The 57671-nt window shown below is 51.1% G+C and carries 54 protein-coding genes (1 of these 54 running past the window's edge); 30 read left to right on the forward strand and 24 right to left on the reverse strand.

The features are described from left to right. Positions 1-227 precede the first annotated feature (227 nt). The 5 genes from C1752_RS22220 (at position 228) to C1752_RS22240 (ending at position 3059) form a co-directional block, all read left to right on the forward strand. On the forward strand, positions 228-905 hold the full coding sequence (locus C1752_RS22220; RefSeq protein ID WP_110988256.1) for a lipid-binding SYLF domain-containing protein: 678 nt from the start codon (positions 228-230) through the stop codon (positions 903-905). Between the two features lie 454 nt (positions 906-1359). Beyond that, the gene (locus C1752_RS22225; RefSeq protein WP_110988257.1) at positions 1360-1677 is read left to right on the forward strand and encodes a hypothetical protein; all 318 of its coding nucleotides are present in this window, start codon (positions 1360-1362) and stop codon (positions 1675-1677) included. 49 nt (positions 1678-1726) lie between these two features. Next, complete coding sequence (locus C1752_RS22230) at positions 1727-2200, forward strand: hypothetical protein (protein ID WP_110988258.1); 474 nt, start codon at positions 1727-1729, stop codon at positions 2198-2200. 316 nt (positions 2201-2516) lie between these two features. Next, positions 2517-2693 carry a photosystem II assembly protein Psb35 gene (gene psb35 / locus C1752_RS22235; protein ID WP_370664162.1) on the forward strand — a complete coding sequence of 59 codons (177 nt, stop codon included), beginning with the start codon at positions 2517-2519 and terminating at the stop codon, positions 2691-2693. A 153-nt stretch (positions 2694-2846) separates the two neighbouring features. Beyond that, positions 2847-3059: a hypothetical protein gene (locus C1752_RS22240; protein ID WP_199464487.1), complete on the forward strand. Its 213-nt coding sequence runs from the start codon at positions 2847-2849 to the stop codon at positions 3057-3059. 681 nt (positions 3060-3740) lie between these two features. On the opposite strand, the gene C1752_RS22245 is transcribed toward C1752_RS22240, so the two are convergent. The 11 genes from C1752_RS22245 to C1752_RS22295 form a co-directional block, all read right to left on the reverse strand. Beyond that, positions 3741-4010, reverse strand: a complete 270-nt coding sequence (locus C1752_RS22245) for a GlsB/YeaQ/YmgE family stress response membrane protein (protein ID WP_110988260.1) — start codon at positions 4008-4010, stop codon at positions 3741-3743. A gap of 162 nt (positions 4011-4172) precedes the next feature. Continuing rightward, a complete protein-coding gene (locus tag C1752_RS22250; RefSeq protein WP_110988261.1) occupies positions 4173-5507 on the reverse strand; it encodes a hypothetical protein in 1335 nt (444 codons plus the stop codon). A 53-nt stretch (positions 5508-5560) separates the two neighbouring features. Further along, positions 5561-6139 (reverse strand): DUF1269 domain-containing protein, encoded by a 579-nt coding sequence (locus C1752_RS22255; protein ID WP_110988262.1) that lies wholly within the window; start codon positions 6137-6139, stop codon positions 5561-5563. 29 nt (positions 6140-6168) lie between these two features. Continuing rightward, a complete protein-coding gene (locus tag C1752_RS22260; RefSeq protein WP_110988263.1) occupies positions 6169-6747 on the reverse strand; it encodes a DUF421 domain-containing protein in 579 nt (192 codons plus the stop codon). 44 nt (positions 6748-6791) lie between these two features. Continuing rightward, on the reverse strand, positions 6792-8303 hold the full coding sequence (locus C1752_RS22265) for an FAD-dependent oxidoreductase (protein ID WP_110988313.1): 1512 nt from the start codon (positions 8301-8303) through the stop codon (positions 6792-6794). Between the two features lie 105 nt (positions 8304-8408). Next, positions 8409-8930 (reverse strand): hypothetical protein, encoded by a 522-nt coding sequence (locus tag C1752_RS22270; RefSeq protein ID WP_110988264.1) that lies wholly within the window; start codon positions 8928-8930, stop codon positions 8409-8411. Between the two features lie 11 nt (positions 8931-8941). Further along, positions 8942-9388 carry a hypothetical protein gene (locus C1752_RS22275; RefSeq protein WP_233501826.1) on the reverse strand — a complete coding sequence of 149 codons (447 nt, stop codon included), beginning with the start codon at positions 9386-9388 and terminating at the stop codon, positions 8942-8944. A gap of 54 nt (positions 9389-9442) precedes the next feature. Continuing rightward, positions 9443-9901 carry a BON domain-containing protein gene (locus tag C1752_RS22280; RefSeq protein ID WP_110988265.1) on the reverse strand — a complete coding sequence of 153 codons (459 nt, stop codon included), beginning with the start codon at positions 9899-9901 and terminating at the stop codon, positions 9443-9445. Between the two features lie 40 nt (positions 9902-9941). Continuing rightward, complete coding sequence (locus C1752_RS22285; protein ID WP_110988266.1) at positions 9942-10514, reverse strand: general stress protein; 573 nt, start codon at positions 10512-10514, stop codon at positions 9942-9944. Between the two features lie 407 nt (positions 10515-10921). Continuing rightward, entirely contained in the window at positions 10922-11722 is an 801-nt protein-coding gene (locus C1752_RS22290; RefSeq protein WP_110988267.1) for an SDR family oxidoreductase, read from the reverse strand. Between the two features lie 200 nt (positions 11723-11922). Next, positions 11923-12105, reverse strand: a complete 183-nt coding sequence (locus tag C1752_RS22295; protein ID WP_110988268.1) for a CsbD family protein — start codon at positions 12103-12105, stop codon at positions 11923-11925. 363 nt (positions 12106-12468) lie between these two features. On the opposite strand from C1752_RS22295, the gene C1752_RS22300 reads away from it, so the two are divergent. The 6 genes from C1752_RS22300 (at position 12469) to C1752_RS29075 (ending at position 19203) form a co-directional block, all read left to right on the forward strand. Next, positions 12469-15351, forward strand: a complete 2883-nt coding sequence (locus C1752_RS22300) for a bifunctional transaldolase/phosoglucose isomerase (RefSeq protein ID WP_110988269.1) — start codon at positions 12469-12471, stop codon at positions 15349-15351. 11 nt (positions 15352-15362) lie between these two features. After that, positions 15363-16367, forward strand: coding sequence for a class 1 fructose-bisphosphatase (gene fbp, locus C1752_RS22305; RefSeq protein ID WP_110988270.1), 1005 nt, complete (start codon positions 15363-15365; stop codon positions 16365-16367). Continuing rightward, positions 16367-16810: a DM13 domain-containing protein gene (locus tag C1752_RS22310; RefSeq protein WP_110988315.1), complete on the forward strand. Its 444-nt coding sequence runs from the start codon at positions 16367-16369 to the stop codon at positions 16808-16810. The genes fbp and C1752_RS22310 overlap by 1 nt, the downstream gene beginning before the upstream one ends. A gap of 169 nt (positions 16811-16979) precedes the next feature. After that, complete coding sequence (locus C1752_RS22315; protein ID WP_110988271.1) at positions 16980-18062, forward strand: class I fructose-bisphosphate aldolase; 1083 nt, start codon at positions 16980-16982, stop codon at positions 18060-18062. Positions 18063-18174: 112 nt separating this feature from the next. Next, a complete protein-coding gene (locus tag C1752_RS29440; RefSeq protein WP_233501827.1) occupies positions 18175-18327 on the forward strand; it encodes a response regulator in 153 nt (50 codons plus the stop codon). 507 nt (positions 18328-18834) lie between these two features. Beyond that, entirely contained in the window at positions 18835-19203 is a 369-nt protein-coding gene (locus tag C1752_RS29075) for a hypothetical protein (RefSeq protein WP_199464488.1), read from the forward strand. Positions 19204-19416: 213 nt separating this feature from the next. Here C1752_RS29075 and C1752_RS22330 read toward each other — a convergent pair whose 3' ends face one another. From C1752_RS22330 to C1752_RS22355, 6 genes are all read right to left on the reverse strand, one after another. Beyond that, positions 19417-19917 carry a YHS domain-containing (seleno)protein gene (locus C1752_RS22330; RefSeq protein ID WP_110988272.1) on the reverse strand — a complete coding sequence of 167 codons (501 nt, stop codon included), beginning with the start codon at positions 19915-19917 and terminating at the stop codon, positions 19417-19419. Positions 19918-20072: 155 nt separating this feature from the next. Further along, a complete protein-coding gene (locus C1752_RS22335; RefSeq protein WP_110988273.1) occupies positions 20073-20591 on the reverse strand; it encodes a cupin domain-containing protein in 519 nt (172 codons plus the stop codon). After that, positions 20591-21988, reverse strand: coding sequence for a pyridoxal phosphate-dependent decarboxylase family protein (locus C1752_RS22340; RefSeq protein WP_110988274.1), 1398 nt, complete (start codon positions 21986-21988; stop codon positions 20591-20593). The genes C1752_RS22335 and C1752_RS22340 overlap by 1 nt, the downstream gene beginning before the upstream one ends. Positions 21989-22688: 700 nt before the next feature. After that, on the reverse strand, positions 22689-24026 hold the full coding sequence (locus C1752_RS22345; protein WP_110988275.1) for a DUF3370 domain-containing protein: 1338 nt from the start codon (positions 24024-24026) through the stop codon (positions 22689-22691). Between the two features lie 263 nt (positions 24027-24289). Further along, positions 24290-24505 carry a hypothetical protein gene (locus C1752_RS22350; RefSeq protein WP_199464489.1) on the reverse strand — a complete coding sequence of 72 codons (216 nt, stop codon included), beginning with the start codon at positions 24503-24505 and terminating at the stop codon, positions 24290-24292. A gap of 90 nt (positions 24506-24595) precedes the next feature. Then, a complete protein-coding gene (locus C1752_RS22355) occupies positions 24596-25594 on the reverse strand; it encodes a DMT family transporter (protein ID WP_110988276.1) in 999 nt (332 codons plus the stop codon). A 209-nt stretch (positions 25595-25803) separates the two neighbouring features. On the opposite strand from C1752_RS22355, the gene C1752_RS22360 reads away from it, so the two are divergent. The 4 genes from C1752_RS22360 (at position 25804) to C1752_RS22375 (ending at position 32250) form a co-directional block, all read left to right on the forward strand. Then, a complete protein-coding gene (locus tag C1752_RS22360; RefSeq protein WP_146242401.1) occupies positions 25804-27549 on the forward strand; it encodes an NAD(P)H-dependent oxidoreductase in 1746 nt (581 codons plus the stop codon). 69 nt (positions 27550-27618) lie between these two features. Further along, on the forward strand, positions 27619-29961 hold the full coding sequence (locus C1752_RS22365) for an ATP-binding protein (protein ID WP_110988278.1): 2343 nt from the start codon (positions 27619-27621) through the stop codon (positions 29959-29961). Then, on the forward strand, positions 29954-30412 hold the full coding sequence (locus C1752_RS22370; protein WP_110988279.1) for a response regulator: 459 nt from the start codon (positions 29954-29956) through the stop codon (positions 30410-30412). Before C1752_RS22365 ends, C1752_RS22370 begins: the two co-directional genes overlap by 8 nt. Before the next feature lie 125 nt (positions 30413-30537). Then, positions 30538-32250 carry an ATP-binding protein gene (locus tag C1752_RS22375; RefSeq protein WP_233501829.1) on the forward strand — a complete coding sequence of 571 codons (1713 nt, stop codon included), beginning with the start codon at positions 30538-30540 and terminating at the stop codon, positions 32248-32250. 102 nt (positions 32251-32352) lie between these two features. On the opposite strand, the gene C1752_RS22380 is transcribed toward C1752_RS22375, so the two are convergent. Then, positions 32353-32763: a response regulator gene (locus C1752_RS22380; RefSeq protein WP_110988281.1), complete on the reverse strand. Its 411-nt coding sequence runs from the start codon at positions 32761-32763 to the stop codon at positions 32353-32355. Positions 32764-33236: 473 nt separating this feature from the next. Here C1752_RS22380 and C1752_RS22385 point away from each other — a divergent pair, with 473 nt between their 5' ends. The 5 genes from C1752_RS22385 to C1752_RS22405 all read left to right on the forward strand — a co-directional run bounded on the left by C1752_RS22385 (position 33237) and on the right by C1752_RS22405 (position 38838). Beyond that, positions 33237-34481 (forward strand): acetate kinase, encoded by a 1245-nt coding sequence (locus tag C1752_RS22385; RefSeq protein ID WP_110988282.1) that lies wholly within the window; start codon positions 33237-33239, stop codon positions 34479-34481. Between the two features lie 150 nt (positions 34482-34631). Next, positions 34632-35342, forward strand: a complete 711-nt coding sequence (locus C1752_RS22390; protein WP_110988283.1) for a response regulator transcription factor — start codon at positions 34632-34634, stop codon at positions 35340-35342. A gap of 62 nt (positions 35343-35404) precedes the next feature. Continuing rightward, positions 35405-36793, forward strand: a complete 1389-nt coding sequence (locus C1752_RS22395; RefSeq protein ID WP_110988284.1) for a sensor histidine kinase — start codon at positions 35405-35407, stop codon at positions 36791-36793. 277 nt (positions 36794-37070) lie between these two features. Continuing rightward, the gene (locus C1752_RS22400; RefSeq protein ID WP_110988285.1) at positions 37071-37751 is read left to right on the forward strand and encodes an EcsC family protein; all 681 of its coding nucleotides are present in this window, start codon (positions 37071-37073) and stop codon (positions 37749-37751) included. Positions 37752-37788: 37 nt separating this feature from the next. Then, positions 37789-38838 carry a DNA topoisomerase IB gene (locus C1752_RS22405; RefSeq protein WP_110988286.1) on the forward strand — a complete coding sequence of 350 codons (1050 nt, stop codon included), beginning with the start codon at positions 37789-37791 and terminating at the stop codon, positions 38836-38838. Between the two features lie 78 nt (positions 38839-38916). On the opposite strand, the gene C1752_RS22410 is transcribed toward C1752_RS22405, so the two are convergent. Together C1752_RS22410 and C1752_RS22415 are read right to left on the reverse strand one after the other, a co-directional pair. Further along, entirely contained in the window at positions 38917-39573 is a 657-nt protein-coding gene (locus C1752_RS22410) for a hypothetical protein (RefSeq protein ID WP_110988287.1), read from the reverse strand. Between the two features lie 197 nt (positions 39574-39770). After that, the gene (locus C1752_RS22415) at positions 39771-40637 is read right to left on the reverse strand and encodes an HAD family hydrolase (protein WP_110988288.1); all 867 of its coding nucleotides are present in this window, start codon (positions 40635-40637) and stop codon (positions 39771-39773) included. Between the two features lie 463 nt (positions 40638-41100). Here C1752_RS22415 and C1752_RS22420 point away from each other — a divergent pair, with 463 nt between their 5' ends. Beyond that, the gene (locus C1752_RS22420) at positions 41101-42042 is read left to right on the forward strand and encodes a patatin-like phospholipase family protein (protein ID WP_110988289.1); all 942 of its coding nucleotides are present in this window, start codon (positions 41101-41103) and stop codon (positions 42040-42042) included. Between the two features lie 28 nt (positions 42043-42070). Here C1752_RS22420 and C1752_RS28565 read toward each other — a convergent pair whose 3' ends face one another. The 3 genes from C1752_RS28565 to C1752_RS22435 all read right to left on the reverse strand — a co-directional run bounded on the left by C1752_RS28565 (position 42071) and on the right by C1752_RS22435 (position 44871). After that, positions 42071-42256, reverse strand: a complete 186-nt coding sequence (locus tag C1752_RS28565; protein ID WP_110988290.1) for a hypothetical protein — start codon at positions 42254-42256, stop codon at positions 42071-42073. 3 nt (positions 42257-42259) lie between these two features. Then, the gene (locus C1752_RS22430; protein ID WP_110988291.1) at positions 42260-43204 is read right to left on the reverse strand and encodes a hypothetical protein; all 945 of its coding nucleotides are present in this window, start codon (positions 43202-43204) and stop codon (positions 42260-42262) included. A 467-nt stretch (positions 43205-43671) separates the two neighbouring features. Then, complete coding sequence (locus tag C1752_RS22435) at positions 43672-44871, reverse strand: sensor histidine kinase (RefSeq protein ID WP_110988292.1); 1200 nt, start codon at positions 44869-44871, stop codon at positions 43672-43674. A gap of 435 nt (positions 44872-45306) precedes the next feature. On the opposite strand from C1752_RS22435, the gene C1752_RS22440 reads away from it, so the two are divergent. The 8 genes from C1752_RS22440 to C1752_RS22475 all read left to right on the forward strand — a co-directional run bounded on the left by C1752_RS22440 (position 45307) and on the right by C1752_RS22475 (position 56007). Next, a complete protein-coding gene (locus tag C1752_RS22440; protein WP_110988293.1) occupies positions 45307-45669 on the forward strand; it encodes a DUF1830 domain-containing protein in 363 nt (120 codons plus the stop codon). A gap of 26 nt (positions 45670-45695) precedes the next feature. After that, positions 45696-46601 (forward strand): M48 family metalloprotease, encoded by a 906-nt coding sequence (locus tag C1752_RS22445; protein ID WP_110988294.1) that lies wholly within the window; start codon positions 45696-45698, stop codon positions 46599-46601. Further along, a complete protein-coding gene (locus C1752_RS22450) occupies positions 46598-47317 on the forward strand; it encodes an LmeA family phospholipid-binding protein (protein WP_110988295.1) in 720 nt (239 codons plus the stop codon). The genes C1752_RS22445 and C1752_RS22450 overlap by 4 nt, the downstream gene beginning before the upstream one ends. Before the next feature lie 116 nt (positions 47318-47433). Next, complete coding sequence (locus C1752_RS22455; protein ID WP_110988296.1) at positions 47434-48513, forward strand: type 1 glutamine amidotransferase domain-containing protein; 1080 nt, start codon at positions 47434-47436, stop codon at positions 48511-48513. Between the two features lie 76 nt (positions 48514-48589). Beyond that, a complete protein-coding gene (locus tag C1752_RS22460) occupies positions 48590-49459 on the forward strand; it encodes a glucose 1-dehydrogenase (protein WP_110988297.1) in 870 nt (289 codons plus the stop codon). Between the two features lie 121 nt (positions 49460-49580). Beyond that, positions 49581-54098, forward strand: a complete 4518-nt coding sequence (locus tag C1752_RS22465; protein WP_110988298.1) for a chemotaxis protein CheB — start codon at positions 49581-49583, stop codon at positions 54096-54098. A 73-nt stretch (positions 54099-54171) separates the two neighbouring features. Continuing rightward, complete coding sequence (locus tag C1752_RS22470) at positions 54172-55260, forward strand: AI-2E family transporter (protein ID WP_110988299.1); 1089 nt, start codon at positions 54172-54174, stop codon at positions 55258-55260. Between the two features lie 192 nt (positions 55261-55452). Beyond that, positions 55453-56007: a hypothetical protein gene (locus C1752_RS22475; RefSeq protein WP_110988300.1), complete on the forward strand. Its 555-nt coding sequence runs from the start codon at positions 55453-55455 to the stop codon at positions 56005-56007. A 125-nt stretch (positions 56008-56132) separates the two neighbouring features. Here the strand turns inward: C1752_RS22475 and C1752_RS22480 are convergent, their stop codons facing one another. After that, positions 56133-57431: a phospholipase D-like domain-containing protein gene (locus C1752_RS22480; protein WP_199464490.1), complete on the reverse strand. Its 1299-nt coding sequence runs from the start codon at positions 57429-57431 to the stop codon at positions 56133-56135. 202 nt (positions 57432-57633) lie between these two features. On the opposite strand from C1752_RS22480, the gene C1752_RS22485 reads away from it, so the two are divergent. Then, positions 57634-57671, forward strand: the 5' end (the start) of a protein-coding gene (locus tag C1752_RS22485) for a hypothetical protein (protein WP_233501830.1). Its footprint extends 274 nt past the window's final position; only the first 38 of its 312 coding nucleotides appear in the window; the start codon lies at positions 57634-57636; its stop codon lies beyond the right edge, outside the window.

Below are 57671 nucleotides of genomic sequence, written 5' to 3' on the forward strand. Positions count from 1 at the left end.
GTAGAGCCGTTGCATTTGCTGCTCAATATTCACTGTGTAAGGATTCATCTCAAACCAAATAGGGGAGGATGCTCAGACTATCATTCTTCCATTGAGGTTCTGGATATTATTTATTCCTCGATCCTTAGTCCTAGTTTGACTAGCAGAGATATAGATCCAACCTGAGATAGGGCCGACGACGAAGTTGCGATCGCGACTTTATAAGAGAGCAATTCATTGGAGACTTTATGCTAAATCGAACGCAAGCTATAATTTCGTTTACTCTTCTGCTCTCAGCGCTGGCAGTCCCAGCTATCGCGGCCCCTGAATCCTATGAAGAGGTGACAGAGTCGACTGAAGTCTTTTCAGAAATGGTCAAGAATCCTGAAACGCAGATCCCTGCAGCGCTGCTGAGAAAGAGCCAAGCCATTGCCGTCATTACGAACATTAAGCAAGGTGGCTTCATTCTGGGCGGACGTCGAGGAGATGGCGTTATGCTGACGCGCCAAGCAGATGGAAGCTGGAGCAATCCCGCTTTTATCAATCTAACCGGCGGCAGTATTGGACTGCAGGCTGGATTCAAGTCGACTGACCTAATTTTGGTTTTTCCGAGTAAAGCAGCACTGGATAAAGTGCTCTCTGGCGACTTTGAGCTCGGCGGTAGCGTCTCTGGGACGGCAGGTCCGGTTGGCAAGGCCGCAACAGAATCACTGGAGGGGTTTGGAGATGATATTTATGCCTATTCTCGCAGTGAAGGGCTATTTGGCAGTGTCTCGTTAGAGGGTTCTGAGTTGAGCTTTGATGACGATGATAATGCAGAGTTTTACGGCCAGCCTTTGACCGTTAAGCAAATCTTCGCTGGGCAACCCACATCAGCTCCGACCGTTGTTCAATCTCTCAAGAATGCTCTTCGGTTAGCTGAATAACTAACCAGAGCCTCATAATCGCCGCGTCATCTCTTCATTCACAAAGCTTCTGTTCCAGGGTGATTTACCTGTCAGGTGTGGAAACTGGGCTGATGAATTTTATACACCACTGCAACTTCTCTTGATCACTTTGTTAGTTAACGGAAACAAAGATGCGTTGTGTCAGGCTACGAAGGGTTAGGCTTTGAACCCAGCTTGAGAAAAGAGGGATATTTCAGTTTCTGTACTGATGAGGGTATATCGGCAGTAAAGTCCGTCAATAGCGCAGAGAAGCTGCCCTACCTTAGCCAGGTACTGATATAACACTGCGAAGCATAGAGATTTCAGTATCTGTCTCTACTTATATATGTTTGCCGACAAGCGCCCAATCAAAGCAGATAATCCTTCTTTAGATAGAGGGCGATTTTACTTTTTTTATCTAGCGTAGGAATGCAGTAATTCTTGGTGGATAAAAATGGCCCGTAAACAAGATCATGAATATCAGCAAGGGTACGTCGATGGTCAAGGAAGCGGTAGCAACACTTTGCTAAGTTTCTTCGTGGGGCTGTTGATTGCTGTTGTCTTGGGCGGCGCTGCTTGGTTTGCTTTTGGTCAAGCCAATCAGTCTAATCAAGGAGACACGGACATTATTAATGTGCCTGCCCCTGAAGCACCCGAGGCACCTGAAGCACCTGAAGCACCTGACGTAAATATTAATGTTCCTCAACCTGAGATTGATGTGCCTGATGTCGAGCTGCCAACCTCTGGTGGAGCATCGGAGGGCGAAGAGTAAGATTGTCTTACTTACTGTTTAAACTATCCAGTTATCAAAGTGAAATACAATGACTAACCCTAACGATCCGCGCTACACATCTGAGGCTGAGGCCCAGCGCGATTTAGACCGTCGCCTCAAAGAGCGAGACAGTGAGAATACCTCTCGGGGCCTGCTGATTGGTGTGCTGGCGACAGCCGTTGTGGGTTTGGGTATTCTCGCTTGGTTCCTATCCACGCAACGTGATAGTCCGACGGTGGCTCCTGTTCCCGTACCTGTGCCCGATACGCAGGCATCCCCTTCACCCTCGCCGGTCCCACCCGATGTCAACGTCAATATCACCGAGCCTCCGGTTGAGACCGCACCACCACCGGAAATTAATACAGAGGTTACGGTACCCAGCCCTAGCATTCAGCCGTCACCCGAGTCTCAGCCGGCACCTGTAGAAGAGAATCCTGCACCTGAGGCGACGTCCTCTCCGCAGCCCACAGATCCCCCTGCAGATGCTGGTTCAGAAGAACAACCCCCAGCTCAACCCGAATAGAGATTAGAATGCAGCCGTTTCAAGGGTTGAGTCCGGTGCTGTAATCCTCCTTCCTCAGATGCCAAGTTTGCTCCGCGACTTGGCGTCTGTCGTCTCAGTCACAACCACTAAACGTGTTTGTCAGGCAGCGCGACCCTCCTCACTTTTCAGGACCGATGCTGCTATTGAATGCTGCGTAGAAATGAGCCGACGGGGGAGTCAGATCTATACCCCGAGGGTCTCTCCCTTTCTATCCCGAGACAGATTTGAGATCTGTACACGGCCGATAAAGTAATAGTTAATACGACGAAATTCAAAGGAGCACACTTTTATGGACATGCAGTTTGTTCAGCTCGCTGCAGCCAGTTTCCCTGAAATACCGGTATTAGCTGGGGTCATTGCTTTAGGATTTACAGCAGCCGTGACGATTGGTTCAATTGCTTGGTATAACTCGCGTCGCCCGGCAGGTTGGGAAGATAAAGAGCGACCTGGCTTCATCCCTAAAGTCAAGTAATAGATATTTCATTATTAAAAGACTCATCTGTCTTAAGAAATTGTGTAACTGATAAATTTTGAGGAAGGGTGCACTGCAAGCTTTTGCATCTTTACCAAGTTTAAATTTTTCAGTTCTCTCAGTGTTATCACAACTAAATTGGAGCAATAAATTATGAGTGGCGAGAAAATCGATAAAGATAAGAGCGTTAGCTACGATCCCAACATCGTCCCGGCTGAAACTGCGGCTCGCATGAAGCGTGAGGGTGACAGTTTCAAGTCAACGGCTCCTGGTCAGACTGTCGATTCTGAGGGACTAGCAAATAACTATGCAGTTGAGCCGGAACCCTACGTCAATGAACCCGGTGATCTGAGAGATGCGGACTGATTTCGCCTAGTTATTCAGATATTAAGAAGCAAAAAGGAGAGATGCGATCGCATCTCTCCTTTTTGCTTAAAATTCCATCTACCTTTGATTGATAACGATCTGGCGGTACCGAGTCTGCAAAACCACAGCAATTTTCATCTAGAGAAGAGGCAGTCATGGCTCCTGAAAACTTGCCCAGCAGTAGCTCTAAAATTGGATATGGTCTCAATTAAGCTGCGATCCGCTGCATGTAGACCATAGGTAATCAGGCCGAAGGAGATCAGACTCAGGGACAAACCATAGGGCTGAGACCTCAACGTTTGCAAGGCTCTATCTGAAGCCTGAGCTTTCCGCGCATCAAGACTATCGGCTGCACTCAATAGACACCCATCAGCATAAACATGCTGCCCCAAGCAGCGAGTTCTGGCCAACAAATAAAATCCAGATGCGAGCTAGTGGAGAGAATTATCGGAGCTTCTGCCGTCGCTGAAAATTGAGCATCTGTAAAGGGCATCAAGATTCTCGGAATGGCTATCTTAGAAAAAGGGATGAGCCAAACACAAGCTTCAGTGATTCAACTCATTGGCGTGTGCAGAAGTATCTGCACGATAGTTCTAACTTATCAATATTCATACAAAATCAGAGACAGGCTAAGCCTATCTCTGATGCTCAAAATCAATATGAGAAAATCGGATTGAAATATTAAGCAGTACGGCGAGTTACGAGGCCCCAGAGGAAGATGGCGATGATGGCACCAAGCACGGCAACAATCACGCCCGGAATACTGAGAGATGCACCGACTAAGCCTATGCTGCCGGTCTGAATGAAGGTGACGAGGCTCCCTCCGATGAACGCACCTACGATTCCGAGCAGCATCGTTGCGAGGATGCCTCCGCCCTGGCGTCCTGGATAGATAGCTTTACCGATGGCACCGGCGATTAACCCTAAAACGACCCAAGCAATAATATTCATGATGCAAAACTCCTTAATTGTTCTGAAGACCAATCCCAGTTTTCTAATCCAATTGATTCTGCGAACCAGAGATTCAATACTTTCAGAAACCTAGAATATTTTCTATACATATAGAATAAATCTATTCCTTCAGTTTTCTATCCCCTAAAAGGCATAGATTCTTCAGCCAAAGCCCGTCTTCTTTTGCTTCTTTTCTCTACCTTTAGATTTAGACGGTTTCAAACCCTTGACAGCCCCCATCGCTTCCTGAAAAAGATCGTGAAGATGAACCGGAACACTTGCTGTCTCAGGGAGTTCAGGCTCCTCAGGATGCCCAAATTCCACTAGGATCTGCTCGAGATCTTGCCCTATATTGAAGCGTGGGCGGTCTAAGATCGTCCGTAAAGACTGCTCCAGCTTCTCTGGATATTTCTCTGCGAGTTGATGCCAGACAAAAGGCTTGATCTCAATATTTTTTAAACTTTGATTTATTTGCGATTCTGAACCAATTTCCTCACTTTTTGCCTGTAATTCACCAATTAGGATTTGGTAGGTCGAAATCATTACTTGCCCCCAGCGCGGATGGGTCAGGAGGGTCACCTGATCTTCGTTTTTGAGATGCGGCGGCAGCTCGATTTTCGGCGTCATCATTTTGGAGAGCTTCTGGTTCTTAAGCAGACGGGCAGTTGTGTTTTCATCAATGCCCATCGCGGCGGCTGTCTCCGTCATCTCTGTCTGGAGTACCCCGGCTTCATCCGCCAGCTCACTTAAGGACTTCTCACCGTCTAGACCTGAATCTACAATTTGCTGCTGGGCCATTGAGGCTTGAAACTCAGCGAGCTGCTTCTCTAACTGGTGGCCTGAGAGCGTGATTTTACTGTCGTTGAAATAGTCCACAAAGGACTGATGGTAGTTCTCAACGGATTCCCAAGCTGCTTCTAGTAGTTCTGGAGCGTCGCCATACAGATATTCCTTGTGATATTTTTTGAAACTGCCGATGGCAACGGCTAACTTTGGTTTGCCCAGCTTACCGAGAAAAACAGTGGGTTCTGAGAGCATCCAATAGTCGCCGAGGGGTAAAAGACGAGTGAGAACAACTTCTTGGGGTTGTAAACGGTTTAGAAGCTGATCAGATGCGGTCGGAAGCAAAATGTTGTATTGCTTTTCTGTGAGCCAGTTCATGACGGTTGCGCAATCTTGTTGTCGCACCTTCACCGTGAATAGGCCCATAAAGCTATGCCGCCAGTGGGTCACTAATGCAGCTTCTTCTGCAGGTAAATCAGAGTGACTTTGCAAAAAAAGGTCAAGAACAAACTGGGAACCCACTGCACCATCTAAGGCAAAAGAATTGATGACCTGCTCTGTTTTTTGACTCCCTTGGTAGGGTGAGTTTGTCAGCTGCGAGAGTTGCTCTGCACTGTATGCCTCAAGAGCGGCAGCGAACTCACCTTCGGCATCAAGGGTAAAGTCTAGCAGCGCTTGCCTGAGACTCTGGGCACGATGTAAGGTTGGGGACACGGAAGTAGGTGCTCTCTTTCAGATTGGCTTGTTATCAATTACAGTCTCAAGGCTCATTCGACCACATTGGAAGCCCCTAGGGCAAAGAAGACCTGCCACTCTTCGATTCCTCTCTGGCTCAGGATATCTTTGGCTTTCTGGACCTCCGATGCTGTTCCTTCAACCAAAAGAATGTAATAACCCTTAGCGACATAGTCGTTGTAAGTCGCAGCCTCCTTTTCAGGAACACCGAGGCCAATCAAAGCCCCCACTAATCCTCCTGTTGTTGCTCCCACAACGCCCGATGCCAGCGTGGTGGCCAGTGCAGTGGCTGTGGCACCCGCTAACATGACGGGGCCGAGTCCGGGAATTGCGATCGCACCTAAGCCCACCAGCAACCCTGATATTGCGCCCACGGTACCGCCAGCAACGGCTCCTTTTTCGGAACCACTGGTTACTTGAGGCTGCACATCTATCTCTGGATCGACTTGGTTTAGTCCCTCTTTTAGCTTTTCATCCTGCGCAATTACAGACACCTGCTCCATCGGGAAGCCCTGGTCTTTCAGGCTTTGAAGTGCCTGCTCTGTATCTGAACGCTTTGCTAAGATGCCGACTGCGCGCTGCTGCGCTGCTGCACGGGTTTCTGAGTTCATTGTAAGCAACCTTTAGGCCGAAAACGGCTCTAGCGTGACGAACTATTGCCCTGTGAAGCGTAGCCCGAGTTAACTAAATACTGCTTGCCTCTGACATTGTCGAACATATCTAAGTCCAGTGTATGCCCACCCTTCTCAAAAATGGAGACGTCGCCCGTAGTTTCCATTACAACTGCTAAAACTTGCTCAGTGCTGACAATCCCCGCCTGACGTAGCTTTGACTTTAGATCTGCATCACTCAGGCGGACCTGATCGAGGTGTCTTTCGATAACTTTTGAGCCAGCCATCAAGAGAACCGGCTGATTGTCGACCAAGTGGAGCAGCAGTGGGCTGTGTCGCCGTCCCCACGAGACTAGGTACTGAAGTAAAAACAAGGTACTGAGAGCCGTAATGCCCTGCAGCAGAGGCGGATCTTTGGTGAGCAAAATGGAGGCCAGCAGTGAACCAATCGCAACGGTGATCGCAAAGTCAAAGCTCGACATCTTGGCAAAGCTTCTGAGGCCAGCGATCCGCGTCAATACTAGCAGGCTAAGGTACGTTGCGATCGCAGTCAGTACCACCATCTGAGCCGCCATTGCGGTCGTTGTAATCCACTGCCAGTTAATCATGTACAGCCTTATGTCCGGTTCCTGAATGCAAAGGTGTATAGCGTCTACTTTAATACGTCTAAATTTTTGACTGGAGGGCCATTGAGGATCTGGCCGTCGCAGGAAAATCGACCGCCGTGACAGGGGCAATCCCAGCTCTTTTCCGCACTATTCCAGTCAACAATGCAGCCAAGATGGGGACAGGTCGCAGACACAGCGTGAATCTCACCTTGCGAATCTCGATAGGCTGCAACTTTAGTACCGTCGATGGTGACGAGTTTGCCCTCGTCTTTGCCTATTGAATCAAAGGAAAAGCTATCTAAGCCCTTAAGACGATCACCCACCCAATGTACACCCACATCTAGGTTTTCTTTGATCGAAGTTTCCGTCACAAAGGGGGTGGCGCGAGTGGCGTCATAGAGATCGGCCCAGGGGTTGTCTTTGCCCAAGATGCGATCGCAAAGCAGCATCCCAGACATTGTGCCATTGGTCATTCCCCAAAGACTGAAGCCTGTGGCAACGTAAACATGCTTATCAAAGGGGGTTAGCGTGCCAACATAGGGTAGATCATCGAAGGATTTGATATCTTGACCTGACCAGCGATAGTCAAAAGTTTCAATGCCGAACCGCTCACGGCCATACTTTTCGAGAGCCAAATACCGCTCTTCGGTATGGGTTTCGCTGCCAACCTTATGCCCTTCACCACCGATTAGCAACAGTAAGCCATCTTTGTATGGCGTCGTTCTGATAGAGCGATAATGATCGCCAAAACCAATGAACATCCCGTCTGGTGCTTGAGACGGATCAATCTTAGCCGCCACGATGTAGGAGCGCTTCGGAAAGGTCTTTGCGAAAAACAGCCCCTGATCAAGGATGGGCAAATTCGTCGTCACAATCACGTCAAGAGCCTTAACGGTGCCCTGCTCGGTAATCACATCGCAGGGTTCACCGGCCTCCACTGTTTTGACGCGAGTGGACTCGAACACGCGGCTGCCGTCCCCGTTGATTTGCTGGGCTAGGTGCAGCAAATATTTACGAACGTGAAACTGGGCCTGATTCTCAAACTTGACCGCGCCCACTACTGGAAACGGCAGGGAGGTCTCTTCGACAAAGGATGCTGGTAAACCCAAAAGTGCCGCTGCCTCTACCTCTGCTCTCACCTTGTCTAGGTCATCTGCTGATTCTGTAAACGTGTAGGCGCTCTGGCGGCTGAAGTCGCAGTCAATTTGCTCCTGCTCTACTAGAGTCGCAATCTGTTCTAATGCTGCCTGATTGGAGCCTGCGTAGAGACGGGCTTTCTCTTCCCCTATCTTCTTAACCAAGCTGGCGTAGATTAGCTGATGGAGCGAGGTTACTTTCGCCGTGGTTCGACCGCTGGCTTTGCTGGCAATCTGTTCTGCTTCAATGAGCGCGACGGTTTTACCGGCTCGCTTCAGCAAGAAAGCTGCCGTGACACCGGCGATGCCGCCGCCGATGACCGCAACGTCTACAGTCAGGTTTTGAGTCAGGGGCTGAAAATTTGATTCAGTGGTGGAATCAATCCAAAATGGGGTCGTTTTACCGGAAATTTGAGGCATGGTGAGCGCTCGCCGTACAAAGAGAAGAAAGGAAAAAAAGAGAAAAGAAGAGCGGTCGCCGATGGGATAACCCATAAACGAACCGCTCGATGTAACAATCTCAAATCAATGGTGCTTGCCCATCCACTTAGATGCGACTGCGCCCATGATTGCCCCCACCATCGGGTTGCTCAGAAACTTCATCAGTGCAGGCTGATCGGCCATTACTTCTTGGAAGATGTCTGGGTGACTGTGATAGGCAAAACTTGCCAGCTTACCCACGTCATCGGCCTTCATGCGCTTGGGATTGTGGGTAGATAAATGAAGCTGCTTTTCGAGCTGACGATCGCTGAGCCCTCGCTCTTTGAGCTGTTTAAAGAACTCGCGGGCCACGTCATCTCGCTCGTTAGGCTTGATTTTGTTGATGGCCTGCTTCAGTTCTGGCTCCATCTGCTCATGGGAGATTTTGCTGGGGTGCAGCATTTGAGAAAAAATGTTGCGCCGTTCGTCCCGCGATGAACGCTGAGCAAAATCATCAAAGTTGTCGTACTGCCCAGATGAGCTAGATGATTGGCCGCCCAAAGACTCGACGTTACCGTCTGCCAAGTCTTCCATGATTTGTTGCTTGTACTTGTCGCTACTGCTCATTGATGTTCTCCTTAAGATGCTTGATATTGAATTCGATTTGAGAGCCTGTCATAGTTGGCCGTTAGAATAAGTTCCTTATCCGGCGCATAGACCAGCACCTTCAAATCTCGGTTTGGGAAATTCTTTTGAAACCCGGCCACTAAAGATTTGGCTAAAGACTTGACCTCTTTAGGGTCAACCTGAGGCGTAATCACAACTCCCAGCTTGTCTTCGTCTCGCACATAGGCATCCTTGACTATGCCTTTCGCTGTCTGAGTGACCCAAGCGCCAAAGTCTTGACCGGCACGCGTATTACCCTGTTCGAGCTGGATATATCCCGTCGATAAAGCGGAGGGACCCGTGAGCGCGCTGCTAGAGGGGGCCGGTGGGGCGCTACTGCAGCCTGCTGTCACGAATAACAGTGAAGATAAAACAAGCGGTAGCCACAGTCGGCGGGCTTTCTGAATCAGTTTCAACATTGGTTTGTAAACCTCTTAAGTGATTAAGATATAGGGGGTATTTTTTAGACCCAGCTAGGATTGAGCGGAAGTAACAGCGGCATCTACGATGACGGACTGGACGCCTTTAATTTCTTTCGCTAACACCTCAATTTCGTCATATTGGTCCTGTGTGACAACGGTTCCCTGAACAGTTACGAGGCCATCCTCTGCCTCGATGGTCAGGGCGCTCTCAGGAAGATTGGCCTCTAGTTTGCTGCGAACTTCACTAGCAATATCAATGTCGGTCCGACCCTCGGCATCGCCATCGTTAAAGGCATTGTTCCGCTGTTCCCGCGCTCGAATGTCTGCATCAAGCTGCTCACGGCGAATAGCGCTGGTGGCATCTTCGCTGGCCTCTTCCTGCTGCTCAGCACTCAAGGCTGGAGGATTCTCGTCACCGTCCGGTGCATCTGCGCTAGTCCGCTTCTCTTGGCAGGCGGTTGCTCCTAGGGCTAATGCTGTCCCGAGAAGTGCGATCGCAAGTTTCTTCATGATCAAATCCTTCGAATATGTGTCGATGTCTGGGGTCGTGCTAGTGCGAAACACTCGGCTTGTTAGCAAGCTGGTAAACGCCCCAGCCTTGAATCCCCCGTCGCGTCAAAATAGCTTCAGCCCGTCGAATGTCTTGCTCGGTACCGTCCACCGTGACTAGGTAATAGCCTTTCTGTACGTAGTCGTCGTAAACTTTGGCCTGCTCTTCAGGAATGCCCAGCCCAATTAGAGCGCCCGTTAGCCCACCAGCAGCAGCACCGATTGCACCACCCGCCACCGTGGTTGCTAGCGCCGTTGCAGTGGCCCCAGCCAACATAATCGGCCCCACGCCAGGAATGGCTAATGTTCCTAGGCCAACGAGTAGGCCTGTCAAGGTTCCAGCAGCGCCTCCGGCCGCCGCACCTGTGGCAGCACCTTCATCTGCTTTGTTGCCGGTATGCTCAGTCACGGTCACATCGGTCTCTGCCAGACGATCATTGAGTCCATCATCTTTAGCAATGACCGAGACTTTGTCCATCGGGAACCGATATTCCTTAAGTTCGTGCAGTGCCTGCTCTGTGTCTAGTCGTCGGGCAAACACACCGATGGCCCGCTGGTGTTCTTCCTTGTTCATCATTCCTACTCCAGTTAATTGTTGGTGAGGGACGGCTTTTGCGATACACGAAAAGACTCCGCAGACCGCAAAGGCTGCGCAAGAGTGCATCATTGAAAACCGAAAATATTGACGTCTAGATAGACTCAGCAACTCTAGTCGTTAATACACAATTAACGGTTAGAAAAGCTGGGTGCAGGTGCAGCAGAGAAACAACTTTCCTGAAGCTGCACGGGATTGACCTTGTGTTCTGCCTATAGTTTATCGAAGGGGAATGTCTGCCGGCTTCCATCCTGGGATAGTTTGATAACGTAGCGGGGATCGTTCTCAGGATAGAGAGTCTTAAGGAATGCCCCCTGTGCGGTTCAATCGAGACTGAGTGGTGAGCTGACTCGATTGAACACAGCTTTTTAAGGACTCTCTAGGGATTATCCCCCCGTCGCAAAGCCTGGATAGAGCGTCATCCCACCGTCAATAAACAGCGTAATGCCATGGATGTATTCTGAATCGTCTGATGCCAGCCAAACGGCAGCTTTACCCACATCATTAGGCTCACCGATGCGATTATAGGGAATTAAATTGAGTAGCTTTTCCTTCGCTTCTGGTGTCTCCCAAGCATCTTTATTGATCGGTGTCTTGATCGCGCCTGGACCGATGCTGTTGACTCGTATTTTGTGGGGTGCTAGCTCTTGGGCCATGCTTTTCATCAGCAGCATGACGCCACCTTTAGAGGCTGCATAGTTACAGTGTCCCGCCCAGGGAATCACCTCGTGGACTGAACTCATGCAGATGATTTTGCCCGCCGAACAAGATTTCTCTGGAACAACACCGCGCCGAATGAACGCTTTCGCTGCTTCCCGGGCGCAAAGGAACTGTCCGGTGAGGTTGACGCTGAGCACCTTATTCCAGGCCTCTAGCGTCATTTCGGTAAGGGGCTGATCCTTTTGTAAACCTGCATTGTTGACGAGGATATCGAGGGTGCCAAAGGCTTCGTCGGTTTTGGCAAAGAGATTCAAGACCTGATCTTCTTGGCTGACGTCGGCTTGAATTGCGATCGCATCTCCCCCATTTCCCTTAATCTCATCAACCACAGCTTCAGCGCCATCAGCACTACTGGAATAGTTGACCACAACTTTTGCGCCGGCCTGAGCTAAGCAAACCGCCACGCCTGATCCAATCCCAGAACTTCCGCCGGTGACAAGGGCAACCTGATCTTGCAAACGCTGCATACGAATCTCCAGATAATGACAGTCACATTAAGCACAGCCTAAAACCGTTGGCCATAGATTTTCATGGATTTAGCCCTCGCCAAGCATTAGGACATTCCATGAAGAACCCCATGCAGACAAGCTGATTATCCTGCATGGGGCACTGATTTGTTAGAGCAGAGAAAACCAACCTTAAGATGATTTCTCCATTGACTTAAAAACTAGTCAATTGCGTCTTTGACGCCATCCTTGACATCTTCTCCGGCGTGGCGAGCGGAAGCTTCAGTTTGCTTTGCTTTACCTGCCGCTTGGTCTCCTTTGTCACCGGTTACATTGCCGAGAGCTTCCTGTGCTTTGCCCTCAACATTTTTGGCTGTAGCTTTGGCGCGATCTTCAAGACCCATGATGATTACCTCTATTGCGAATTAACTTGTGTGTTATTTGCACTGTACTGAGGTTTACCCAGGCTGAGGCTCTACCGCAGGATAGTTTGATCAGACTCGGGAGTCTGCCTTTGGATAGAGTTCTCAAAAAGGCCGCAGTAATGTAGCTTTACGAACCCGAGTCACTTTAAAAAAGTACTTTCGTCAGGCAATGGGTGTAACGTCTGCGGCCTATCGTTCTCAGCATCGTTAACGCAAAGAACCAGTGCAAGATCGTCATAGTTCTTGCAGGAATGTAAAAGATTCTCTGGGGTGATCTCGATAGTCTGTTGTCAACTTGATGGTGTCGGTGCGGTTGCCTTTACCCCCTTCTCGGAGACATGAATGAGCTTATTACAGACGCCTCAGAAAAATGCGTTGCAGAACCTTCAGCACTACGGCCAATCTGTCTGGCTAGACTACATTCGCCGCTGCTCTATTGAAGGCGGTGAGCTACAGCAATTAGTAGATGAAGAAATTCAGGGGGTAACGTCCAACCCTGCAATTTTCCAGAAAGCGATCGCAGGCAGTACCGACTACGATGCAGCCCTCTCGGCCCTGGAGCGAGACCATGATCAGGATGCGATCACGCTCTACGAACAGCTTGCCATTGCTGATATCCAAGCGGCAGCCGATATTCTGCGCCCTCTCTATAACCGCACGAATCAGCAAGATGGTTACGTTAGCCTAGAGGTTTCTCCCTATTTAGCCAATGACTCAGAGCAGAGTCTGATTGAGGCGCAGCGGCTCTGGCAGGCGGTCAATCGGCCAAATCTGATGATCAAGGTACCGGCCACGCCTGCGGGAATTCCGGTGATTCAGCAGCTAATCAGTCAGGGAATTAACGTTAATGTGACCCTATTGTTTTCCCGAGCGGCTTACCTGGAGGTGGCGGAAGCTTATCTTTCTGGCTTAGAGGAATATGTGTCTCAGGGAGGCAGTCCGGGGCACGTGGCGAGCGTCGCGAGTTTCTTTATCAGCCGCATCGATAGTGCTGTTGATGGCCAAGTTGCAGAGCGATTGAAGATCGCCGTGCAGGAGTCTGATGCGGAAGCGGTGGCTTTACTGCAGGGGCTGTTGGGGAAGGTTGCGATCGCAAATGCCAAACTTGTCTACCAAGACTATCTGCGGCTTTGTGAAAGCGAACGCTGGCAAGCATTAAAGGCCCAAGGCGCACAGCCCCAGCGTCTCCTATGGGCCAGCACTGGAACGAAAAACCCTCAGTATCGGGACACGCTCTACGTCGAAGAATTAATCGGCCCTGAAACCGTCAACACAATCCCGCCCAGTACGCTGGCCGCGTTTCGAGATCATGGGGAACCCCGGCCTAGCCTCACGGAAGCGGTGGAACAGACTGAAATTGTCATGTCGAGCTTGTCCCAAGTGGGGATTGTCTTTGAAGACATTACCGACCAGCTCTTAGGTCAAGGCGTTCAGCTCTTTCAGCAGGCCTTTGACCAACTGCTGAGTGCAGTGGAACACAAGCGTGAAGCCCAGCTTGGGAAAGCCCTCAATCGCCAGACTTACACGCTACCGGCAACGCTTTCGGCCCAGGTTCAAGCTACGCTACAGGGCTGGCAGGACAAAGGGAAAGTGCGACAGCTATGGGCAATGGACTCAACCCTATGGACGGGTGCAGATGAGAGTCAATGGCTGGGCTGGCTGGGCACCACAGAAGACCAGCTTGCTCATCTCAATGACCTCACCCAACTAGCACAGGAGGTCAAAGATCTAGCGCTAACCCACGTTTTGCTATTAGGTATGGGGGGATCGTCTCTCTGCCCAGAGGTGATGAAGTTGACCTTTGGGCAAGCAGAGGGCTATCCAGAACTGCTGGTGTTGGACTCCACCGATCCGGCTCAGGTGCAGGCCATCACCCAGCAGATCGATTTGAAGCGGACGCTGTTCATTGTGTCTAGCAAGTCCGGCAGCACGCTGGAGCCGAACATTTTTCAGCAGTACTTTTTCGATTTAGTCCAGAAAGAGATGGGGGCTGAGGTCGCTGGCTCTCGCTTTATCGCCGTCACCGATCCTGGCTCCAAGCTACAGGAGGTTGCTCACAAAAACCGCTTCCGGCACTACTTTTTTGGGATCCCGAGTATTGGCGGGCGCTACTCCGCGCTGTCCAACTTCGGCATGGTGCCCGCTGCCTGTCTAGGAATTGATGTCGCTCATTTCTTAGATTCCGCAGAGGAAATGGTACATTCCTGCGCTGCTTCGGTTCCTGCAATAGATAATCCAGGGGTGGTGCTGGGCATCATTCTGGGCAAGGCAGCCCAACAGGGACGGGATAAACTAACGCTGATTGCGTCACCCGGTATTGCTGATATTGGCGCTTGGTTAGAGCAGCTGTTGGCAGAGTCCACCGGCAAAGAAGGCTGTGGCATTATTCCTGTGGATCAGGAGCCGCTAGGTCCGCCTCTGAACTATGGAGCCGATCGCATTTTTGCCTACATCCGTTTAGAGGCGGCCCCCGATCCGGCACAGGATAAAGCGGTCGCAGCCCTAGAAGCAGCGGGACAGCCCGTCATCCAGATTCAAGTCACGGATGCCTATCAGCTGGGTCAAGAATTTTTCCGTTGGGAGATGGCCACTGCGGTTGCTGGATCGGTTCTGGGGATTCACGCCTTTAACCAACCAGACGTAGAAGCAAGTAAGATTGCGACGCGCCAGCTCACTGATGCCTATGAAGAAACGGGGGAACTCTTAGTAGAGACGCCCCTGTTCCAAGAGGGAGGGCTACAGCTCTTTACTGATGTCGAGAATGCGGCTGCGCTGACGGGAATTGCTGGAACTCTGTCACTGTGCGGCTTTCTGAAAGCGCACCTGAAGCGTCTGCGGGCCAATGATTACTTTGCCCTGCTGGCCTATATTCAGATGAATAAAGCTCACCAGCAGCAGCTTCAGGGCATCAGAAAAGCAATTTGCGATCGCAAGCAGGTCGCCACCTGTCTGGGCTTTGGTCCTCGCTTTCTCCACTCCACCGGCCAGGCTTACAAAGGCGGTCCCAATTCTGGCGTCTTTCTGCAAATCACCTGCGAAGACGAGCGAGATGTCCCCATCCCTGGCCATCGCTACAGTTTTGGGGTGGTCAAAGCCGCCCAAGCCCGTGGAGACTTTCAGGTCCTGGCCAAACGCAAACGACGGGTTCTGCGCGTCCATTTAGGGACGGATGTAGAGGTTGGTCTCAGAACTCTGCGCGTTGCTATTCAGGGTGCACTGCCGTAACGAAGTAAAACATGAATAATCTAACAACCACGTTTAACGCTCATCTGTGGCGACAGCATCGTTTGTCAAAACAGCCGATTGAGATCTCGATTTTGCTGACCCAGATGGGGTTCGCCGCCAAGGTACTGTCTCGGGAAATCAGCCGGGCAGCTCTAGTGGGGCGGCTAGGACTCGTTGGTGAAAAGAACGCCACGGGTGATGCTCAAAAGAAGCTGGATGTGTTCAGTAATCAGGTCGTCGTAGAAGCCTTCTCCGATATCGGCTTGGTAGCTGCGATCGCATCTGAAGAACTCGACCAGGTGCAGCTCATTGAGTGTGGCCAAGATGCCCAGTATATTCTCTGTACCGATCCGCTGGATGGCTCCTCTAACATCGACACCGGCAGCGCTGTGGGTACGATCTTCGGCATCTATCGCCGCAGCAGCACCGGCTACTGCAGTACCGAGGCTGATGCTCTGCAGCCAGGGACTGAGCTGGTCGCAGCGGGCTATGTTCTCTACGGCACCAGCACGATGCTGGTGTACACCACCGGCGACCAGGTAGACGGTTTCACCCTCGACCCCACGTTAGGAGAATTTCTGCTCTCCCATGAAAATATTCGCTGCCCCGATCAGGGTAAAACCTACAGTGCCAACCTGAGCTACTACCAAGAGTGGCATCCTCATTTGCAAAAGCTTGTTGATTACTTGGGTGATCACAAGTCCACAAGCCATGCCGCTCACACGCTGAGATACAGCGGGGCATTGGTGGCCGATGTCCATCGCTGTCTGCTGGAGGGGGGACTGTACTTTTATCCTTCCACGGAAGAACAGCCTTTGGGCAAGCTGCGATTGCTCTATGAGTGTGCGCCGCTTGCGTTTGTCGTAGAGCAGGCAGGTGGACTAGCGACCTCAGGTACAGAGCGAATTATGGATATTGAGGTGACCTCTATTCATCAGCGATCGCCGTTAGCGATTGGGAGTGCAGCGGCGGTCAAGCTTTACGAAAACTTTTTAGAGCAGGGGATGCCGACATGATGACCTTGAAGTCTTGGAGCGTTTGTTGGGGCGTTGCGATTAGTTCTGTGCTGCTCTTTCCTTCGATAAGCCGTGCTGATGTCGTGGCGTTTTTGAATGGGGCAACCGTTATTGAATCAACGAGCTTTAAGGGTGAGAGCGATCATACCGTCTCGGGCAAAGTGGATATTGTCAAAAAGGATGAGGTTTACTACGTGGTGCTGGGGGAAGACTTCTCTTTTGATGGTGCGCCGGATCCGCGACTCGGTTTTTCTCAGGAAGATATCTTTCTACCCATGAGCGTATTCTCTAGTCTGAACCTTGATAGCGGCCAGCAAATTTACCGTCTTCCTGCAACGCTGACTATCAATAACTATGATGAAATTACGATCTGGTGTGAGAAATTTCGCGTTCCCTTGGCAGAGGCCAAGTTTGAAGTCCGAGAAGAGGCGCAATCGCCCTGATTCTCGCCGCCCATTTGAGAGAATGCTTACTTTCCTTTCCCCATGCGGGGAGAGGGTCTGAGGGCAGGGGCTGTAAAGATTGAGGTGTTGGCCGTACTTTTTAAGCGGCCAGTGCATGTTTTGGTCTCTATTCCCCAACCCTAAAATCTGATATCTGAGGAGAGTTACGATGGTCACCATGACGCACAAACCCCAATCTGTTGAATCTTTGCTGGGTAAAGAGGCAGAAGACCTGCTCACCTATCAAGCAAAAGTCTCCAAAGATCTTTTACATCTACCTGGGGCAGACTGGGTCGATCGTATCTTTACCCAAACCGATCGCAACCCCCAAGTTCTCCGCAGTCTGCAGCAGCTTTACAGTACGGGGCGGCTAGCAAACACAGGCTACCTTTCTATCCTGCCCGTCGATCAAGGGATCGAACATTCTGCGGCTGCTTCCTTTGCACCAAACCCCATCTACTTTGATAGTGAAAATATTCTGAAGTTAGCGATGGAAGGCGGTTGCAATGCCGTGGCAACAACGCTAGGCGTGTTAGGCAGCATCTCTCGTAAGTATGCCCATAAGATTCCCTTCATCGTGAAGCTTAATCATAATGAGCTGCTCACCTTCCCAAATCAAGCCGACCAGGTGATGTTTGCTTCAGTGGAGCAGGCCTGGAATTTGGGAGCCGTTGCGGTGGGGGCTACGATTTACTTTGGTTCTCTTGAGTCTACCCGCCAGATCCAGGAGGTGCGTCAAGCCTTCGCCCGCGCCCATGAGCTTGGGATGGCAACGATTCTCTGGTGCTATCTCCGCAACGATGCCTTCAAGCAGGATCAGGACTATCATCTCGCGGCTGATTTGACGGGACAGGCCAATCACTTGGGCGTCACCATTGAAGCCGATATCATCAAGCAGAAGCTGCCGATGGTGAATAACGGCTACGGGGCAGTGGTAAAGGCCAGTGATCAAAAGTACGGCAGAACAGACCCTAAGGTCTATTCAGAATTGAGCAGCGATCATCCCATCGACCTGTGTCGCTATCAGGTTTTGAACTGTTACGCCGGGCGGGCTGGATTGATTAACTCGGGCGGCTCCTCGGGTGAGAATGACTTTGCTGAAGCGATACGAACAGCCGTGATCAACAAGCGGGCAGGTGGCTGTGGTTTGATCTCAGGTCGAAAGACGTTTCAGAGACCCTTTGAAGAGGGCGTGCAGCTCTTTCATGCCATTCAGGATGTCTATCTGTCGGAGGAAGTTGCGATCGCATAGGCAGCAGCGCAAGAACGTAATAAATCAATTTGCGCCCAGCTTTGTGTTCACCCAGCAGCTTCTCAGAAGAGTCAGAGTCCTTAACTCGGTGAGCCCATAGCGGACACCTTGCTTGAAAGGAGTAGATGCGATCGCAAAAATTCGTGCGCGAACCCCCAACGCCAACATCATCATTCTGACCATCTATGACACAGACGAAGATATTTATAGAGGGCTCCATGCTGGGGGCAGAGGTTATGTCCTCAAAGACACCACTGTAGGCTGAACTGATCGACGCTATTCGCACCGTCCACAATGGCCAGCGCTATGTTCCGCCTGAAGAGGCTCTCAAGCTGGCAGAGGTCACAACAGTGAGTGAGAGTAACTTGTGCCACCAGTTCAAAGAACAGATGGCAACGTCCCCCCATCAGTAGTATGTGATTCAACATCAACAGCGAGTGAAGCGTGCAAAAGTGCTGATGTTGGACCGCGAGCTGTCTATCGTAGAGATTGCGTATCGGTGCGACTTCAATAGCCAGAGCCATCTGACGATTTACTTTCGTCAACTCCCAATGTCTATCGCTCCCCCCATCAGCTCTACGCTAATCAATGGGATTTTGAGGAATCTAGAAAGATTTTTCATCCGTCACAGAATTTTACAGGCAGCCTCTTCAAAATCTGAGAATAATTCATCCAACCTTTTCAGAACTAGCTCATCTTAGGTTCACACTCTCACTTCAAGATAAGACTCAAGAGCTAAAAGAAAACTATCAATCTCAAACAAGAAAGAGTCATGAAGAAAGTTGTTGCAACCTTATTTACGGGGCTGGTCATTCTGACCGCAGCCCCCTCCCAAGCTGAAGATCTATATCACTTGTCAGCATCTGAGTCTGCTCCCATTGCCCAAACCAACGGGTTTGAAGTGCAAGAAGTGCGCTTTCGCGGTAGGCGCGGTGGCTTTAGACGGGGCGGCTTCAGGCGCGGTGGCTTTAGACGGGGCGGTTTCAGGCGCGGTGGCTTTAGACGAGGCGGTTTCAGGCGCGGTGGCTTTAGACGCAGTGGCTTCAGGAACCACGGATTTGATAAATTTCACAAAGTGGACAAGTTCCACAAGGTTGACAAGTTTGACCACCACAATGGGCATAAAGACTTCAAAAAGTAAGGTTGAGGTAGGGCTTGAAAATCTCTAGGGTAATTTACCCGTGCCGCCCTCCTTTTCCAACTTCAGGCTAAGGGGAGGTGGCGTAGGCATATGCATTGAGGCTTGTCCGGTCATTCCCCCGTGGGTAAACATATATCGTTGAGCATTCTGCACCCCTCCAAGGTCTGATGATTTTCGGAACCGGAAGAGGGGTGCTGCTTTAGAAACAGAAGCTTAGTTGCTCAACACATTTGGCCAGTTTTCATCCGCCTTGGCAATGTTGCCCGGGATATCTTTTTGCCACCGCTTTTGAATACTAGGATTGAGGTTGAGATAGAGCTTACCGTCTACAATCTTCCAGGCCTGAGGGTCGATAGGAGCTGTGGTTCCTTTTTTCACTGCCCAGGCGCAGTAGCCACCATATTGAGGCGCATACTTTTCTGGCTCGCTAGAGAATGAATCACGATTTTCAGCATTGGCAAAGTGCCAAGTTGCGCCCATCCAGTCATAGGAGAACTCGCTATTTCCCTCCACGGGTTCGCTATCGGTAAAGTAAGCAACCGGGTCGTATCCTTTGATGGCGACGCCATCTTCGGTATAGATAGTGGGCTTGACGCTAGCCTGAGCTTGCTCGGAACTGCCTGCATCAGATGTCGTTGAAGCGTCTGTACAGCCAGTACTGAGCCCCATCCCCAGGAGCAAAACGGCTGACAAAAGAGCAATATTAAATTTCATAAGCGGACCTCGCGAGTAAATGAAAAGCAAGTTTTAGAGAACGAAAGGCTGACTCTCCGGGTCACACTAAACCGCCAAGCTGAGAGTAATGTGAATGCACTCTGAACGGAACATAAAGGACTCATCAGTTTTGCCGCTCACGTGAGTTTTTGGCTTCAGGCAACATCCAAGTGAGCAATCGGCCTTGTTTCGAACGAGACACCTTTTTGGGCATCTTCTGAGTAAACATGAAAAGTGTGGCCGGGTTCAAGGCATGTGACCCGATGAATAAAATTGTCGTAGCGTCCGATCTGCCCCAAACACCAAGTCGAGTCCGTGGCGCCAAAAAGCTGGCTGCCGGTATACTGCAGGCCAATGGCGCTGTGGGTAAAGTATTCCATCTCAAAAATACCGCTGATCACATAGTAGAAAGAGAACGCGGGATGGCCATGAATAGGCGTGACGGCCTGTTGATCCCATCGGATCACCAAAGCTTCAAAGCCTCTCTGGGCAGCTTCCTTGGTAATTGGATTGCGCGTATACGCCGAGGCGGCAAAGGCAAGATGATTTAGCTCAGGGAATTGGCAGGCGGTGATTTGATGCTGTAGCCAAGGTCCAAGACTAGAGAAGTCTGTGGCCTGGTCTCGATGGTGGAGAAATTGCTGAAATAAAGTTTCCAGGTTTGAGGGCGGCATTAAACGGCTTCCTGTTCTAGAGTCTGGGCAGTGGCAACCAGTGCCTCAAAAAAGGTCTCTAAATCTTCTGAGCTCGTTTGGTTATTGCAAATGACGAGACGAAAGACGGTGCTCCCATCCAGCTCGGCATAGTTCACCATTGCGATTCTTTGCTCCAGTAACGCGGCCCGAATTCTTAGCGTCAGGTCGTTGGCGCACTGCTGCGGCTCTTTAGGAATGTACTGAAAACAAAGGTTGAGGCTGACACGAGGCGTGACGAGCCTCAATGATGGGTGGGCGTCAATAATGGACTCTGCATAAGCTGCCAACTCAAAATATCGATCAATCAGAGCTTCCCAGCCTCTATCCCCCAAGTGCTTCCAGGCTAGCCACAGCTTCACTGCATCGACTCGCCGCCCACAGTGCATCGTGCTCAGGCCCAGGTCAACCGGATCTTCGTCTCCCGCATGGAATAGATATTCGGTGTCGCTGGCGGTAAAAGTGTCCTGCATCAGGCCGCGATGTTTGACCAGCAGCACTGAGCAAACAAGGGATAGCCCCATCATTTTGTGGGCATCCCAGACAACCGAGTCGGCGAGTTCAGCGCCCGCCATTAGGTGCCGATGGCTAGCGCTCAAAAGGACGCCGCCGCCCCAGGAACCGTCAATGTGAAACCAGAGATTTTCCCGTTGCGCCACTGCAGCAATTTCAGTGAAGGGGTCAAAAACGCCTCTGACCGTTGTTCCGGCGGTGCCGACGACAAAAAAGGGCTGGGCACCTTGGGCATGGGCTTTGGCGATCAAAGCCTCTAGCTCTGTGACAATCATGGCTCCGTTTTCGTCAACGGGAACTTTCCAAACCTGTCTTGCGCCCAAACCTAACAGTTGCGCGGCTTTGACGAAAGAGTAGTGCGCTTCAGCAGAGACAAAGGCAATCAGCGGTGGGGCACCGAGCATCCCGATTTGCTTAGCGCTGGGTAAGGCTTTGTGGGTTGCGATCGCAACTGCCATCAGATTGCCGTTACTGCCCCCGGTCGTGAACTGTCCCTCAGGTTCAGAGAAGCCCACAAAGCTGCCCATTTTGGCAATCAAAGCATTTTCAATGAGCGTCGCGGCCGGTGCCACCTCATAGGTATACATTGACGTATTCGTCGCGCTGGTGAGGATCTCTCCCATAAAACCCGCCGCATTGAACCCGCCCCAAAGCTGATTGAAATAGGTCGGGTGAGCTGTTTTGACGGCATAGCTCAAATAGTTTGAGATTTCTGCATGCAAGTGTTCTAATGATGTACCAACGGCGGGCAATTCAAGAGAAAGCTGCTGCTCCAACTCTGCAGGTTCAAGTGGCTCAGATTGTGCATCAGCAAAAAACTGTTCGAGCTGATGCAAGAGACCCAGATAGTCGGATGCTTTGAACATAGGCGGCAAAAATTACTGTATCAAGCACACTTATATAAAAACGCAGCAAGATGAGACGAAGCTTTGTAAATTCCGATCAAATACTGAAAAATTCTGAATCGGTATCGCTTTCTACAAAAACAGCTTGATCGCGGGAGTGCCTTACCTTAAGTGTTGATCCTGGGTTCCCTGAATCTACCAAGAGATCTTATAGCAGTACCCGGCTGAGTTAGGACAGCCCTTCTTTAGCACAGACGAGTTTCAGCCATTTTTATGTCCTAATCAATACGTGTACCGCGATAAAAGGCGATTCTGCTGATTCGTCATTAGCAGAATTGCCGGGATTATGATCACCGCCTTCCTCTTCTCGAATATCTGCTTGAACTCTTTTCTTCAGATATCGAACTGCTTTTTATGAAATAAAAGCTATTTTTTACTGGTTTTTGATTAATTCTTCTGTCAATTATTTTATATACAAGCAATCAAAAATTATTCAATTTGCAAATTTCAAGAATTATCGTTCCAGTTTTTATCTCTCCTCAGATTATTCTCACTCTCACTCTTTTTTCAATAATATGATTGGGTTTCAGTCCAATTCAATCCTGTCTTAAATGGAGATCTAAGCATGTCATTATTACTCCCCGGAAGCACCGTTCTATCATTTATTAGTGATTTTGAAGGCAGTGATTCTGACAGGCTGATGAGATAAAATCATCTTCACCTACAAAGAGCGAACCGTTAGCACCTGTGGCGGCACCGAATCAGGTGGATAGATCAACTCAACCTTGACATGCTGGGTGGCCTTCGGGGCGATCGACAACGTAGCTAGAGGTTTCCCCTGCTCCCCACAGCGTTGCACCAAATGAAAATACTGTGGCCTAGAAATACTCCTGCTAGACTGACCGTCAGGAAAACTAAGCTTGATCGTCCCCCGGAAGCAGGGCGGTCCAGCAGGCGATTTGAGAAAACGGAGTCCTTTGCGCGTCAGTCGGTCTTCTTTAATTGGCGTCTGCAACGCAATGGTAACGGTCTTGGAGCGCTTAGTGGAATTGTGCAGCGGCAGGTCTAAATCATACTTGAGACCATAGTTGCCATTCGAGAGATAGGCCGTATCGCCATAGCGCGCCAGCATCGGAGCGCTTTGTATCTGCTGAGTGCCCAGGGTGCCCCGATGTAGCGAATTGATCACGTAAGAGAACCCCTTGCCCGATTTAGGCACCTTTAGCACATCAGAACGAGAGCTATCCGTCAGCGTTCCTCGCCACTCGCCACCCTTTGAAACGCCTGCGACTCGACCATAAATAAACTTCTGTCCCTTGAAGTCTAGCGGTGAAGGCACTTTATCTCGGGGCCTGATCAATTCTCCTTTTGCCAGCAGCAGTTTCCAGGTCGCTAAGCTGGGGCCGCTGTAGTTTGCCTTACCATGCTTCGCCATACTGGCGACATAGAGCGGGCCATTACTCCGTAATCGGATCCAGGTGGTGCGACTGTTGCTGGGCGGAATCGCACGATTGACCAGCATGTAGCTTTCTCGAGGAGGAACGACCACACCCGAAGACCAGCCGGGCTGACTCTGATCACGCAGAATAACGCCCGCAATCCGACTACCGGGTCCAGAAAATACTTTGCCCGTTGGATCTTTAATCTGAGCGGCCAGCGGAACAAAGGGCGCATGAGCGCTGCTCAAATAGCTTGCCGCCTGGAGGACCTTCACTTCAACGGGTTTACTGGTGGGGTTGTGGAGCAAAACCCCTTGATAGAGAGAGCGATTGCCCCGTCGGGACCAACGCCGGGTCACATGATGTGCAAAAACATAGAACTCTCCCGTCAAAGAATAGTTTAGATGGGCCTCAGGCGATGCTTTGCCTGATTCGGGAAAGGTAGACAGCAAAATCCCCCCTGTATTAATCAGTTCAGGACTATTACTGTGCAAGAAAGGGCGGTTATCTAGCGCTCCAGGTAATGCTCGAACTTCCTGTGGAATAACGACCTCTGAACTCGCAGCAAGAACGGGTGCTGCCTGGGACAAAAGCAAGGATGCTAGAAAAATAGATGCCATATGGAGCCAGATCACAATCGAGCGTATCTTATCAAAACGAGAGATCGGACACTTTGATACGATGCTGCACTGGCCGTCTTGCTGTTGAAGGCTCCGAAGTGGAGATGTTGGCTCTAGCTTAGGGGGCCTTCCTCATTGCGATGGAACGTTGAAGAGACCTACACATCAAGCTCCATTAGCACCTCCTAGAGTTGGGACGCTAGGGACAGTGCAATTTCTGAATCAGGCGAATGTCATCGTCAACGTGAAGGAAAAGCTGAAGACTAGCGGCTTTCGTACAGCTTATCAACGGTCTCTTCCGTTTTTGCATCAGGATTCTGAGGTTTGATGCTGGGTAACAAACCGATCAACATTTTGTTCAGGGTTGTTCGAGTATTGAGGCTATATCCAGCCACAGGCTCGGGGAAAACGCGATCGCCTAGAAAAATAAATAGAAGAGCTATTGTCAATACAGCCAGAGTCAGCTTTTTGAAATCCATAATCTAGCGCCAGTCTTTTTTCTAGGGTTCCCACCTGGTCTCCTGAGCACTGCTTCGATCAAAGTTAAGAGGCGCATGACTGACTCAAGCCTAGGGAGCTGATGCTGCGTTCTCAGGTTCCTGCATCATCATTTCTGATTTGGACCCTGGCTTCTTGGACCCGCCGAGACTTGCAATCAGCACACCCAGAATAATGATGATTAAGGTTCCGACCTGAATGCTAGAGGGACGCTCTCCATTGAGCAAAAAGGCGTAGGTGACGCCAAAGATGGGCGAAATCACCGTCAGACGACCAATGGTTCTAGAGTCTAATCGCTCATTGGAGGCGTACCACAGAAACTGGGCCAGTACGATCACAACTAGCGAATAGACAGACATAATAATCCACAGTTTGCCGCTAAAGGCATCGCCAAAATGATTGGGGCCAAATAGCTTCATGGCGATGAAGAAAAAGATCACCGAGGAGAGCAGGTTGCGAGAAAACACGACAACGGGCAACGGTGCCGCTTTTTGTACCATCAGTTTGTTCACGAGGGCCGATACTGCAAACACAAGGGTAGAGAGCAGGATTAAGAAGTCTCCCTGGTTGATTTGAAAGTTGCTGGTTTTAAGTGCGATCGCAACGACCCCTACCCCAATCAGCGAAAACCCAAACCACTCCATCGGTCGAATCCGTTTGCCCAAAATCATCGCCCCGGCCAGGGCAAATAACACTGGCCCTAACCGTCCCAGCAGGACCGCATTCGTCACGGTCGTAAACTGCAGGCCCAAGAAAATCAGCGCCGATAACAGCGTTGCCAAACATCCATTCACAAATAGGCCGATTTGTACCTTCAGCTTGAGCGCCTTGAATTCTCGGATAATTCTGCCCAAGCCAAACCAAGTGCCCACCGAGATCGCAGCACAGAGATTGCCCACAAACAGAATGTTGCAAAACGAGATGGGGTGTACCGCTCCCCCCCCTAACTCTGAGCCTTTAGCAATCAAAAAGGCAATCAGAGCTGGACGCGCCGCCGCCAGAGCGCGAGATGCAATCAGCATTGCCTGAGGATTAAGACGGTGAGGCTGGGTCGCCAGCATTTCGTTCATTGGGGGCAGGTCCGGCAGACAACTTAACCTCGTAGTTTACTGAATCATGGGGGGCCAAGAATGAGATAAGGCTGACAGAATAACGAATACAAGCCGAGTCGGACCTCTTTTCATGCAAAAGTGGTCAATTTTATGAGCGAATCAGCAGCAATCTCTCAGGTCTGCTTCAGCGTCAGCCCAGGTTAAGACAACAGGATGGGAGCGTCCCTGTGACATCGTTCTCATTCACTGCAGTTATGGCTCCCCTCAAGATTCTGTTTGTCAACTGTACCTTGAAGCAATCTCCAGAGATCAGCAATACTGAAGCGCTCTGGAATTATGTTGCAGAACGATACCGCCAAAAGGGTTGTCAGGTAGAACAGGTTAGAAGCATTGATTTCAAGTTTCCCATCGAAATCATGCCGGAGGGTCGGGATGCATTGCTACCGCTATTTGAGCAAGTTCAAGCAACAGATATTTTGATTGTGGGACTCTCGGGTACCCGATCATCGGCCTATCAGAGGCTGCTTGAATATCTTCAGGATATCTGCCAAATTCGTGCCGAGCCAACCACGGGACAATCCCCCGTCTACAACAAGGTTTTTGGTGTGGTGATGGTGAGCGGAGCCCCTCACGACATTGCTCAGACTTGCTATGAATTTAGCCAGTTGGGATGTGTTAATCCACCGAATAATGCCGTCACTTGGCTGCCGTCGGTAGAGTTTAGCGAGGACTTTATGGCGGCAAACGGCAAGCAGCCGATCCAGGTGAATCAGGAGGCACGGCTGCTGGTGGAACATTCGGTTGCGATCGCAACCCTCCTCCAAAGCTCTCCCCTCACCGCCAACCAACGGGCCGCAACCCACGAAACCCAGGCGATTGCAGACCAGGCTACGCCCGCAAGTCCAACGCTGCTGACGCCAAAAACCGTCCGCACAGACGATCATCTCGACGGCCTTGACCCGCATCGTCTAACCAAGCGAATCTGGACCGTGATGCAGGAAGGAATACGGCGAGGATTTACCTTTAAGGTTTTTAGCCTAGAGGACCGAACCTTTCAGGCCGAGCGAGAGGGAAAAGGCTTTCTCTACAAAATCTATCCGGGGCATTTCTCTTTTCGCAGGCAGTACGAGGACTACGACTACGAGCAGTTTAAATCGCGTAAGCTAGCGCTGATGCAGCAAGACGGCCTATCCATACCCACCTCCTATGGCACCTTTAAGACCTTTGCCGAGATTCCCCTAGAGACACTCTCTTACCCGCTGGTGGCCAAACCTGATTCAGGCTCCCTCAGCGAAAATGTGTTTCCGAATTTAGGTACGGTTGCTCAGCTTCGGCAGGCAACCGCCGTCATTGAGGCCAGTGGCGGCGTGATTAAACTGGAGTCGCACATTGCCGGGCGTGATTACCGGGTACTGATTATTAATCATCAGTATGCCGGATGCGTGGAGCGACGGCCCGCCAATATCACCGGCGACGGAGAACGGACGATTTTAGAGCTGTTTCAGGCGCGGAATCAAGAAGAGGGAAGAGGCGATCGCAACGAAGCCCACACGACCCTGCATCAACTCGTCTTTGACCACACCAGCCGCCAACTTTTACACAGAGCAAACTACACCCTTGAGACCGTCTTGCCTGCAGGCAAAATGTTCTTCCTACAGAAGAAAATTACGGCATCGACGGGGGCTGACTACGTAGACTGCACCGATCGGCTCCATCCCGACACGATTAAAGACTGCATTGCGTTCTCCCACCATTTTTCAACCCTGACTCTGGGCTTTGATCTGATGACGATGGATCTCTCACGCCCGCTTGCTGAAACAGGCGGGGCCTTCAATGAATATAACTTTCTGCCCTATGTTGACCTCCACGAAAACTGTAATATCGGTCAACAGCGGCCGGTCTGTCAGTTGATCTGGGACTATATCGAAGCGCATGCAGCCCAGATTGTCACCTCTGATTTCAACGTCTTCTAAAAAAGCCAACAGGGGCTGGCAATTAGCATAATGATGAAGGACTGTGCGTAAGAGCTGATTCCAGCAGGTATGACTTCATCTAGTTTCGTCTCTCAGATCAAACAACAAATAACGACGCTCACGAATCCCGATATCGCGCCGCCCGATGTCTCTTTGACCAATTGCGATCGCGAACCGATTCACATCCCGAGCGCGATTCAACCCCACGGCGTGTTGCTAACCTTCACCGAAGCAGATCTCACCCTGCTCCAGGTCAGCCGAAACGTCACCACGGTAATAGGGCTAACGCCAGAGCAGCTATGGGGCCAGCCCCTCACGCACCTATTTGCAGCAGAACAGCTTGAGCAGATCCGAGGCTGTCTGACAGCCGATTTTGAACACGTCAATCCCCTGAGATTATCGGTTGAGGTTGACGGTCAAACCCGCTCCTTTGGCGGCATTGTCCACCGTGCGGACACCGTTGTCGTTTTAGAACTCGAACCCCTTCAAGCATCAGATGAAATTGACTTTTTTGACTTCTATCGATTCGTTAAGACCCCCATTAGTCAGCTGCAGAGAACCCAGACCGTTGCTGAACTCTGCCACACTGCTGCGGCTGAGATCCGTCGGATCACTGGGTTTGATCGGGTGATGATCTACCGCTTCGATCAGGCAGGGGCCGGAGACGTAATTGCAGAAGATCGGCGTGCTGACCTCAAAGCTTTCTTAGGGCTACACTATCCCGCCACCGATATCCCTCAGCAGGCCAAACATCTCTATCGTTTGAATCTACTGCGGCTCATTCCTGACGCCGTTTATGAGCCGGTCCCCCTAGAGCCACAGAATAATCCTGTGACCGATGCGCCTTTAGATATGAGTCTATCGGTCCTGCGTAGCGTCTCTTCTGTGCACCGAGAATACTTAGGCAATATGGGCGTACGGGCTTCCATGTCGATTTCTCTGCTGAAGAATCAACAGCTTTGGGGACTGATTGCCTGTCACCACTGCAGCCCCAAACTGCTCTCTTATGAGCTGCGGACCATCTGTGAATTCCTAGGGCAGTCCATTTCTTTAGAGCTAGCGACAAAATCTGAGACGGAAGATCTGGATGATCAGGTGCGGCTACAGTCGATTCAGGCCAACTTTGTTAAAGCTAGCGCTCACTGCCAGACGCTGGCTGACGTTCTGAGTCACAATCCTGATAATTTGATGGCCTTGGGTAGGGCCTCGGGCCTAATTTTCTATGAAGGTGATGCGATCATCAGCTTTGGCCAAACGCCACCGGAACCGGTGATCAGCAAGCTTCTTGACTGGGTAGAGCCGCAGTTTGAGGCAGACGCTGTGCTTTACACAACGGCGTCTTTGGGGCTGCGTTGTCCAGAAATGGCTGACTATCGCCAAGTCGCCAGCGGTTTGATGGCGCTGCGGATTTCTCGCGTTCAAAAGATTTATCTGCTGTGGCTGCGGCCCGAGGTTGTGCAAACGGTGCATTGGGGCGGCCAGCAAAAGCAGCAGGAGGGCGTGGATGCTGACGGTCTAACCTACCTGTCACCCAGGAAGTCCTTTGAGCGCTGGCAGGAGACGGTACAGATGCGATCGCTTCCCTGGAAAGCCTGTGAACAGGAAGCGGCCCTAGAGCTGCGCAGCACAATTATCGGGGTTGTGCTGCAGAAGTCCGATGAGCTGGCTTTGCTCAATGCAGATCTGGAGCGCAGCAATAGCGAACTCGATTCCTTTGCCTATGTCGCCTCCCATGACCTCAAAGAACCGCTGCGGGGCATTCATAACTACTCTAGTTTTCTGATCGAAGACTACGGCGATCAGTTAGGAGAAGAGGGGCAACATAAGCTAGAGACCTTGGTGCGGCTGGCGCAGCGCATGGAGGATTTAATCAGCTCTTTGCTTCACTACTCGCGGTTGGGGCGTGCGGAGCTGGTTTTGCACAGGACTGATATGGGCGAAGTGGTGACAGAGGTGCTAGACGTCATTAAGATCAGTCAGCCGGAGCCGATTGAGTTTCGCATCCCTCGGCCACTGCCGACCTTGGCTTGCGATCGCATCCGCATCAGCGAGCTGTTTACTAATTTGATCAGCAACGCCATCAAGTACAACGATAAGCCACACAAATGGATTGAAATGGGCTACGTGAGCACAGATGAAGACCGTGCGACTTTACCCAGCGCTCTGCAGCAGGCTGGCACCGTTTTCTACGTTCGAGATAACGGCATTGGGATTCGAGACCGGCACTTGGAGAACGTGTTTAAGATTTTCAAACGTCTTCATGCGCCCGGGCGCTACGGTGGCGGCACGGGCGCAGGGCTCACCATCGTCAAAAAAATCGTAGAGCGACATGGGGGTGAGATCATCATTGAGTCAGCCTACGGGGAAGGCAGCACCTTTTACTTCAGCTTGGGCGAGGTTGAACATGTATAAACAGCCATCTCTTTCTCTACTGGTGGTGGAAGACAGCAACGAAGACTTTGAGGCATTCCGACGAATTGTCAATGAAGTTGGGACAATGGACTTATCGATCGTTCGCTGCCATGACGGGGACGACGCCCTAGAGCATTTGCAGCAGAGGCAGGCGGTTCCCCAGCCGCCTTTGCCGGACGTCATTGTCTTAGACCTCAACCTGCCGGGGACAGATGGCCGTGAGGTTATTGCAGAAGTTAAGCAGAATGATAAACTGAAGACGATACCCATTGTGGTTTTGACGACTTCGTCTAATCCTAAAGATGTGGAAGCCTGTTACCGTTTCGGCGCTAATAGCTACATGCTCAAGTCAATGGATATCCGTTTATTCAAAGCCTCTATTCAACAGTTTTTAGACTTCTGGTTTAAGGCGACGGTTTTACCCTCATCAAATCAGGAATCGCGACCTTAACAGATCGTCCAGGCTCCTCTAGCGCAGCTCAGCGGTCTCCGACACGTTTGTCAGCCTCTTGTCCATGCGCGATGTCTTCTGTCTCTGAATCTGCTCCTAGTCTTTCTTCTCCCTACTGGAGAAGCGTGTCGGTTTTGCTTGTTGACGATTCAGAGGTGGACCGCCTCACCTATCGTCGATATTTGCAGGCGACGGTCTCTGCGAACCAAATTATTGAGTGCGACTGCGGTGACGCCGCACTAGAGTCCTGCCGCAGCCAGTGGCCTAGCATCATTTTGCTAGACTACTCTCTGCCGGATATGGATGGCTTGGACTTCTTTCGGCTGCTCGGCCAAGAGCTTGGGAGCTGCCCACCCATCATTATGCTGACGGGCGAAGGCAGTGAGCAAGTTGCGGTGGAGGCCATGAAGGCGGGCGCGAAGGATTATTTAATCAAGGGGCAGTTAACTTCAGAGAAGCTAAACCAGGCCGTAACCCAGGCTCTCTTTGAGCATCAGCTTAAGGCGCAGATTGAGCGCCAGCGGCAGCAGCGAGAACTGCTTAGGGAAGTCGCGCTCAAGGTTATGCAAGCGTCTGAGCTATCGCTAATTTTGCAAGCGGCGGCGAGCGGCGGACGTAAGCTGCTGGGATGCGATCGCACTTTAATTTATCGCTTCGAACCCGATATGAGCGGTACCGTGGTGGCGGAATCAGTACTGCCTGGATGGACGGCAGCAATGGGCTGTCGGCTAGAGGATAACTGCTTTCAAGGTCAGCAAGGTCACAAAGCTGATAAGTATTTACAGGGCCACAAAATGGTGGTTCCTGATGTTGAGTCCGCTGGACTGTCTGACTGTCATCTCCAGATGTTGCAGCAGTTTCAGGTGAAATCAAATTTAGTGGTGCCCATTATCCGAGCAGATGCTCCTTTAAATCAGACAAAGCTCTGGGGACTCTTGATCGCACACCACTGCGAAGAGAAGCATTGCTGGCAACCGGATGATCTAGCGCTACTTGACGAGCTGACGCTGCAGGTTGCGATCGCAATTCAACAGGCCGAATTAGTCAACGGCCTGCAGGCAAGCCTAGAAAAGCAGCAAGCCGTTGACCATCAGCTGCGAGAGCGGGCAGTCGAGTTAGAACGCACTAACCAGCTTCTGGCTCAGAGTACTCAATCCCTCAGCCAGCGTAACCAGGAACTCGACGAGTTTGCACATATCGTTTCCCACGACTTGAAGGCCCCGCTGCGCGGCATTGCCAACCTCTCGCAGTGGATCGTTGAGGATTTGCAGGATCAGGTGCCGGAAGAGAATCAACAGCAGCTAGCTCTGATTCAAAATCGTATTCAACGGATGGACGCCTTGATAGATGGTGTGCTGCAGTATGCACGCGCAGGCCGTCAGACCATTGCCATCAACATGGTAGATGTCCGTCAAATGCTGCTAGAGATCATCGACTCCCTTGCACCACCAGAGACCTTTGAAGTCCAAGTCCCTGCAGCTCTACCTTGCATCGAGACCCAGGCCCTACTGTTACAGCAGGTCTTTTCTAATTTGATCAGTAACGCTCTCAAATACCACGACCGCACAGATGGCACAGTCCAGATTTTACTCGACGAGCAAGGAGACCAGCTTCAGTTCACGGTGATAGATGATGGACCCGGTATCGCGCCTGAGCATCATCAAAGAATTTTTGGAATTTTTCAGACCCTATCAACGACAGACCGAACAAAGGGGACAGGGCTGGGCCTGACCATCATCAAGAAGATCGTTGAACAGCAAGGCGGATCTGTATGGGTTGAATCTGATCTGGGTCAAGGCAGCGCATTTTCATTCACTTGGCCTCGCATTTCAAGCTAGAGGTATTTCAAGAAACTGGCTTTACTTCTGTACTTGCAGTCCGTCTAGGCACAGCAAGTTTGCGAGTTCGGTTGAGAGGTGTAACTTTCGTTGCCCTGAAACTCAACAGAGTTCGCTTGCCTTTGCCACCTCGGTCATGGCTTCTAGGAGGTCACTAATGAGCACGGGTTTGGTGAGATATTCGTCCATGCCCGCTGCCAAGCATTTTTCGCGGTCGCCCCTTGCGGTGTTTGCCGTCAATCCAATGATTGCCGTGTGCTTCTGCTGCCCCTCTCGCTGCCGAAGGATGCGGGTCGCTTCATAGCCACTCATCTCTGGCATGCAACAGTCCATTAGCACGAGGTCGTAGTCTCCAGTGGTCAACTGTTCTAGGGCTTGCCGTCCATTAGTAGCCACGCCTACGCTTTTGACAGTATCTTCCAGAAGCATTTGCAAGAAATCACGACTATCGGGATAGTCTTCTGCAATGAGAACGTTTAAGGTGTCTAAACACTGTTCAGAGGCGCACATCATAAACTTGTTGGAAAAAGTAGCTTCAGCAGAGCCTTAGCGCTGACGATCAACGACAATGACTCCAGTCGTAAGACGATCTTAGCGATGTGTCATGGGAAACAACGACTATCTAGGGGTAGAGATTAAGAGCAGTCTAAAACTGTACCGCCCCAATCGGAGAGCCTGCGCCCTTGGAAAGAGGCTGGGATGGGAACCGTTCTGGTACAGCAGGCCGAGTTGGGATAGCTTTTCTCTGCCACTAATGGGTTTCAGCCGTTTCTGTTATCAATGGTTTCAGCCATCTACATATCCTAATCAAGACGTGTACCGCTACATTGATTGGCAGGCTCTTGAGCTTCGTTTTAGAATCAAAGCCAATCATTCTAGAAATTTATATGGGGGCATCGCCCAGAGTTAAGGCAAAAAGACCGGACGTTCAAAGACCTCAGAGACTCTAATGCAGCCTAAACTCCAGAGCGGGGACATAAGCGACCATGAAAATCTTAGTCCTCAATGCAGGATCCAGCAGCCACAAATGCTGCCTTTACACAATCAAGGGGGCAATCCCAGAGTCTCCTGCTACGCCGCTTTGGGAGGCCCAACTTGATTGGCATGCCCCCAATCATGCCGCTTTGGTCGTTAAAACCGCCGCTGGAGAACAGCGAGAAGAAGACTTATCGTCGGTGACTCGGGCCGACGCCCTTTCGCATTTGCTAGAAACGCTTTGGCAGGGAGAGACTCAAGCGATCCAAAACCTGCAAGAGATTGATGTTGTCGGGCATCGGGTTGTCCATGGAGGGCAGGCATACCAGGCCAGCGTGAGAGTGACGGATGAGGTCAAGGATGCGATCGCAACCCTCTCTCCTTTAGCACCGACCCACAACCCAGCCCATTTAGAGGGCATCGAAATCATTGAGCGGCTGCTGGGTCAGGTGCCTCAAGTCGCCGTTTTTGATACTGCTTTTCACAGCCAAATGCCTGCAGCAGCAGCCATTTATCCCGGTCCCTATGACTGGATAGAACAGGGCATTCGCCGCTATGGATTTCACGGCATCAGCCATCAATACTGTACGCAGCGGGCCTTCCAGATTTTGGGCCGAACGGTGGAACGACTGATCGTTTGTCATCTGGGGAATGGGGCTTCTCTAACCGCAGTCAAGAATGGGCAGAGCATCAACACCACGATGGGATATACACCCTTAGATGGACTGATGATGGGAACGCGGTCAGGAGCGGTGGATCCTGGGATTTTGATCCATCTCATGCGCCAGGGCCACACAGCCGATCAGCTTGACCGTCTACTTAACAAAGAGTCTGGCCTCAAGGGTATTTCGGGGATATCCCATGATTTACGAAAAATTGAAGACGCGATCGTCTCCGACCAGCCGGCCTCTAAGAGAGGAGCTTCATTAACAGCCATCGCCAACGGCAGTGAACGAGCCAAACTTGCGCGGGATATTTATCTGCATCGATTGAAGTCTTGTCTGGGCGAAATGCTCGTGAGTTTGGGGGGACTTGATGCGCTGGTCTTTACCGCAGGCATTGGAGAGCATTCTGCCTCGATTCGGGCTGAGACCTGTGAAGCTCTCGCATTTTTAGGGCTGCAAATCGATCTAGCCCAAAATGACAGTTCTCCCGTTGATCAAGATATTGCGAGGGCCAACTCTACAGCGCGGGTGCTGGTGATTAAAACGCAAGAAGATTGGGCAATTGCTCAGGCTTGCTACGAGCATTTATGAGCAGGTCATTCAGCAAAGACTCGGCAGTACAGATAGCTCTATCTTTAGCTAGAGGCGGGTACCAATGGTGATCTCCTACAATGCTGGAGCCTATTTGTTCTCAGTTTCAAGTTGTTATGACACTAACTACGTTCAGGACCTCTAACGGCTATGAGTGATATTCGTGTTGTCCTGATTGAAGACCATGCTCTGACGCGCATGGGGCTAAAAACAGCTCTGCAGGAACAACCCGGTATGCAGTGCGTGGGCGAATCTTCGTCCGGCCAGGAGGGGTTACGGGTCTTGAAAGATACCCTGCCCGATGTCGCCATCGTTGACATCGGATTGCCGGACATTGACGGCATTGAAGTCACGCAGCAGTTTAAGCAGAATCACGACCCACAGACTGAGCCGAAAACCAAGGTCTTAATTCTGACCAGCCACGACAGCGAAGAGGCGGTACTGGCAGCCTTTGCGGCGGGTGCAGATGCCTACTGCATGAAGGATATTGAGCTGGATAATTTGCTGGTTGCAGTCCGTGATACCTATGCGGGAAATCACTGGATTGACCCTGCGATCGCAAGTATTGTCCTGCGCCAGCTCAAGAGTCCACCCACGGCAGAGACAGACCAGCGCAGCGTTGAGATTGACGCCGTCAAGCCAGAGTTTGAAGAACTGCTAGAGATTTCTCCTTTAACCGACCGAGAGCTAGAGACCCTGGAGCTAATTGTCTCGGGCAAAAGCAATACTGAAATTGCTGAAGCTCTCTTCGTTACGGTGGGTACCGTCAAAACCCACGTCCATAATATTCTACAGAAGCTGGGCGTTGATGACCGAACTCAGGCTGCAGTCAGAGCCTTGCGCTCTGGATTAGTCAGTTAAAAGTTAAGGGAGCCGATAGCGGATACTGAAAGGAGACAAGCCGTTGTTCAGGATAATTCAGTATGTGGCGGACTCTGCAGCAGCTTCTCGCCAGAGTATTCGGGCTACCCAGCGCAGCTCAGGTTAAGGCGCTCAATCAAGCGCTTGTTGTCGAGGTCAGTCGGCGTGAAGCGGCAGAACATCAGCTGGAAGGCTTAAAGGCAACCCTAGGAACGCAGGTAGCTGAACGCACAGAGGCATTAGAAGCATGGACGCAACGACAGGATGCTCTGCTGGCTGAGGCTCAGGAGGCCCAGGCCCATGCTGAAGTAGCACAACAGCAGACACAGCGCGTTCGAGAGCGTTTTCGAGTCACCTTTGAGCAGGCGGCGACGGGGATTGCCCATGTTGACCCCCAAGGACATTGGGTCCGAGTGAATCAAAAGCTCTGTGACATGCTGGGCTATTCTCGGGAGCATTTGATGCAGCTTACTTTTCAGGAAGTCACGCATCCCGATGATTTAGAGGCGGATTTAATGTATCTGCAGCAGATGGTTGATGGGGAAATCTCTAGCTGCTCTTTTGATAAACGCTATATCAATGCCGATCAGGAGGAAGTATGGACCTTCGTGACTGTCTCAGCCGTCCATGACCGAGCAGACCGTCTCTACTTCATTTGCGTGATTGAAGATATTCGAGATCGCAAGCAGGCCGAAGCCGAGCTAGAAAACCGAGCCGAGCAGCTCCTGGTGCTGAATGCCTCCCTATTGCAGACCACCGCAATGCTAGAACGCAAAAACCAAGAACTCGATCAATTTGCCTACATCGCCTCCCACGACCTTAAAGCACCGCTGCGGGCCATTGCCAACCTATCAGCATGGCTAGAAGAAGACTTGACTGGCACCTTACCAGCAGAAAACCAAGAACAGCTACAGCTAATGCGTAGCCGAGTCCACCGCTTAGAGGGGCTGATTGACGGTCTCTTGGACTACTCTCGTGCCGGTCGAATGACACACAAGATCGAGACCGTCAATGTTGTATACCTGGTACAAGAAATCGCGAAGGCTTTAGCACCACCGCCTGGATTTGAAGTGGTCATTGAACCGCATCTACCGGTGCTGCAGACCCATCAGCTACCGCTGCAGCGCGTCTTTTCTAACCTGATTAGTAATGCGATTAAGTATTGCGATCGCACCGACGGCAAAGTAGTCATCAGTTGCCAACCACACCAGCAAACCTTCAGCGTTACCGATAACGGCCCTGGGATTGCCCCTGAATACCAAGAGCGTATTTTCGGCATGTTCCAAACGCTGCAGGCCAGAGACAAGATTGAAAGTACCGGCATTGGACTCGCCATTGTGAAAAAGCTGGTCGAAGCCGAGGGAGGCGAGATTTGGGTAGAATCTCCCCCCGAACAAGGAACGACTTTTCTCTTTACTTGGCCCAGCAAAGACTGGCACGGACTAGGCTAGAGGCAGGATCTAACTTCAGATAGAGGGCTGCAAGCACAAATTCCTGGCATGCTTTGTAAGCATAGATCTTTGAATAGAATATTAGCCCGCTTATTTTCAAACTTAGCGTCAATATATAAATCGACGTTGGGGTAAATATTACGGCGCTGCACTGACGTCTTGGCCCTGTCACTTGAGGAAATTAATGCAGAGCAACATAAGTTTTCTATGAAACCCGAACGGAAGCATTCACCACTGTTCTAGCCACCTTTGTATAGCTTTAATCCAGGCATCACCCATGACTCAATCTCCTCCACAAATGGCTCAAGAAACCTATCAGCAGCTCGAAGCGATGGCCACGGAACTCAGCCGAAACATGGGACAGCTCTTCGAAGGGGCCACTCAAGAAGTCGGTCAGAGCGTGGATGCAGTGGCTCAAAATCCGCTATTGAAGTGGTTAGCTCGACTCCCTGGAGCCAGTAAGCTCCTGACTTTTCTAGGGCAGGCAGATACGGTCCAAATTGAAGCCGAGGTGGCCGATCTGCAACGCCAGCATCCCAGCGATTCCCGCCGCCAAATCGCGGAACGGCTAATCCAGCAGTCAGCGCTGCAGGCAGGGACTGTCGGATTGCTCACGAACTTGGCTCCACCTTTGGCCCTCGCCCTGTTTGCCGTTGATCTGGCTGCCATGACAAAGCTGCAGGCAGAGATGGTGTACCGAATTGCAGCGGCTTACGGCTTTCCGCTCTCTGACTCAACCCGTCGGGGCGAAATTTTAGCCATCTTTGGTCTTTCGATGTTGGGGAGCGGCGTTCTCAAAACAGGAGCCAGCTTTGTAGAGGTATTCCCTGTGGTGGGGGCAATCTCTGGCGCAGCGGTGAACGCCACCCTGCTCTTCGGGCTGGGGCAAACGGCCTGCCAGTTCTATGAATCGAAGCCGTCCCCCACTGAAGTTGTCGTGACCGCTGAGCCAGTTTAGCTATCTCTGTATCATTTAAAGCAAAAGTCATCGATCAATGTCAAATCTCCTTGCTGACCCCGTTCAATCAGCCAGAGCTGCCGGTCTGCGCTATGTCAGTAACGATCGCCCCGGCATTCAGCGCCAAAAGGTTGGCCGAGGGTTTAGCTACATTGACCTAGACGGAAACAGAATTCCGCCGTCGCCCGAACGCGATCGCATCCAAGCTCTTGCCATTCCCCCCGCCTGGACAGAAGTGTGGATTTGCCCTCATCCCCAGGGACATCTGCAGGCCACCGGGCGAGATGCAAAGGGCCGTAAACAATATCGCTATCACCCTGAGTGGCGACGGCTCCGCAGTCGGGCCAAGTTTGATCGCCTCCTGCCCTTTGGGCTGGTGTTGCCGACCCTCCGTCAGCACACCACTCAACATCTCAAGCTGAAGGGCCTTCCCCGTGAGAAGGTGCTAGCCACCGTCGTGCAGCTATTGGGCAAAACGCTGATTCGGGTTGGGAACGATCAGTATGCCCGCCGCAACCGATCCTTTGGGCTGACGACGCTGCGCGATCGTCACGTCGAGATTGAAGAGGGTCAGGTGACCTTTGAGTTTCGCGGCAAGAGCGGCGTAGAACATGCGATCACCCTCGAAGATCCGCGCCTTGCCAAAATCGTGCAGCAGTGCCAAGAGATTCCAGGCTATGAACTGTTTCAGTATTTCGATGAGAATAAGCAGCGTCAGACCGTTGATTCGGGTGACGTGAATGTATATCTGCAGCAGATCACGGGTTCAGACTTCACAGCCAAGGACTTTCGCACTTGGGCTGGGACTGTTCTAACGGCGGCTGAGCTGATCAAGATCAGCGATTTTGAAGATGATCGGCAGGCACAAAAACACGTCAGAGAGACGGTCAAGGCTGTGGCGAAGCAGCTCGGCAACCGACCAGCAACTTGCCGGAAGTACTACATTCATCCGGTGATTATTGAAACCTACATTGAAGCAAAGCTCATCGCCATGATGGAGAAGCGGCGATCAGAGTTGGAACACCACGCTCAGCTTTCCGCCCACGAGACGGGGGTTTTATCCATCCTTCATCAGACATCATCATAGCAACTGTACAGATTAATTTCCCTCCGCTCTGTACATAGAACGAAGGGAGAACGATCTTTTCTGCTCAGACGAATTGCTTTAGCGCTTGTAGTCAGTGTCTGAAGGGAGCGTTGTTGTTCGCACAGGCTCCTGATGATTGACGGGCGTTGTTCCTGTAGAGTCTGGCACGTAATCCGTTGAAGCGCGGTACTCAACCACTTTTTCCTTCTTGCCACCTCGTAGTCCCAGTAGCCCCAGCAGTCCTAGCAGTCCTAGCCATCCCCAGTTGGCACTGTCCTCAACGGCGTTCGCAGCCTGAACGGCTTCCTGCTCTGCTTCTTGAGCAGCCCCCTCTATCGCCTCTCCAGTCTCTTGAGCTGCGCCTTCAATTTCTTCACCCGTCTGCTCAATCGCTTCTCCGGTCGCATCGATGGCTTCGCCTGCAGCTTCTGTCGTATTCTCGGCAGCATTCTCTACCGCTTCTCCGGTGGCGTCAACAGCCTCTCCTGCTTCTTGTACAGTGTTTTCAGCACCCTCTTCTACTGCTTCTCCGGTGTTGCTCAGCCCCTTCTGAATCTGGTCGCCAGCCTGGTCAAAGTTATCACCAGCTTGATTCAGTTCCTGCTCAGCCGCAGGATCCTGTGCAGGGGCAGCCGTACCTTGGGCATGGGCCATCTCCCCGAAAGAAAACAGTGCAACGCTAACGGCCAAGGCAGCGGCGCTAGCGGTCTGTGTCGTTTGCAGAAGGAATTTCATGGGTGTGGACCTCTTTGTCTCAAAATTGGCGGATTCGTTTTTAAAATAATTATATCAACATACTAAACGCCATCAGTGATGCAGGACATCCTGATTGAGATAGAGAGCTAGACGCCACAAGATCTATCTCTGGTCTGATTTTTGGGTCATTATTTTCGTCAATGGGTAGAGATTCTAACGGCTCTACGAAGAAGAATCTATTCACCCTGACTCAGCTGTAGCAGTGCGACCTTTTTGCTAATGCTCTCGACCGCAAGGGTGAGAGACTGCATCAGTTCAGCTCCTTCACTATAGTCAGCCGGTGCTAGATTGATGACGCGCTGACTCTGACTCACCTGATATTCTTGATTCCAATCGGCTGCCGTTCCCTGTTCATAGACGCCGAGGGCAATTCCACCTGCTTGTTTCAGCAGTTCAAAACAGGGGAGATCAGAGGTTCCATCACCGACATAGATGACTTGGCTGAAAGGCACATGAAGCTGCTCTTCAGGAACGTCTTGATAGACAAACAGGAGATCATCTTGAGAGTGGTTGTCCATGCCCTTCGACAGATAGTTTAGGTAGCGCGTTTTCTCTGAGTGAGTCACGGATCGCTTGAGACACTGAATTTCCCCCGCAGGTGTGTAGTGAAATTCGCAGCCCCACATGGCTTTGAAATAAGGGGCGATGGCGCTGTTCCGAGCGACTTCTACAAAACCGCTGGTAATCAAGTAAAATTCGACCTCGATATCTGGCACAATCGCTTGGGCCTGTTGCGTCAGTTGCTCAAACATCTCAGTGACGCCCGGGAAGGGTTGATGCTGTTGACCAAACTGAGTCAGCGTTTCTTTGGTAATCTTTTGACCCGCAGGTCGCTGTTGCGAAGCTTCAGCCAAGAGGTGAAATCTGGCAGCGATCCCGTCCCAGCCTTGGTGCTTGAGAGGTTCGTATCGCTCTTCACGAAACTGGGCAACGTCATAGCCGAGATAATTCAGCAAGCCATCGAAACTGTCGGGAACCAGTGTTTCATCGAAGTCAAATGCGATCGCAATTCGATTGGCAACCGGCTGAGTCGCTTGTGTCATTGTTCTATGGATAAAGTGCGGCAGTAGATAGAAGTAAAAATAGTTAGCATCCACTACTGCAAAGTCTAGGACAACGACGAAGGACCGAGCATCTAGCTTCAGGTATATGCCTTACCCATACATCGTGAAATCTAGTTCTGGCTTATATTCTCCCCCCTTTTTCAAGGGGGGGCTGGGAGGGATCTGGCTCATTGCCTAGTGATGAGCTTTCTCAAATCGTGAGTTGCAAGGTGATTTCTGAGGGGAGATCCCTCCTCCCTTTTTCAAGGTAGGGTTAGATCCCGGTCTTTGCATGAATGTAGGAGTTGTGGGTAAGGCATAGAGCTTCAGGCATATAAGATTTTGCTCACAAAATGTAGCTGTGAGGCTCCTTATATTTTGCGTTTCTGCTTAAGCTAGAGATACTTTACTGCTCGGCAACCTGAGACTGAAAGCATTTTGCAAAACACAAAGGATTCTCGATATGCCGCAGACAGTTGGCCTCGCCCTTGGCAGCGGTGGCGCAAGAGGTTGGGCACACATTGGTGTCCTGAGAGCCTTGGAAGAGGCAGACATCAAGATCGATTACGTTGCTGGGACCAGCATTGGTGCAGTGGTGGGCGCTTTTTACGCCATTGGTGAATTAGATGCGCTAGAGGAATTTGTCTATCCCCTCGACTGGAAAAAGATTGTTTCATTCCTAGACGTGGTTTTTCCAAGGCAGGGCCTACTGGATGGCGATAAGGTCTACAGCTTACTGGCTGAGCATCTGCGAGAGCGTCAAATGGAGGACACGCTCACGCCATTTTGTTGTGTCTCGACGAACTTAACCACGCGGCAAGCTGTTTGTCTCGATAGTGGATCAATGGTGGATGCCGTCAGAGCCAGTCTATCGATTCCTGGCATATTTACACCCGCACAGCGAGAAGGGAGCTACCTTGTTGACGGTGGCCTCGTTAACCCCATCCCGATCGATGTCGTTAGGAATATGGGCGCAGAAGTCGTGATTGCGGTGGACTTGAACAATAGTCTCTCTCATTCAGAAGCGGAGCAAAATCCTGATGTGATTTCAGAGTCTAAACCTGACCAGGAAGAGTATCAGCCGAGGCAGGGACAGACCGAAATGTTTGCCAGCGTTGAACGGGCCTACCGCACAGTTCAGGGGACGGTGCAGGACAAAATCGATCAGTGGATGCCGTCTGATGATCCATCTCCGAACATTTTTGATGTGATTGGTAATTCCATTAATGTTATAGAGCAGGGTCTGGCCCGCAGCAATATGGATCTCCACCCGCCCGATATTTTAATCGAGGTGGATCTACAACAAATTGGCATCTTTGACTTTCACCAAGCGACCCCCGCAGTTAAGGCTGGGTATGCCCAAATGAAAGGCCAGCTGGAGGAGCTGCAGCAGCTTCTATCCTAAGGAGGAGATAAGCTGCTGCAGCGGTTTTCTAGAGAGGGAATTCTCGCCCCTGCATCCAAAGGAAAAACTTCGCTAACAGGCTAGGAAAGATATCAAAAAGCTTGAACGATGCTCCTGACAATATCACCCAGGCAAAAAAGCCCATAACATCTTTCAGAGAAAGCGAAGTTGAAGCCACTTTGTCGTTGGGCAACCAGAAACCATCATTACTCATGGCTTAGAATCCTGAAAAGTTGTAGCCGATACCGACGAACACACCTAAATCGACTGGATCAAGAATTGCAAAGTTGACGCCAGCCGTTGCCGTAAGGTTAGACGTGACGGGCAAATCAACACCGCCGACCACAAGCGGGCCAAAGTCTCCTTGGGTTGAGAGCGCAGCACCACCGCCAATATAAGGTGCAAGTCGGATGTCGTTGTTAATTCGAATGGGCGCAACATCTAAAGTTGCCGGCAGCAGGAATGTGGCATCTTCATCAAAGTCCGTTGCGATAGCTGGACGAACGGAAAAGAATCGCGTTAGACCAATCTTGCTATAGATAATTAGGCCTGAATCGCCTACAGACGAATCACCTACGGTGCCAAAATTTCCACCGATGCCAACATAGCTCGGTCCTGAACGAGTTCTGCGCCCCGGATCAATTTCTCCTTCTTCAGGTACGGCTTCTGCTGGGGTTGGAAAAACGTCTTCTTCGGGGGGAATATCTTGGGCAATCAATGCTGGATTCGTTGGTTCTGCTGGAGCCAGTAATGCTGCAGAGGTTTCAAATTGAGGAAGTTCTGTCGTTGGCTCGGCAGAGACTGGTTTTGTAGGGGGTTGTTCTACGACAGGCTGAGTCGTCTCGATATCGTCGGTGAGAACAAACTCTACAAACGGTTGCTCTACGGCAGTTTCAGTGGCCTGTGCAACATCGAATTTAGGACGGGTAAACTGCGCTGCATCAAAGGTGTATTCACGCTCAAGCGCTGCCTTTAAGAACATTTGGCTATTCTCTTGAATCACGACGTTCTCATCCGTCTTTAAGCGCTCCGCTTGAAATTCTTGAGACGATGACACAGGATTATTTTCCTGGGCTTCAACGACTTCGGCCTTTGCCGATAGGACAACCGTACTTAAAGTTGCAGCACAGATGAGTTGTATTGCGCGTAAGTTGTGGTTCATTGATGGACTCCTTCAATACCTTTGTGTTGAATGAGGGCAATAATTAGCTGAGCAACGTAGGTAAAGGGATATTGGGTCTATGCGTTGAGTCAACTCTCTTGATGAAAACAGAGGTGAAACTAGAAACCCTCCACACATAGATAGATAGAGGTGAAATCCAACTCACTCAAAAGACTGGGATCCCTAACAAATACAGCGAATTTTAGCTTGATACGGGAAATCACTTCACGATCTGGCCGATCGTACTGCCCCCTCATATTTTTTCCTTTCGGTAGATGAAAGATGTAGGGTAGCTTGCTCAAGCGATGAATTGAACGCTCGTTGCGATCGCAGTGTCCTAACACCCGTTGAATGTGCTATGACATACGAGCGGCATTATATTTAACTCCCGTCTGGGCTTCTATATTGAGCAGGTGCTGCTGCGGCTTAGCCCGACTTTGGGTTAGGAGCGCGTTTTGCACAAAAACTCACTGACTGCGATGGGCGGCGGTGACAGACTGTGGAAACGTAACCGTAAAGGTAGACCCGACACCTATTTCGGAGTTCAGCTCAATGTCACCCTGCAGTAACCTCACGAGCTTGGCAACGATCGCAAGTCCTAACCCTGTACTTTGCGGTAGCTGCTCTTCTTTAACGCCTGCTTGATAATAGGGTTCAAAAACGTGAGCTTGGTCCGCAGGGCTGATGCCTCGCCCCGTGTCGATCACAGTCAGTGACCAGCGATCGCTACCGCAGGTTTGGCAAATAATGGTCACAGACCCTGACGTTGTATAGCGCAGGGCATTGCTAAATAAATTAGAGATAATCTGCTGCAGTCGTAGGGAGTCAGACTGGACTTGAGGTGGGGCGCGATCGCAATCTAGAATCACCTCTATGTTTTCTAAAGCCTGCGGCTGTACCGCATCCACAACGCCTTGGACGAGGGGCACCAACCCTACCTCTTTGAGGTCAAGCTCAATCTGATCGGCATCAAATCGCGCCACCTCTACGGCATTATTGATCAGGCGCAGAAGCTGCTGGCTGTTGCTCAGGACACGCTTGATCAGCTTCAAATCTCCTGCTTTCTCCTGCCCTGCTGCCGACTGCTGCCGCTGAAGCAGAAGTTCTGAAAAGCCCATAATGGCAGCCAGCGGATTTTTGAGTTCATGGCTGAGGTGAGAGAGATTTTCCCGTTGAGCCAGACTCAGGCGCGTCAGTTCTTGGTTGGTGAGCAGGAGCTGTCCCTGAATCTCTTCATATTCATAGGTGCGCTGATCGATGTATTCCTCCATCGAGGCGGAAATCACCTGATCGAAAACGCCGTTAATAATCTGCATAGCTTCAAATAGCTCTGCCGCTGACCCTGACTGTAAATCATCAGACAATGTATCAAACAGAATCTGGCGCAGGAGCTGATACTCTCGCATCACTTCAGCAACGTCGTAGCCCTGCTGTGCTCGAATCAGACCATGCTTGATACTTTTGTCTTTAAGGGTGTGTGGCTGATCGGTCAGGGAAGAGGTAAGCAGGGTTGCGATCGCCTTCAAGACATGGGGAATGCTGTCGCGGACGGACTGAAACGATAGACCTCTAGCGCTCTCGATTTCAAGATCTTGGCGAACAGCCGCAATCCAGGCTTCTACAACGGTATCTGTCTTCTTCAGAAGCGCTTGACCCAAGTCGTTCATAACCACAGCAACACAGAACTCAGGTTCATTCTAAAAGATAGGGAGCACTCTCTATTTTTAGAGCAACTTTAGACAGGCAATTGTTCTAGCCTACATTGTATAAAACCTACTCCGATCTACGTTGTATAAACTGTACAAGTTGTATAAAAAGCGCGATCTCAACAGCGCCGTTCTCTATCTATAGACAAAACCTGTGTCTATCTGGAGCTAGACTCCTGAAACCTCAGCCTGAGGGAGTATTAAGCTATAGCGATCAAATGGCTGGTCAGGCCAGCGGGCCTCTAACCAACACAAGTTCAGCCGAGAGAATATCCTAACCCATCCTTCTCTCGCGATACGTCGCAGTGCATGAATGGATTAGAGCCACAAAGGAACTGCGGTTCATAGGCATCCCAAGAGATCGCAACCCAAACCTCATCTCATTACAAAAAGACCATGCTTTTATGTCAGTACAGTAATCCGACGAAACGAATTCAGATTTTACGGATTACCGATGGCTCAAAGACCATTGACGGGGAGCGAGTGGTCTTACCTCAGCAGCGCATCACCTTTCATGCCAAACCGGAAGCCGTGCTGGAGGTTATTTCTGGAGAGTCGATTACCGCAATGGTTGAAGCACGTATTCCCTGCAAAGCTCTTTGTATCGCGTTCAAGATTGATCGGTCACAGCAGGCCCGCAAAAGATCGCCACGGCAAAAACGTGCTGCAGCTCAGGCGCTGCAGGTGATGGACCTCAGTGTCGATAAAACTCTGCCGGAAGATAGAGGTGGCACTCTACCAACCTTTGAGACAGTGTGATTTAAAGTGTATCGATAAGCTGACATATGTTGCGTCTTAATCAGATTAAAACAGCAGGCTTGCTCGGTCTTCTGAGCGGTCTAATTGTTCTCGCTAGCTACTATTTAGTCGGGAATGAACAGGGGCTATACCTTGGCCTAGCCTTTTCTGCCGTGACCAGTATTGGATCCTGGTTTTACTCTGATAAGGCTGCTTTAGCCGCCTTTCAGGCTCAGCCGCTAGAGCGCTCAGACAATCCTCGGTATTTTGATATGGTCGCCAAATTGTGCGATCGCGCGGATTTACCGATGCCGAAGTTGTACATCATTCCGACAAAGTCACCCAATGCCTTTGCGACAGGCCGCAACCCCGAGAATGCAGCCGTTGCGGCCACCCAAGGCATCATTGACCTGCTGTCTACACAAGAGCTAGAGGGCGTCATTGCCCATGAATTGACCCATATTCGCAACCGAGACACCCTGACCCAGGCGGTTGCTGGAACGCTTGCTGGAGCCATCACCTTCCTGGGTCGCATTCTGACCTTCGGCGGTCTTTACTTGCCCGCCAGCCGCGACAATCGTCGGGGCGGCAATCCTCTGGCCCTTCTGTTTCTAATAGTTTTAGCTCCCCTCTCCGCGATGCTGATTCAGCTGGGCATTTCCCGCACCCGCGAGTTCTCCGCCGATGAAGGAGCCGCTCAGATTACCGGCAGACCGCTGGCCCTCGCGAGCGCTTTGCAGAAGCTAGAAACTATAGGGCAGCAAATTCCTATCAACGGCAATCCATCTATGTCACCGCTGCTGATCATTAACCCCTTGAGTAAAGAGGGGCTGCAAACCCTCTTTCGCACGCATCCGACGACGGAAGCTCGGATTCAGCGTCTCCAGGAGCTAGCCAATCAAACGAGTGGCACTAAAGGTTTAGTAAGTTCTTTATTTGGAAAAGCATCATGACAACGAGCCAAAACATCGAGAGTCAAGCACTCAGCACAGCGGCTGAAGCCGGTTTCGAGAGCCAGCTCGACGCAGTAGAAACTCTCGATGTCGATATCGAAGCCAATGCTGGAGATCTGGTGCAGGGGGAATTAGAATCCGTCACCGTTGAAGGTGAAGGGCTGGTCATGCAGGGGGATCTGCGCGCAGAAGCGTTAGTAGTTGAGACAGATGCGATCGCAATCAATCCGCTTAAAGCGGCCTTTGGCGACATCGAGCTGAAGCAGCCAACAAACGCCACGGCAGAAGTCACCCTGACAGAATCCGACATTGAGCGAGCCTTCAACTCTGACTTTATGCGCAAAAAGCTGCGGGGCCTCAAGCTAGAGATCGACGGCAAGCCCCACACCATTGACCCCAACCAAATTACCTTCAAACTTCCAGGTGCAGGCAAGGTTGAGCTGAGTGCAAAATTCTTGATTATTGAGTCGGTTGAGACCCAGCAGGTCAACATCAAGGCTGTCCCTCAAGTGAGCGATAACGGCCACAGCATTATTTTGCAAGATGTACAGGCCGAAGGACCAGAATCTGTCGTAGATGCTTTGCTTGACAGCGCCACAGAACTACTAGACCTGCGTAATTTTGAGCTAGAGGGTATGTCGTTCCGGCTGCAGGAGCTAGAGGTCCAGCAAGGACAGCTGATGATGCAGGCTACAGCGAAGGTCTCCGACATTTAGTCCGCCTCTATCCTGTGGCAGACCGAGATCGCTTGATAATCAATCTGCAGATTGACGGTTCTGTAACGGCAAATCATTAATTTGAGAATGAGTTGCTTAGAAAGGGAGTCTTATCTGTGGTTGCAGCAACGGGACGCATTGCCATCCTGCTGGAGAATCAGTTTGAAGATAGCGAGTTCCAGGTTCCCTACACGGCTCTGCTGCAGGCTAGCGCTGACGTGAAAGTCATTGGGACTCGCATGAATGATGAATATGAAGGCAAGCAGGGCCAAGTTAAGCATAAGCCCCACGCAACAGCCACAGAGGTGCGGGCTGAGGACTTTGATGCCGTGATTATTCCGGGTGGAGGCGCGCCGGATCAGATCCGCACCAATCCCCATGCCGTCCGCTTAGTCACGGACATGATGGAACAGGGGAAGTTAGTGGCCGCAGTTTGCCACGGCCCTCAAGTCCTGATTGAAGCGGATCAGCTGCGAGAGAAAAGGGCCACCGGATTTCAGGCCATTCGTAAAGATATAGAAAACGCCGGAGCAACCTATGTGGATCAGGCCGTGGTCGTGGACGGCAATTTGATTACATCTCGTCGCCCAGCGGATATGCCTCTGTTCACCGCCGCTATTCTGCGCCGCTTAGAGTTAACGATTCCCGGCAAGATTTTACCGGACCCAGAAGCCTACCATACCTACGAGTGGTGGCCTTGGGGCGAACTGTGGAACGGCGCTAGCCGCCAAGATATAATCAGCGTGCTCAACAAAGTGATCGTGGGTGAGCGCTACACCCTGGCCTCTTTCAAGCAGTATGACGAACAGGCAACAGATGCTGATCTAAGCCTAGTCCTGCGAGAAATCACAGCCACGAAGGAGCGCCACGTCGAGTTATTGGAACAGCGTCTCAGAGATTTTGAAGAACGCGTGACTTGGCAGGCGGCAGGTACAGAAGCCTATGCCAAACTTCTCAACTGGATTCAGTCCAGCGAAGATGTGCTGCTCATGCGAAGAGCACTTGGCGATCTGCAGACCGGCAGGGTGGACGTTCTGAACCTCAGCACCCAGGTGACGGATCCTTGGACGGCGGATCTATTGGAGCAGATCGGTGGAAACTTGGCGCGCCATGAAGATCAGCTCGCAGAGCTCTATCGGGGACGTCAGGGTAACTGCGTAGAGCCGCCGATGCCCACCACGGTGACCTTCGATTGAGCCAATAGTGCAGCTATGATTCTTGGCTGCAGAATATCCACCCGTTATTTCATTGTTTTTATTTTTGAGGATTCCGATGTCAGACCAAGAGCGACGCCCCACGCCTGATCAGATTCCAGGACAGCAGCTGGAATATCCGGCAAGTCAAGCGGATATGGCGCTTCAGCCCGATAGCGATCTGTCCAATTACAAGCCTGCAGACAAGCTAAAAGGCAAAGTAGCGCTGATTACCGGGGGCGATTCTGGGATTGGCAGAGCTGTTGCGATCGCATATGCCCTAGAGGGAGCCAACGTCGCCATCATTTACCACGAGAATGAGCAGGATGCGGATGTTACCTGTAGTGAAGTTGAGAAGCGCGGTCAGCAGTGCCTCAAAATTCAGGCAGACGTGCGCGACTTCGATGCCTGTAAAAAAGCGGTCGAGCAAACGGTGCAGAACTATGGGCAGCTCAATATTTTAGTCAACAACGCCGCCTACCAGATGGTGCAGGAAAAGTTTGAAGACGTCACTCTCGAACAGTTTCGGCGCACGATTGAAACAAATGTCTTTGGCTATTTCCATATGGTGAAGGCTGCGATTAAACATTTGGAAGCTGACGATGTGATTATCAACACCGGCAGCATCGTCGGTAAAACCGGTAAGCCCTTCTTGGTGGACTATGCCGCTAGCAAAGGTGCCGTCCACAGCTTTACCAAAGCGCTGGCGCTGAATCTTGCAGATCGTAAAATTAGAGTCAATTCCGTCGTTCCCGGCCCAGTGTGGACCCCCAACATTCCCGCCACAATGCCCAAGAAGATGGTTGAAGAATTTGACACTGACCCCGCCCTTGGGCGAACGGCCCAACCGGAAGAATTGGCACCCGCCTATGTCTTTCTAGCCGCCCAAGACAGTAGCTTCATTACCGGCGCACTCCTTGACGTGACAGGGGGACAGCTTTCTAGCTAGATCTGTATAGTTAAGGCGAATGCACGAAGAAGCATAGCAACCTGTACATACAGCCTTTTCGTGCCAGTCGTCAACGCATCGTTGTTGTTTTCTCGGTCGCTTCGCTGATACGTCAAATCCTATGAACAATTCGAAGCATTTCTTTGTCGTTGGCATCGGGGCCTCTGCCGGAGGGGTGCAGGCTCTAGAGGAATTCTTCGGCCATTTGCCTGATAACCCCAACGCTGCCTTTGTGGTGGTGCAGCACCTATCTCCGAATCATAAGAGCATGATGACAGAGATTGTGCAGCGACAGACCCCCATGTCGGTGCAGGAAGTCGAAGACGGCATAGATATTGAGCCGGGTCATGTTTACATGCTACCGGCGCGAAAGCGGTTGACGGTCGAAGAGCATCAGCTGCGTCTGCAGGAACAGCCAGATTCCATCAGCTATCCCATCAATGAATTCTTGCAGTCCCTAGCTCAAAACTGGGGTGAACGGACCATTGCTATCTTGCTGTCAGGAACAGGGCGAGACGGAACGGAAGGGATTCAGGCCATCAGTCGAGTCGGCGGTATTGCCCTCGTGCAGTCGCCAGAGACCGCCCAGTTCACCAGCATGCCCACAAGCGCGATCCCTTCAGGGCTGGTGGACGAAATCCTATCGCCTCAGGATTTAGCCCAAACAGTATTTGAGATTGTTCGCTTCTCGGAGAACTTTCCCACCGCTGCTCCTGAAGAGGCGAGCCTCATTGATCCAGAGCAGCTTCAGCAGATTTTAGATATCTTAGCTGAACGCGAAGAAATCGATTTCTCTCACTACAAAATCAGTACCCTCAGTCGCCGCATTCATCACCGCTGTGCGCTGACTCGATGCAGCAATTTAGAAAGCTACACCCGGCTTCTCGACACCGCTGAAGACGAGCAAAAACTGCTGCGACAGGATCTGCTGATTGGAGCCACCCGATTCTTCCGAGATGCTGAAGCTTGGTCACTGTTGGAAACAGAGATTTTACCTGAGCTAATCAGTAACCTGCAGCCGAACCAGCAGCTCCGGCTCTGGGTTTCTGCCTGTGCCACGGGAGAAGAAGCCTATTCGATGGCGATTCTAGTTGATGAAGCCATTGAGAAAGCCAACAAGCCGGTCCAGGTCAAAATATTTGCAACCGATCTAGACACTAATGCTTTAGAGATTGCGGCCCGAGGTGCCTATCCAGAGAACATTGCCAATGACATCTCAAGCAAAAGGCTAGAGCGATATTTCACTAAAGAAGGTGACCATTATCAGGTACGTCGCTCTCTCCGGGAGATGTTGATCATTGCGCCCCACGACCTGACGAAGAATGCGGGCTTTTCTAAGATGAATTTGGTGAGCTGCCGCAATGTCTTGATTTATATGCAGCCGCAGCTTCAGCAGCAGGTGCTGCACCTCTTACATTTTGCCCTTGCCCCCCAAGGCGTTTTGTTTCTGGGCAGCTCTGAAAATCTAGGTGATTTAGGGGAAGAGTTCGCGGTTTTGCAGTCCAAGTGGAAACTGTTTCGGAAGCGCCGAGATATGCAGCTCTCGTTGATGCCGGTAACGCGGCAGGCCCGGATTTCTCCCCTTCAGACCCCCAGGCGAGTAAAGGCCAGACAACAGCACCTCGACCGCATCCTTGAAGATACATTTGAATGCTGCTTTGTCGAGCGTCAGCTCACCTGCATACTGGTGAACCGAAACAATCAGCTCCTGCGGGTGTTCTACAATGCAGCACAACTGCTAGAGCTGCCCGTGGGGGAAATGCTCTTAGACGTCACGGAGCTAATGCCCCCGGCCCTAAAGCTGCCCCTAAGTACCGCTTTACATCGGGCGAGAAGCGATCGCGAACCTGTTCTATATACAGGGATCAAACTTGAGCGCGACGGCCAAGAACAAAACGTCAGCCTCCGGGTCAGGCTCAGTCAAAGTAATACTGCCGCTGATGATTACTTAATTGTGGTGTTGGAGGTAGAAACGCTGGCTGCCCCTACTCCGACAGCCCTACGATTTGATGTTGGTGCTGAAGCCGCACAGCAAATTACCGAACTAGAGTACGAGCTACAGCAGACCCGCGAAAACCTGCAGGTCACCATCGAAGAATTAGAAACCACCAACGAAGAGCAGCAGGCAACCAATGAAGAGCTGTTGGCTTCCAACGAAGAGCTGCAAAGTACCAACGAAGAGCTGCAGTCCGTCAACGAAGAACTCTACACCGTCAATGCTGAATATCAGTCCAAAATTCAAGAGCTGACTCAGCTCAATGGCGATATTAACAACCTGCTGCGCAGCACCAACATTGGGGTCGTGTTCCTCGATACCCACCTCAACATTCGTAAGTTTACTCCTGCTGCAACTGCCGCTATCAACATCAAACCGTCGGACGTGGGGCGGCCCCTCGCAGATATTACGAACAACCTTGACTGTGCAAATCTAAGTGACCTACTGCAGCCGGTCATTCGGGACGGGCATGATTTTGAGCAGGAGCTGACGCTGATCACCTCTGGCGATCACCTATTGATGCGGGTGAACCCCTATCTCCAGGACGACGGCAGTTGGGATGGCGTCGTCCTGACCTTTGTCAGAATCAGTGAGCTTAAAGAGTTTCAGGAGCGGCTTCGACAGACAAACGCTATTCTCGAAAAGCTATACGAGAACTGTCCGGCGGGCTTGGGCCTCCTGGATCATGAATTCAGATATCTGCGCGTGAATCAAGCTCTAGCAGACATCAACGGCTTCACCGTTGCTGAGCATCTGGGCAAAACCATGCCGGAACTTATTCCTAGTTTTGCCCAGCGAACAAGCGACATCTTGCAGCAGGTTCTAGAGACAGGAGAAGCAATCTGTGATGTTGAAATTAGAGGTAGAACCCCGGCGGACCCCCATACAGAACGCTGCTGGTGCGTCAACTTCTATCCCGTTGATTTAATCGACGGCAATCGAGCCATTGGAGCCGTCGTTTCTGAGATGACGGAACGGATTCAGGCCGAAGATTCATTGCGCCGCAGTGAGGCAAAATTGATGGCGACCCAGCGACTGACTCAGGTCGGGAGTTGGGAGGTTGAAGTTACTGAGCATTTCGATCTCGACGCAGCACGCGCAGAATGGTCAGAAGAGTTATTTAGCATCTGCGGTTTCGACCCACAAAAGACAGTTCCCTGCTTCGATGAAATTTACGCCTGCTGTTCGACAGACGATCAGGCTCGTCTCAAAAATGCTCTAAAGCGGCTGCTTGAGCACGGAACAGACTGTAGCCTCGATCTGTCATTCCAGCGTCCCGACGGTGAACAACGCTTTTTGAGTATGGTGGGTAGGGCTAATCGGGATCAACAGGGGCAGGTTGCACATCTCTACGGCGCCGTGATGGATATTACCGGGCCTAAGCGGTTCGAGCTAGAGCTGATTCGCAAAAATCAGGCTTTGGAAGATGCTGTTGCGATCGCACAAGCCGCTGACTCCGCCAATCAGGCCAAGAGCCAGTTCTTGGCAAACATGAGCCACGAAATCCGTACGCCGCTCAACTCGGTGATTGGATTCGGCGAACTGCTGCTGCAGACTCCCCTCAACCCGACTCAACAGCAGCTTTTAGAGACGCTGCGCAGCAACAGCGAAAAGCTACTGATGATTGTTAACGACATCCTTGACTTGTCGAAACTGGAGGCCAGCGAACTACGGTTAGAGCATCGCGAGTTCGTACTGGCTAAAACGATTCAAACGCTCACCGAGACTTTTACACCCCTCGCGAAAGCGAAGAACTTAACCTTGACCGTCAATTGTGCTTCAGACTTACCTCGGACCCTGATTGGAGATGACTTTCGTCTGCAGCAGATTCTCAGTAACTTGATTAGTAATGCCATCAAATTCACGATGACGGGAGAAGTGACGTTAGCTGTCGTTCCAGCCTTAACTGAGTCAGAGGAAGCGCCCTCAAACTCTGACGTTCCTCAAATAATGCTCCAGTTTAGCGTTCAAGACACAGGCATCGGCATTGGAGAGTCTGTTGAGACCCAGCTCTTTCAGCCCTTCGTTCAGGAAGATTTATCCACTGTGCGCCGATTTGGAGGTACCGGCCTAGGTCTCACCATCTGTCGACGGCTGGTTCAACTCATGGGAGGTGAGATCGGCTATGAAAGTACGACCGATCAAGGTTCTACTTTTTGGGTTAGAGTCAGGTTTGATTTGCCAAGCACACCCTCTCCACAAGACAGCACGACAGATCGCCCCTCTATGCCCAAGCCTATTTCACCGCAGCCGGGTCAGTCTGCCAAAATATTGGTTGTCGAAGATAACCTCGATAATCGGGACCTAGTCACAATGATGCTAGAGACATTGGACTACCCGACGCCAGACTCTGTTGCGAATGGTCAGCAAGCCCTGGAAAAGTTGATGAAAGAAGATTACGACCTAGTGTTCATGGACTGTCAAATGCCGGTAATGGATGGTTACCAAGCAACGCAACAAATTCGGCAGCAGGAAGAAGGTGGGTCTCGAAGAACCGTGATTGTGGGCTTGACCGCTAGTGCCATGGCCCGCGATCGCAACCAGTGTTTAGAGGTTGGTATGGATGACTATCTCAGCAAACCTTTCTTGCTCAACGACTTAGCCGTAGTCTTGGAGCGGTGGTTAACAAAGGCTGATTCTTAAGAGCCATTAACAGCTCAAAGCTGACGGCTCTGCTTCCCTGTAAAACAATATCCTGGCTTCACTGAGATCTGCCATGCTTCAACCACTACAGCGTGTTCCTCTTTGGCTGAGGGCGTGGCTGATTTTCCCTCTAGCGTTTCTCAATGGCTGGCTGGCGCTGCTGCTGTTCGGCTATTTTCAGCCGCTCTCTAGCCTGCTGGTGACGGCGCTAATCTTGGCATTTTTGCTTAACTTTCCGATCAAGTTTCTGGAGCAGCGCGGTCTCGCCCGAGGATGGGCTACGGCCCTAGTGCTGCTTAGCTCTCTCCTACTGGTAAGCATTGCGGCTTTGACGCTGGTGCCGCTCATCATTGAGCAACTCAGTGGGCTGGTGAATACGTTCCCTGATCTCGTGGAATCCGGTAGTGGCCGACTCCAGACTCTGCAGGAGTGGCTCGCAACGCAGCAGATTCCGGTTGATCTGAGTGGCACCATTGATAGCGGTATTGCCAAGCTTTCTGACATTTTGCAGGCTACCAGCAGCGGTCTCCTTGACTTTGCCCTGAGTGCGATTAGCAGCTTAATTAACATCCTGCTGCTGCTGGTGCTGACAGTTTTCATGGTTGCCAGTGGCGAACGGGCTTGGAACGGTCTCTTTAGCTGGCTACCAACGACTTGGCGACTCTCGCTGCAGACTTCGATCCAGCAAACGTTTCAAACTTATTTTGCGGCTCAAGCCTTGCTAGCAGGCATCCTCAGCCTGTCGCAAACGATCGTATTCTGGATTTTGGATGTGCCCTATGCGGTCTTGTTTGGGGTCAGTATCGGGGTGACAACGCTGATTCCGTTAGCCAGCGCTGCCACCATTGTTGCGGTCAGCTTTATTCTGGCCCTCAAGAACCTCACGCTGGGCCTGAAGGTGCTGGTGATTTGCATTATCGTGGGCCAGATTAATGACAACGTGATCGCACCGCGATTAGTGGGCCGGTCTATTGGGCTAAACCCGATTTGGCTGTTAGTGGCATTGTTCATCGGCAATAAGTTCGCAGGCGTTTTAGGACTTTTGATCGCAGTACCCATCGCCAGCGTGATCAAAGGGATGGCGGAAGCAATGCGATCGCCAACAACCGAAGTCATCGCCGCCAAAGAACCGCATGAGTCATTAGCAGTGGATAACCCATAAAATTTTGCCCAAGGATTCTAGAGAGAGCTTAAGGGAATGATCCTGCTCTGCATTTGTTTCCAGTTCTCTAACACGTCCAAAAGATAGAGATAGTGAAGACCGAGTGCAATCAAATTTATTCCCTGCGTTAGAGGGCTGAATGGAGTTTAGGTCTCTATGGTGTGAGCAACAATAGTTGTTAGGACAGTTGTAATGTACAGACTTCATGCCTTTTTTAAACGCCTACGCTTGAGCAAAGTTTTGCTGGTTATTGTGACGACTTCAGTTTTGACGTTAAGCACAGCCTGCAGCCAAGCAGCGCCCCCTGCTGCGCTAAACACCGCCCCTTCTAATGAGGCTGATATCCCGCGTCTGGTTGATAGGAGTGCATCCCCCAGCAGAGATGCTTCTATCGAAGCCAAGCAGCGACTCATCGATCAGGCGAAGCAGCAGCGAACTGCGCCTCCCCGCGACACTTTTGGCACCGCGGCCAAAGCAATAGATGAAACAGCTCAAGACCTATCTGAAAATATCAGCAGCTCTGTGAGAGGTGCTGCTCAACAGACGCGGCAAACACTGGAGGAAACCTCTGATGTCATAGAAGATCGCTCAAGCGACGTCCTGCAGGATGCACAGCAGGCTATCAATAGCGTCATTGATGGTACCAAGCAAACACAGCAGGCCCTAGAGAATTCAGTTGACGCGCTAGAAGACCGCGCCAATGACGCTCTTCAAGACGCACAGCACGCACTGGATGATGCTGCCTAGCAACCTAACTGTAGCCGCCGTTTTAGCCGCACAAAGGCTTCCACCTGTGACGTGAGTCCCTTCATGCTCTCAATATTGCCTTTATCTGTAACGGCTAGAACACTGTCGGGTTGGGATTAAAGCGACTAAAGCTGCCACTGGACAAATCCCACCAGCCGCCCGATGAGTCGATGTCGCCACCAGGAACGATGCTGCCAGTCTTTGAGACTGACCGATTGACTCACCGCAAATGCCGTCTGAAACACCTGCTCGACTTCCATGATCAGCCGGGGGTCAGAGGTTGATAAATCTAGCTCTTCGTTGTGGAAGAAGCTGCGGGAGTCGAAGTTGGCGCTGCCCGTATTGACCCATTGGTCATCAACTAGCAGCATCTTGGCGTGGATCATGCTGGGCTGATACTCATAGATCTCAACGCCGTTCGCCAGCAGCTCACCAAACAGCTCAAAGGCTGCGTAGTAGACATACTTTTTGTCAATTTGCTCGGCACCCGCCGTCAGTAGCCGCACATCAACGCCCCTCTGTTTGGCTTCAATCAGCAGCTTCTGCGAATCTTGATCCGGCAGTAGATAGGGCGTCGCCAGCCATAGGCGTTTCTGGGCAGCCACGATGGTGTTTTCTTTCAGAGCCCGAATGGGGGAAAAACGATAGGTCGGGTTGTTCCCAGAGGTGATTAGGAATGAAGAAGGTGTCTGGACTGGATCGGTATGAAATGTATCAGGACGCAGATGAGCTTCTCGACCTGCGTAGGTCCAATGCTGCATGAACTGTCCTTCTAAGAAGGTGACTAACTCCCCTTCTAGACGGGTTTCAACATCCAGCCAGGGGTGAAGCTGGTCGTCTCCGTCCCATTCATCAGAAATACCGGCCCCGCCCACGAGGGCGATCTTGCCATCGATCAGCAATAGCTTGCGATGGGTCCGGCCTGCAAAGTTTGCGGGTGCCCGCCAGTCAAAGGCGTTGAAGAAGACAACCTGTACGCCCGCAGCCTGGAGTCTTGTCCAGTACCGCTGCGGTAGGGTGTGGGTTCCGTAGGCATCAACAATCAGCCGAACTTCGACCCCAGCCGCAGCCTGCTGTGCGATCGCAACTCCAAATTCAGTTGCGCGCCGCCCCGGCGTCATATAAAACGTTTCAAAATAAATCGTCTGTTCGGCTTGTCCAATCGCCTCCAATCGAACAGCCTGAATCTGATCATGCGTTGACCAAAAACCGGTGACAATGCCCTCAGACAAAAAAGAGTTAGAGAGACTTGCCAGCACGGTCGGAAACCGTTTATCTCCGGCAGCCGGTCCATGGGTCACCCGGTACCGGACGGGGGTTCGAAAGGCACCTCGAATATAGAGACTGATCAGGATCAGCAGCGTTAGTCCCAGCGTCAATGCCAAAAGGCACTGCAAAATTAAAATGACAGTTGCAAGGGGCAAGGATGCGAGTCCTCTATTGCAGCGAAAAAACTCTGGTGCTTGCAGTGTACATCGAAGCCGTCAGAGATATTCTGCGGGTTCCTCCCGTCCTCTATTAATTCTGAAGACGGATGCCAGCCGTGACAGAAATTGCATCGGTAGCCCGCGCTAAATCAACCGTGGTATAGAGGCGTAGAGCCACATATTACGCCTAAATTAATCAATGAACACCTCAAAACAGTCAGCCATGGAAGCCTCAAT

This window comes from Acaryochloris thomasi RCC1774 (genome assembly GCF_003231495.1).
Lineage (GTDB): Bacteria > Cyanobacteriota > Cyanobacteriia > Thermosynechococcales > Thermosynechococcaceae > RCC1774.

Bases quoted from the DNA above. Each gene is read 5' to 3' on its own strand.
- C1752_RS22225 (WP_110988257.1), top strand. From the start codon at position 1,360: ATGGCCCGTAAACAAGATCATGAATATCAGCAAGGGTACGTCGATGGT.
- C1752_RS22335 (WP_110988273.1), bottom strand. From the start codon at position 20,591: ATGCCGCCCTCAAACCTGGAAACTTTATTTCAGCAATTTCTCCACCAT.
- C1752_RS22370 (WP_110988279.1), top strand. From the start codon at position 29,954: ATGTATAAACAGCCATCTCTTTCTCTACTGGTGGTGGAAGACAGCAAC.
- psb35 (WP_370664162.1), top strand. From the start codon at position 2,517: ATGCAGTTTGTTCAGCTCGCTGCAGCCAGTTTCCCTGAAATACCGGTA.
- C1752_RS22295 (WP_110988268.1), bottom strand. From the start codon at position 12,105: ATGGGTCTTGAAGATCGCGCCAAAGCTACAGCCAAAAATGTTGAGGGC.
- C1752_RS22410 (WP_110988287.1), bottom strand. From the start codon at position 39,573: ATGAAATTCCTTCTGCAAACGACACAGACCGCTAGCGCCGCTGCCTTG.
- C1752_RS22365 (WP_110988278.1), top strand. From the start codon at position 27,619: ATGACTTCATCTAGTTTCGTCTCTCAGATCAAACAACAAATAACGACG.
- C1752_RS22405 (WP_110988286.1), top strand. From the start codon at position 37,789: ATGTCAAATCTCCTTGCTGACCCCGTTCAATCAGCCAGAGCTGCCGGT.
- C1752_RS22440 (WP_110988293.1), top strand. From the start codon at position 45,307: ATGCTTTTATGTCAGTACAGTAATCCGACGAAACGAATTCAGATTTTA.
- C1752_RS22220 (WP_110988256.1), top strand. From the start codon at position 228: ATGCTAAATCGAACGCAAGCTATAATTTCGTTTACTCTTCTGCTCTCA.
- C1752_RS22465 (WP_110988298.1), top strand. From the start codon at position 49,581: ATGAACAATTCGAAGCATTTCTTTGTCGTTGGCATCGGGGCCTCTGCC.
- C1752_RS22275 (WP_233501826.1), bottom strand. From the start codon at position 9,388: ATGTTGAAACTGATTCAGAAAGCCCGCCGACTGTGGCTACCGCTTGTT.
- C1752_RS22470 (WP_110988299.1), top strand. From the start codon at position 54,172: ATGCTTCAACCACTACAGCGTGTTCCTCTTTGGCTGAGGGCGTGGCTG.
- C1752_RS28565 (WP_110988290.1), bottom strand. From the start codon at position 42,256: ATGAGTAATGATGGTTTCTGGTTGCCCAACGACAAAGTGGCTTCAACT.
- C1752_RS22265 (WP_110988313.1), bottom strand. From the start codon at position 8,303: ATGCCTCAAATTTCCGGTAAAACGACCCCATTTTGGATTGATTCCACC.
- C1752_RS22430 (WP_110988291.1), bottom strand. From the start codon at position 43,204: ATGAACCACAACTTACGCGCAATACAACTCATCTGTGCTGCAACTTTA.
- C1752_RS22315 (WP_110988271.1), top strand. From the start codon at position 16,980: ATGGTCACCATGACGCACAAACCCCAATCTGTTGAATCTTTGCTGGGT.
- C1752_RS22310 (WP_110988315.1), top strand. From the start codon at position 16,367: ATGACCTTGAAGTCTTGGAGCGTTTGTTGGGGCGTTGCGATTAGTTCT.
- C1752_RS22400 (WP_110988285.1), top strand. From the start codon at position 37,071: ATGACTCAATCTCCTCCACAAATGGCTCAAGAAACCTATCAGCAGCTC.
- C1752_RS22350 (WP_199464489.1), bottom strand. From the start codon at position 24,505: ATGGATTTCAAAAAGCTGACTCTGGCTGTATTGACAATAGCTCTTCTA.
- C1752_RS22445 (WP_110988294.1), top strand. From the start codon at position 45,696: ATGTTGCGTCTTAATCAGATTAAAACAGCAGGCTTGCTCGGTCTTCTG.
- C1752_RS22330 (WP_110988272.1), bottom strand. From the start codon at position 19,917: ATGAAATTTAATATTGCTCTTTTGTCAGCCGTTTTGCTCCTGGGGATG.
- C1752_RS22340 (WP_110988274.1), bottom strand. From the start codon at position 21,988: ATGTTCAAAGCATCCGACTATCTGGGTCTCTTGCATCAGCTCGAACAG.
- C1752_RS22475 (WP_110988300.1), top strand. From the start codon at position 55,453: ATGTACAGACTTCATGCCTTTTTTAAACGCCTACGCTTGAGCAAAGTT.
- C1752_RS29075 (WP_199464488.1), top strand. From the start codon at position 18,835: ATGAAGAAAGTTGTTGCAACCTTATTTACGGGGCTGGTCATTCTGACC.
- C1752_RS22450 (WP_110988295.1), top strand. From the start codon at position 46,598: ATGACAACGAGCCAAAACATCGAGAGTCAAGCACTCAGCACAGCGGCT.
- C1752_RS22270 (WP_110988264.1), bottom strand. From the start codon at position 8,930: ATGAGCAGTAGCGACAAGTACAAGCAACAAATCATGGAAGACTTGGCA.
- C1752_RS22285 (WP_110988266.1), bottom strand. From the start codon at position 10,514: ATGAACAAGGAAGAACACCAGCGGGCCATCGGTGTGTTTGCCCGACGA.
- C1752_RS22380 (WP_110988281.1), bottom strand. From the start codon at position 32,763: ATGATGTGCGCCTCTGAACAGTGTTTAGACACCTTAAACGTTCTCATT.
- C1752_RS22395 (WP_110988284.1), top strand. From the start codon at position 35,405: ATGTGGCGGACTCTGCAGCAGCTTCTCGCCAGAGTATTCGGGCTACCC.
- C1752_RS22460 (WP_110988297.1), top strand. From the start codon at position 48,590: ATGTCAGACCAAGAGCGACGCCCCACGCCTGATCAGATTCCAGGACAG.
- C1752_RS22255 (WP_110988262.1), bottom strand. From the start codon at position 6,139: ATGAACTCAGAAACCCGTGCAGCAGCGCAGCAGCGCGCAGTCGGCATC.
- C1752_RS22355 (WP_110988276.1), bottom strand. From the start codon at position 25,594: ATGAACGAAATGCTGGCGACCCAGCCTCACCGTCTTAATCCTCAGGCA.
- C1752_RS22245 (WP_110988260.1), bottom strand. From the start codon at position 4,010: ATGAATATTATTGCTTGGGTCGTTTTAGGGTTAATCGCCGGTGCCATC.
- C1752_RS22345 (WP_110988275.1), bottom strand. From the start codon at position 24,026: ATGGCATCTATTTTTCTAGCATCCTTGCTTTTGTCCCAGGCAGCACCC.
- C1752_RS22415 (WP_110988288.1), bottom strand. From the start codon at position 40,637: ATGACACAAGCGACTCAGCCGGTTGCCAATCGAATTGCGATCGCATTT.
- C1752_RS22390 (WP_110988283.1), top strand. From the start codon at position 34,632: ATGAGTGATATTCGTGTTGTCCTGATTGAAGACCATGCTCTGACGCGC.
- fbp (WP_110988270.1), top strand. From the start codon at position 15,363: ATGAATAATCTAACAACCACGTTTAACGCTCATCTGTGGCGACAGCAT.
- C1752_RS22260 (WP_110988263.1), bottom strand. From the start codon at position 6,747: ATGATTAACTGGCAGTGGATTACAACGACCGCAATGGCGGCTCAGATG.
- C1752_RS22230 (WP_110988258.1), top strand. From the start codon at position 1,727: ATGACTAACCCTAACGATCCGCGCTACACATCTGAGGCTGAGGCCCAG.
- C1752_RS22385 (WP_110988282.1), top strand. From the start codon at position 33,237: ATGAAAATCTTAGTCCTCAATGCAGGATCCAGCAGCCACAAATGCTGC.
- C1752_RS22435 (WP_110988292.1), bottom strand. From the start codon at position 44,871: ATGAACGACTTGGGTCAAGCGCTTCTGAAGAAGACAGATACCGTTGTA.
- C1752_RS22300 (WP_110988269.1), top strand. From the start codon at position 12,469: ATGAGCTTATTACAGACGCCTCAGAAAAATGCGTTGCAGAACCTTCAG.
- C1752_RS22420 (WP_110988289.1), top strand. From the start codon at position 41,101: ATGCCGCAGACAGTTGGCCTCGCCCTTGGCAGCGGTGGCGCAAGAGGT.
- C1752_RS22240 (WP_199464487.1), top strand. From the start codon at position 2,847: ATGAGTGGCGAGAAAATCGATAAAGATAAGAGCGTTAGCTACGATCCC.
- C1752_RS22280 (WP_110988265.1), bottom strand. From the start codon at position 9,901: ATGAAGAAACTTGCGATCGCACTTCTCGGGACAGCATTAGCCCTAGGA.
- C1752_RS22290 (WP_110988267.1), bottom strand. From the start codon at position 11,722: ATGCAGCGTTTGCAAGATCAGGTTGCCCTTGTCACCGGCGGAAGTTCT.